We start from the raw sequence: 57,671 nt of genomic DNA, 5'->3' as shown, positions 1-57,671 counted from the left end.
ATAACAATATTTGCTTCGTCTGTGACTAATTTAATGTAGTCACCAAGAGCTTCAATCCATTTAATGTCATTAAGGATGACCTTACGTTTTTTAAGGTTACTCTTCACAAAAATATGCTCTTCATCCTCATCCACTCTGTGGATTTGCTCGTATTTGGAAACAGCTCTTTTTACAGAAGCTTCAAAACGTGCAAGTGTAATAGGTTTATGTAGGTAATCTGTAACATCATAATCAAAGGCTTTAAGCGCATAATCCGGCTTACCGGTGATTAAAATTACTTGAGGTGGATTTTCTAATGCTTCTAAAAGGTCAAAACCGCTTATGATAGGCATTTCAACATCAAGAAAGATTAAATCTACTTCATGGTTTTTAAGGCCATTTTTAGCTTCAATAGCATTACTATACTCAGCTACCAATGCAAGATGTGGGTGATTGTTGACTAACTTCGCCACAGCCATCCGCTGCATCGACGAGTCATCTACAATAATACTTTTTAGTTTCATAAATGGGGTGATTTGTGGGGTTAAATCATCGGCAAATTACATAAAAAACCCGTTAAGGTGCAACAAAAGATGTAAACATGGCGTATTCTGTTGTGTAATTAGTAATTGTCGTGATATAAGGTTGCTTTTTGAATTAAACTGTTAATAACTATTTCCCATTATAACGAACATTTTTTCGTTTTCTTGTGAATAGAAACAATTATGTTTACTTTTGCGCTCCTTAAATAAATATATAATATGAACCATTACGAAACTGTTTTCATTTTGAATCCCGTTTTATCTGATACTCAGATAGAGGAAACAGTTAAGAAATTTGAAGATTTCTTAATTAAGAGTGGTGCCAAAATGGTAGCCAAAGAGAATTGGGGGCTAAAAAAATTAGCATATCCAATACAGAACAAGAAAAGTGGATTTTACCACCTTTTTGAATTTGCAGCTCCAGGTGAGGCAATTGGGCCTTACGAGTTGGAATTTAGAAGAGATGAGCGTATCATGCGTTTCTTGACTGTGAAATTGGACAAGCATGCAGTTGCTTGGGCCGAAAAAAGAAGAACAAAACTTAAAACAAAGGCTTAACCATGTCAACATTACAACAACAAGCAAAGTCAAAAAAGGATGGTGAGATTAGATATCTTACTCCTTTAAATATAGAGACAAACAAGCAAAAGAAGTATTGCCGTTTTAAAAAGTCTGGAATCAAGTACATTGATTATAAAGACCCAGATTTCTTAATGAAGTTGGTTAACGAACAAGGTAAACTTTTACCAAGAAGGTTAACAGGTACTTCTTTAAAGTATCAAAGAAAAGTTGCACAAGCGGTAAAACGTGCACGTCATTTGGCATTGATGCCATACGTAGGTGATATGTTAAAATAATAAAGACGGAAAGATGGAACTTATATTAAAAGAAGACGTACAGAATTTAGGTTTTAAAGATGATGTTGTAACTGTAAAGAATGGTTACGGTAGAAATTTCTTAATTCCTCAAGGCTTGGCCGCATTGGCGACCCCGTCAGCTAAAAAGGTTTTAGCAGAGAATTTGAAACAACGTGCCCACAAAGAGAAGAAAGTCATTGATGAGGCGCAGAAAATTGCAGACGCCCTTAAAGAGTTGGAAATTAAAATTCCAGCTAAGACTGGCGCAGGAGACAAACTTTTTGGATCGGTAACTAATATAGATTTAGCTTCTTCAATTGAAAAAGCTGGTCATGCTATCGATAAAAGGTTTATTGCTATCCAAGGTGGTTCTGTAAAAAGAACAGGTCCTTACAATGCTCAAATACGATTACATAGAGAAGTTGTAGTTGATTTCCCTTTTGAAGTAATCGCCGAGGCAAAATAAATTTAAAAACTAAGTTAATAACTTGTTAAGAGCTATGCATGCATAGCTCTTTTTTTTGCCTTAATTTGTAATAACTTAAACATAATTTAACTCAAAACACATTATGAAGAAAAAATTACTTCTGGTAGCAGTGCTATTGGCACTTGTACCATCAGTTTTTGCCCAGGTTACTACCTCAAATATTAGGGGAACAGTAGTCGATGAACAAGGAGCACCTTTATTTGGAGCTAATATAGTTGCAGTACATACACCAACTGGTACTAATTATGGATCTATATCTAACGATGGAGGACGTTATAACCTTCTTAACCTAAGAGTTGGAGGCCCTTATGCGGTTACTATTTCCTATGTAGGCTATAAAACGGTGACCAAGAATGATATTTTTCTTTCTCTAGGTAAAACTTTTAATTATAATGTGGCTTTAGTACCTGATAGTCAACAACTAGATGAAGTCGTTGTTGTATCTGACCAATCAGGAACTTTTGGAAGTGATAGAACAGGTGCTGAAACAAGTGTGAGTAGAAGGGATTTAGTTCGTTTACCTACAATTTCAAGATCCACCAATGACTTTATTAGGTTAGAGCCAGCTGCTTCTTCAGGAGCTTCAGGTCTTTCTTTTGGTGGAAGAAACGATCAATACAATAATTTTTCCTTGGATGGCGCTATTTTTAATAATCCATTTGGTTTAGATGCTGCACAACCAGGCGGACAAACCAATGCGACTCCTATTTCTATAGAAGCTATTGATCAGATTTCTGTTACAACAGCTCCTTATGATGTTACACAATCTGGTTTTACAGGAGCTTCTGTTAATGCAGTTACCAAGAGTGGAACAAATAATTTTTATGGCACTGCTTACGGTTTCTTTAGAAATGACGATTTAACCGGAGGTAAGATTAATGGCGATGACGTAACGAAAACAGGTTTAGAGCAAAAACAATATGGTTTTAGTATTGGGGGCCCAATAGTGAAGGATAAACTATTCTTTTTCGTGAACTTTGAGAAAGATGATTTGACGGAACTCGGAACAGATGGATTTATACCGAGCGGTGTAGGTCAAGCAGGTATAAGTACCGCTAGAGTTACCCAAGCGGATATGCAGCTAGTTGATAATATATTGAGGCAGGTTGTTGTTGGCCAAGATGCTCAAGGGAATGATATTTTTTATAATCCAGGGGCTATTACTGGATTTAATTTTAATCAAGAGTCAACAAAAGGTATCATTAAGTTGGATTGGAACATTAATGATAACAATCGTCTGGCGGTAATTTATAATTTTTTAAACGCTTCAAAAGGAAAACCTGCTAATCGGGATGCAATTACTTTTCGTGGACCCAGTACACAAACACTACAATTTGAAAATGCAGGTTATGAAATTAACAACAATATACGTTCGGTACAATTAGAACTAAATAGTACCTTAAGTAATGAGGCTACAAATAAGTTACAAATTGGGTACACTCATTTTGATGATTTTAGAGACCCATTTTCATCACCGGCCCCCAGTATCACCATTTTGGATGAGACTGGAAGTTCTAATTATATTATTGCAGGACATGAGCCATTTTCCATTAACAATAGGCTTGACCAAAAAGTTTTTCAGGTTACGGATAATCTAAACTTTTTTGTTGGCGACCATACCTATACGGTTGGTTTCTCTTTTGAAAAATTTCAGTTTGACAATTCATTTAATTTAGGATTTTATGGAGCAAGGGGAGTTTTCTTTCCATCAAATTCTATAGCTGATTTTAGAAATTTAGATGCGGTAGGTGAAGCTGCTTTAGTTGCAGATTATCAGTCGCAGTTTAATGCAGCAATAGCTACGGCAAATAATAATAATCAATTTGAAGATGGTACACCAGGTGGATGGTCTTTGGCAGAGACCAACGTTGGGCAGTTATCCTTTTATTTACAGGACCAATGGGATGTTAATGAGAATTTTAAGTTGACCTATGGCGTTCGTTTTGATAGACCGTTATATTTTGATACCGCGGATTTGATTAGAGATAATATTGATAGAAAAGGTGGCACGCTAGCTGAAGGGGGTACTTATGCACCAGATATTGCATATTTTGACCCAGATACTAACGAGACCATCAATATAGATTCTGAACAATTACCAAACAACAATTGGTTAATTTCACCACGGATTGGATTTAATTGGGATGTTAAAGGGAATCAATCTGTACAATTAAGAGGGGGGTCAGGAATATTTACTGGTCGTTTTCCTTTTGTTTGGTTAGGAAATCAGGTACAGGGAACAGACTTCTTTTTCTATCAAGTAGTTGATCCAGATTTTCAATGGCCACAGGTTTGGAGAACTAATCTTGGTTTGGATAAGCGTTTTGATAATGGAATTATTTTGACAGCTGACCTATCCTATACTAAGGACATAAATGCGGCTCATGTTCAAAACTGGGGTCTTGGCACACCTTCTGCTACGTTATCTGGTCCAGATAACAGAGCAGTTTATACGGATACAGATAAATCCCAATTATTTGGTGGCCCAACAAGCGCTTTTGTATTTACAAACTCAGATCAAGGTAGAATTTGGAATGCTACTTTAAAATTGCAAAAAACATTTGATAGTGGTTTGTATACCCAATTGGCATATAGCTATTTAGATGCCAAAGAAGTAAATTCCATTGATGCGGAAATAACTGGGGATGCATTTGCAGGTAACGCGATTGTTGGTAATGCAAATAGGGATGTATTATCTAATTCCCGTTATGGTGATAAGCACCGTATCATTGGTGTAATTTCTAAAGCGTTTAAAACTGGAACTACAATTTCATCTTTCTTTGAGTATGCCCAAAGTGGTCGTTTTAATTATATCTACGGAGGCGACATTAATAATGATGGTTCTAGCATCAATGATTTATTATATATCCCTACCGCAAGTGAAGTTGGGCAAATGAATTTTAGTGGAGCTGGTCAAGCTGAGGCTTTTGAAGCTTTTATTCAACAAGACGATTATTTGAGTGATAGAAGAGGACAATATGCTGATCGTTACGGTGCTTTAGCTCCATGGAGAGGTCGTTGGGATGTTAAAGTGCTACAGGACATTAAAGTAAATGATAAAAACAAGTTCCAATTAAGTTTGGATATACTTAATATTGGTAATTTATTTAATTCTAATTGGGGAGTCGTTGAACGTCAAGATTTTGATCAATTATTGGGAGTAACAGTTGATGACACAAATACGCCAACTTTTACTTTTGACCCAGATAGGACAAACACTTTTTCTCCTGATACCAGACTACTTTCTAGGTGGCAGGCTCAAGTTGGGGTCCGATATATTTTTAATTAATGATAATAAAGATTTTATAAAAGGTCATGTGAAAGCATGACCTTTTTTATTTTTGCAAAATGAAATATAGTCGATTATCTAAAGAGCAGTTAGAAGAGCTGCATCCTGAGTTTATCAATTTTTTGGCTACGCAATCCATTACAGGGGAGGAATGGTCAAAAATAAAAGAAACTAAGCCTGAGGTAGCTGAAGAGGAATTGGATGTCTTTAGTGATTTAATATGGGAAGGGGTACTTAATAAGGTAAAATACCTAGAAAATATATCCGCATTACAAATGCATCTTTTTGAATTGGCCGAAAAGGAAATGAAGTTGATTTCCGTTAAGATTCTTAACCCTGAAATTGATTTGCGAACCAATGTGGGTTTTGGTTGGTTTAAGCGAAATTTTCAATCAGATTTTGTAGAATACTTAACTGCATCCAAAGCCTACACTGATGATAAAAACCTTGATAAGTTTAATTTAATCCAACAAGGGGCTGTTATCACCAAAGGAGAATTATACCAATGGTTTGATGATATCATTGGATAACGCGATATTTGCATCAGATTTAAAACTACATGGCTCAAAAACCATCTATTCCAAAAGGCACTCGAGACTTTTCTCCGGTAGAATTAGCGAAACGAAATTATATTTTTGACATCATCAAGAAACAATTTGAGTTATTTGGATTTCAACCAATTGAAACACCAAGTTTTGAAAATTCTGAAACCTTATTAGGAAAATATGGAGATGAAGGGGATAAATTGATTTTTAAGATATTGAATTCTGGAGATTTTATCTCTAAGGTTGATGATGTTACTTATAGCTCTAAGAAATCCAGTAGTATTGCACCAAAAATTACTGAAAAAGCACTTCGTTATGACCTTACAGTGCCCTTTGCACGTTATGTGGTGATGCACCAAAACGAAATAGATTTTCCTTTTAAAAGATATCAGATTCAACCTGTTTGGCGTGCAGACCGACCACAAAAAGGACGCTTTAGAGAGTTTTATCAATGTGATGCCGATGTTGTAGGTGCTAATTCCTTGTTACAAGAAGTGGAGTTGGTACAATTGTATGATAGGGTTTTTACCGAATTGGATTTAAAAGGAACTACTATTAAAATCAATAACAGAAAAGTCCTGTCGGGTATCGCTGAAGTTATTGGGGCACAGCATTTATTGATAGATTTTACTGTTGTATTGGATAAGCTGGATAAAATAGGAGAGGAGAAGGTAAAAGAGGAAATGTTGGCAAAAGGTATTTCTGAAAGTGCTATTGCAAAGGCATCGCCTTTATTTTCTATGTTAGGTTCTGCCAGTGAGCAATTGGGTCAATTAGAAAATTTATTGGCAGATTCTGAAACTGGTTTGTCTGGCGTATCGGAATTAAAAGAAATTATAGATATTGTAAACGAGCTTGGTTTAAACTCTGCAAGTTTAGAGCTTGATGTCACCTTAGCAAGGGGCTTAAACTATTATACAGGAGCTATTTTTGAAGTTGCTCCTCCCCAAGGAATACAAATGGGCTCTATTGGTGGTGGAGGCCGGTATGATGACCTTACTGGGATTTTTGGTCTCAAAGATGTAAGCGGAGTAGGTATTTCTTTTGGATTGGATAGGATCTATTTGGTTTTAGAAGAATTAAACTTATTTCCGAAACAAATAGAACAATCTTTGCAGGTGCTTGCCTTAAATTTTGGAGAAAAAGAAGGTCTTGTCGCTTTAAAACTGGTTTCCAAGCTTCGTGAAAATAGTATAAACGCAGATTTATATCCATCAGCTGCAAAAATTCAAAAGCAATTTAAATTTGCTGACAAACGTAATGTTCCTTTTGTGATTTTATTGGGAGAGGAAGAATTGAAAAATGCCCAATTTATTTTAAAAAATATGATTACTGGAGAACAAAAAGCACTTCCCTTAGATATTGATTTTACTGATTCTTTATGGGATTTTTAAAGTCTTGACTCTATTTCAGAAATAACCGTATAAAATCGTTCTTCAGAGTTAGGTATTAAACCTAGATGTTTTCTATTTATCCATTGTTTAAATTCTTCAATAGCAAGCCATTTTAGGGCTTCCACCTCTGAGTCTTGTTTAGAAAGAGAGATTTCATCATCAAGTCTATAGATAAATACAGAGGTAAACTCCCTATCCCAAACACCATTGGGATGTTTTTTGTCTTTTTTAAATACTATGATTTTTTCAAGTTCTGAAGGCTCAATGGTTACACCAATTTCTTCTTGAACTTCTCTAAAAGCCCCTGTTTCTATACTTTCCCCAGCCCCAATATGCCCTGCGACAGAAACATCCCATTTTAGAGGGTAGGTTTTTTTTTGGGCACCACGTTGTTGCAATAAAATTTTTCTCGACTTGGAGTAACACCAAACGTGCACAGTGGGATGGAACAAACCTTTTTTATGAGCTTCAGATTTTAGGGCAGTTTTTCCTGTGAAATTACCACTGTCATCTAAAATATCAATTAGCTCATCCACAGAGATTTTTTTAAATTCTTTCTAAGAATCGACTAGTCAAAATAACTAAAGGTCTCCCCATCTTTTATGCTCAACAATGTTTCATAAATTAACCTAATCACGTTCTCTACATCATCTCTATGAACGGTCTCCACGGTTGTATGCATATATCTAAGTGGTAAAGAGATCAAGGCGGATGCCACACCTCCATTACTGTAGGCAAAGGCATCTGTATCCGTCCCAGTAGCTCTTGAAGAAGCAGAACGTTGGAAAGGTATCTTTTTCGCCTCCGCAGTTTCTATAATACGTTCCCTTAGCTTTTGTTGTACTGCTGGAGCATAGGAAATTACAGGTCCTTTGCCCATAGCAGTATCTCCCTGAACTTTTTTCTCAATCATTGGAGTTGTGGTATCATGGGTCACATCTGTTACTATTGCCACATTGGGTTTTATTGTTTGCGTAATCATTTCCGCGCCGCGCAACCCAATCTCTTCCTGAACGGAATTAGTAATATACAGCCCGAAAGGTAGTGCTACCTTATTCTCATGCAATAAACGGGCAACTTCCGCTATCATAAATCCACCAGCACGGTTATCCAAAGCCCTACATACGAACTTATCTTTGTTCAATACATGAAATTCATCTGGATAGGTAATTACGCATCCCACATGAACCCCCATTTTCTCTACTTCTTCTTTATCTTTAGCACCTGTGTCAATAAAAATGTTGTCAAGTTTTGGAGGCTCTTCTTTTCCACTTTTACGAGTATGAATCGCTGGCCAACCAAATACACCCTTCACCACACCTTTTTTTGTATGGATGTTGACCCATTTTGAGGGAGCTATTTGGTGGTCACTACCGCCATTTCTTATTACGTATAGTAAACCGTTGTCAGTAATATAATTTACATACCAAGAAATTTCATCTGAATGCCCTTCAATTACGACCCTGTACTTCGCTTTTGGATTGATGACCGCTACAGCAGTACCGTAGGTATCCGTAATAAAATCATCTACGTAAGGTTTTAAATAATCCATCCAAATTTTTTGACCTTCCCACTCATAGCCTGTTGGTGATGCATTGTTAAGGTATTTTTCAAAAAACTTTAGTGATTTATCAGTAATGATTTTGTCAGAAGCCATATATCTATATTAGGCTACAAACATAATAATATTCACTTTTATTTAATAATATAAGGTAGGCATTATCGTTATTTTTGGTAAGGTTTTTGGACGCATAGATATATGTTTAGAATTATTTTCTTTTTATTGATTGTATCAAGTTTTTTTAATGGATTTGCGCAGGAGCAAAAGCCATTAGACTCCGTTGCAGATTATTATGTTCGGTTTGAAGGGGATTCTATTTTGCATAGTTCTATTTCCTTAGATGAAGTATATATTTTTGGCAAACTAGAATTTACCAATAAAAAAGAAAAGCTACGCTATTTTATACTTAGGCGTAAAACATTAAAAGTGTATCCGTATGCCAAATTAGCTTCAGAAAGGTTGGTAGAGCTAAATGATAGCCTGACCAAAATAAAGAAGAAGAGACATCAAAAACGTTATACCAAGAAGGTTCAGAAATATATTGAAGGTGAATTCTCTGCTGAACTAAAAAAACTAACACGTACCGAAGGACAAATTTTAGTCAAATTAATCCATAGGCAAACAGGTTCCACTGCTTTTAATCTGGTGAAAGAATTACGCAGTGGATGGCGTGCATTTTGGTATAATACTACGGCTAAAGCCTTTAAAATAAGCCTTAAAGAGGAATTTAAACCGGAAGAAGTGCATGAAGATTATTTGATTGAAGATATTCTACAGCGCGCTTTCGCATATGACAAGCTAGAAAGGCAAAAGTCTGTGTTAGATTATGATTATGCGATGCTTAGCAACAAATGGAAACATAAATCCCCAAAGCCAAACAATTAATCTTTTTTGCCAAAAACGGCGGACATTACAATACTTACAGAGCGGAAACCTAAATAAACTGCCAGTATAGCTAAAACAATACCCACTATTAAAACAGGAATAAACAAGGGCTTGTCCGTATTTTTAAATGCTTGGTATAATACAACAGGAGCTAAAAACATTGTACCTGCTGTGTAGGCAAACGATTTTATCCCTTTTACCAATAATTCTTTATCGGTCTTCATAGAATTCAAATTTAGGTAGAATACGCTATATTTAAAAAAACGAACTCTATTGTTATCTCTGGTATGGAATTATTGATACTTCTCTTAGTAATTATATTCATTATCGTAGCAACTGTAAGATATAAAATGCATCCCGTTTTATCTTTAGTTATTGCCGCTATAATTTCAGGTTTTTTACTTGGATTAAAACCTGAAACCATCATGAAGACTATTGGAGAAGGTTTTGGAAAAACATTATCTGGAATTGGTCTCGTGATTGCTTTTGGGACTATAATAGGGGTTTTTCTGGAAAAGACAGGAAGTACAAAAGTCTTGGCAAATACAGTCTTAAAATGGGTTGGATTAAAAAAATCCCCCCTTGCCCTGAATCTTGCGGGCTTTATTATTTCCATACCTGTTTTTTGTGACTCCGGATTTATTATTCTTTCCTCTTTAAATAAAGCATTGAACAAGAAAACTGGGATTCCAATATTAATATTTGCTGTCGCATTGGCTACTGGTTTATATGCGGCACATGTATTTGTTCCTCCAACACCTGGACCTTTAGCTGCGGCAGCTATTTTAGATGCTGATTTGGGAAGTGTTCTTTTGCTTGGCCTTGTAGTTGCCATACCAGTTTCCATAGCAGGCTATTTCTGGGCGATGTATATAGGAAAGTCTTTAAAAACAGCCCCTTTAACTAAAGCTGTTGATAAATCTCAAGAGGTAAAAAATGAACAAGCACAGTATAATGTGAAACCTTTTCAGGCTTTTTTGCCCTTGTTTGTACCTATGTTGCTCATTGCTTTAAAATCTATTGCAGATTATCCAACAAAACCATTGGGTGAGGGTTTTCTATTTGATGTAATCACCTTTTTCGGCAACCCAATAATTGCACTATTGATAGGGGTGTTTTTATCTTTTTTATTAGCAAAATCTGCTGCCAGAGATTTAAGAAATGAATGGATTTTAAATGCTCTTAAGCAAGCAGGGCTTATTATTTTGATTACAGGAGCAGGTGGCGCTTTTGGTGCTATACTTAGAACCATAGATATTAATGAAATGCTTAATTTACAATCGACTTCTGGTTTTGGAGGCCTACTTATCTGTTTTCTTATCGCTGCCACTTTAAAATCAGCTCAAGGCTCTTCTACAGTCGCAATAATAACTACCGCGGCTATCATTGCACCTTTATTGGAAACTTTTGGATTGGATGAGGGAATGGATACAGCACTTAGTGTTTTGGCTATAGGAGCTGGGGCAATGACCGTATCACATATTAATGACAGTTATTTTTGGGTCGTTTCGCAGTTTTCAAACATGGATGTAAAAACTGCATTAAAAGGACATACTGTTGCTACATTATTTCAGGGATTGACAGGAATTGGAGTTGTGTTATTGCTTCGTTTGCTATTGTAACTATTCTATGGTTATAGATTGTTTAAATTCTTGCACGACTGCAAAATATCCTAGTGCAAAAGATTCTGGTCTTTCCACATTGTCAAATATGTTAATATTGTCAAGTCCTGTAATATCAAAGACATTACCTCGGACTGTGGCTGCTGGAGTTTCAAAAACACCACCAGTATCTTCAGTTTGTTCTAACAATAAGTCCATATAATTAAAAAATGGCTGGTCAGCTCCTAAAATGCTTATTTCAACTTCATCTCCAGGTTCTAAGCTTTTGTCGTAGAAATATGAAAACTCAAATTGTTGACCATCAATAAACTGGTCATCTAATGCTAAGAATTCATTAAAGTCGAAATCAAAAATATAGTAATTTTCAATATCTGGGACATCTGTAAATGTTACTAGTATTTCTATATCTTCTTCATCAAAAAGAGTATTTGTTCCTTGCTCTATATTATCAATAGGTGGCACTGTTACATATGTAGTTGTTGCAAAGTATCTTTTACCTTCGTGTTCAATAATCAACTGAAAAACCATACCTGGTTCAAGTATAGAAGTACTTATTCGTTGATCTCCGTCAAAATTTGGGTCTGGGATGTAAATTCCGCTTCCTGGTTCTGATTCAGCTAATGAAGAGCTAAAAACTTCTTCAAAGAGGCTTGGGTCATCCTCTAAGGGGATGCCATAAAAAATAATTGCACTGGATAGTTGAGTTGGTTCACTTTGTTCAAAAAAACTAGTGGTTACTGTTGTTTTTACCTCAACAGGGACATACTCTTCAGCAACATCCACTCGAAACAAAGCATCTACAACCAATTTAGATTCTGTAGACGGTAAATTAACCTCTATTACATCTTCGCATGATAATGTCAAAAAGAATAGTATAAAATAGTATGGTATCTTTTTCATCATTAAAATTTAAAATTATAGGTTACCGAGGGCACAATACCAAATATGGAAGTTCTTATGGCCTCATTTCTTCCTGTATCTTGGTTTTGTCTAAAATTTATTGAAGCTGCATTCATCCTATTATAAATATTGTAAACACTAAATACCCATTCAGATTGAAAATTCCGATTTTTATTCTTCTTTGGTTTAAATGTGGCTGCGATATCCAACCTATGATAATTTGGTAAACGTGTTTGATTTCGCAGTCCAAAAAATGGAACTACTAAGCCTTCAAATTCAAATTGTCCGACAGGAAAATTTGTGGGTTGTCCAGTTTGGAATATAAAGTTAGAATTAAAGCTCCAACTATTATTTAGGTCATAATTTCCATACAAGGCAATGTCATGGGTTTTATCGTACGGAGTATTGTACCATTCCCCAAAATTTATACCTGATTCTAAATTAGACCTACCGTTATCAACAACTGGATCACGCCCAGGAGTTCTCTGCTCAGATTTGGATATAGTATATGCCACCCACCCTTGAAATCTACCTTCATTTTTCCGTAACAGAAATTCCAAACCATAAGCTCTAGCCTCACCGTTAAGAATAACTTGTTCAATGGCGTCGTTGGCAATTAAATCTGCTCCATCTATATAATCGATACGGTTTTCGATGTCTTTATAAAAACCTTCAACTTCTAAAGAATATTCACCATTATTTATATTCCTAAAATAACCTAATGCATATTGGTCAAGTAGCTGTGGTTCAATGAATGGTCCACTTGGCGTCCATACGTCTAATGGTGTAGGAGAGCTTGTGTTTGATAATAAATGTAGGTATTGGGCCAGTCTTGTATAACTTGCTTTTACTGAGTTTCTTTTATTGAGCGTATATGCAAGAGATACTCTTGGCTCTAGATTAGTAAAACTAGATAAATTAGTTCCTCTGCCCGGGTTTATGGTATCTATTGGAGTTGCTTCTGTGTAAACTAGTTGAAAAGGATCAAAAACTACGGGTTGATTATTTTGATAAACAAACAATTCATCTTGACCTAACCTATTGAAATGGCTTACCCTTAATCCATAATTTACGCTTAGGCTTTCTGTTACTTTCTGTTCAATATCCACGTAAAAAGCGGCTTCGTTTGCATACTTTTTAGTAAGTTGGTCTTCTACAATTCCAGATTCTGGACTGTTGGGTATAATTTTACCTGGGTTGAAAACGTAATAGATGTTATTTAGCCCATAATTAATTTGTAATTTATCGTTTAGGTAGTGTTTTAAATCATATTTAAGATTAAAGTTTTGGATACCTGAATCCCATTCAAAACCTACAAAATCTAATTCTAAGCCATAAAAATAATCGGAATAAATTAAAGATAGATTCGAAAACAACTTGTCGGAGAACAAATGGTTCCACCTGAAATTCCCCACAGCGTTTCCATAAACATTCACAAAATTATCGTTAATGCTAAAAACATCTCTGCCAAAATAACCAGAAAGATAGATACTATTGTTATCGTTTATCTTATGACTTATTTTGGTGTTGACATCATAGAAATAAGCTTTATTATTTACATCAAATAGAGGAAGAAATAGATGAGCATATGAAGCTCTTCCACCTGCCAAAAAAGCTGTACGGTCTTTAATAATAGGACCCTCTATGAGCAATCTGCTTGCCACGGCACCAATTCCACCAGTAAATTTGGTCTCTTTACTATTCCCTTCTCGTTGAAAAATTTCCAGTACAGATGAAACTCTTCCTCCGTAACGAGACGGTATCCCGCCTTTAAAAAGCTTAATATCTTTTATGGCATCTGGGTTGAAAACAGAAAAGAAACCAAATAAATGAGAAGAATTAAATATAGTCGCTTCATCTAATAGAATTAGGTTCTGGTCAGCTGCCCCCCCGCGAACATTGAATCCAGATGAAGCTTCACCAGCACTTGTTACTCCAGGAAGTAACAAAAGTGATTTTATAACATCTGCTTCTCCTAAAACAACAGGTATTTTTTTTATGGTTTGAACTTTTAGAGCGTTCACGCTCATTTGAGGCTTTCTAATATCTAATCGTTCTACATCTTCTGATACAATTACCTCTGCTAATTGCTCCGCTTCTTCTGTGAGCTTAAAATTTATTTTCTTATTTGCATCAAGAGATATTTTTTGAGAAATATCCTTAAAGCCTAAATAGCTTACAACAACCTCGTAATCCCCTTTTGGTAGTGAAATGGAATAAAAGCCATATTCGTTTGTTGTAGTTCCCGTTTTAAGTTCTGATATGGCAACAGTAACACCAATTAATGTTTCATTACTTGAAGCCTCAGTAATAGTACCACTAATGGTAAAACGCTGTTGGGAAAAAGAAAAAAAAGATAATAGCAGTAGTACAAGGAATAGTACTGAGCGTATGTTGGGCATTTGATTGATGTATTTTCATAAAATTAAGGAATTAAATCATGTAAGTGCATAACGTAAAATCAAAAAACACTCTTATTGTCTAATTGCTTCCAAAACCTGATTAAAACTATTACTCGGCCTCATAGCTGTTGATACTTTATTGCTATCAGCAAGATAATAACCACCAATGTCGATAGAAGTACCTTGGGCATCAATTAGCTCCTTTAAAATTTGCTGTTCTCTTTTTTTGAAAAGTTCATCAATTTTCTCGAATCTATTCTTTAAATCTTGGTTTTTATCTTGGGCAGCCAAAGCTTCTGCCCAATACATGGCCAAATAAAAGTGACTTCCTCTCGTATCCAATTCATTTACTTTCCTTGATGGAGATCTGTCTTTGTCCAAAAACTTTTCTGTAGCATCATCCAAAGCTGTTGCTAGAATCGAAGCTTTTTCGTTACCATTTTTTTCTCCATAATGCTCCAATGATACGCCTAGTGCTAAAAATTCTCCTAAAGAATCCCATCTAAGATGGCCTTCTTCAAGAAACTGTTCCACATGCTTAGGGGCAGACCCACCAGCACCGGTCTCAAAAAGTCCACCGCCGTTCATCAAAGGGACTATAGACAACATTTTTGCGCTAGTGCCTACTTCAAGAATTGGGAATAAATCCGTTAGGTAGTCACGTAGTACATTTCCAGAAACAGAGATCGTATCTTTCCCATCCTTAATACGTTCCAAGGTAAAAAGTGTTGCTTCAATAGGGGATAGGATATGTAGCTCTAATCCTGCGGTATCATGATTCGGTAAATATGCATTCACTTTTTTAATCAACTCGGCATCATGCGCTCTATCCTTGTCCAACCAAAATACAGCAGGTGTATTTGATGCTCTTGCACGGGACACGGCCAATTTGACCCAGTCCTGTATTGGAGCGTCTTTTACTTGGCACATTCTCCAGACATCACCTTCTTCGACATTATGTTCTATTAAACCGGAGCCTGTAGTTTTGTCAATCACCTTAACTGTTCCAGCTTCTTTTATTTCAAAAGTTTTATCATGTGAGCCATATTCTTCAGCTTTCTGGGCCATTAGTCCAACATTGGGGACCGTGCCCATTGTAGTTGGGTCAAAAGCACCGTGTTCTTTGCAAAAATCTATGGTGGCTTGGTATATGCCTGCATAGCTACTATCTGGAATAACAGCCTTTGTATCTTTTGAATCTCCATCTTTATTCCACATTTGGCCCGAATTACGAATCATTGCAGGCATTGAAGCATCAATTATCACATCGCTAGGTACATGTAGATTGGTAATTCCTTTATCGGAATTTACCATAGCTAAATCTGGACCATTCGAAATAGTTTCTGCAATAGCATTTGTAATTTCTTCTTTTTGTGAAGTTGGTAAAGATTCTAATTTATCAAAAAGGCTTTCTAGACCATTATTTGAATTAATACCTAGTTTTTCGAAAGTGTCTGCATATTTTGTAAATACATCACTAAAATAAGATTCCATCGCATGACCGAATATAATTGGGTCAGAAACCTTCATCATTGTAGCTTTCAAGTGTAATGAAAGCAGAATGTTATCCTCCCTGGCATCAGCTATTTCTTTTCTTAAAAACTCTAACAGAGCATTTTTGCTAAGAACAGTAGCATCAATTACCTCACCTGATTGAAGTGCAATTTCATCTTTTAGAGTAGTTTTTTCGCCATTCGAGTTTTCCAATACTACACAAACCTCTGTAGCCTTTTCCAAGGTGATTGATTTTTCATTTGACCTAAAATCACCAGAAACCATAGTGGCCACGTGTGTTTTAGAATCTTTGGACCATGCGCCCATTTTGTGCGGATTCTTTTTGGCGTAATTCTTAATTGCTTTTGGAGCTCGTCTATCTGAGTTTCCTTCCCGTAACACTGGGTTAACGGCACTTCCTTTTATTTTATCGTAACGAAGCTTAATCTCTTTTTCTTCTTCTGTTTTTGGCTCAGAAGGATAATCAGGTAGATTATATCCATGCTTTTGGAGTTCCACAATCGCTTCAGTTAATTGGGGTATTGAAGCACTTATGTTGGGAAGCTTTATTATGTTGGCTTCAGGGGTTTTGGCTATTTTTCCTAAATCTGCCAAATCATCAGAAATTCTTTGTTCTTCTTTCAAAAATTCTGGAAAGGCAGAAATAATACGACCAGCTAGTGAAATGTCTTTTGTTTCTATTGATATGTTGGCAGTGCTAGTAAATGCTTTAACTATTGGTAAAAAAGATTGGGTTGCCAATGATGGAGCTTCATCGGTCTTTGTATATAGTATTTTTGCCATCTTGTAGAATTAATTTTAGCGGTGCAAATATACAATATTAACCAAGTAGATTGCATGGAAAAACCTTGAAGTGAGGGCTATTCCAATAAAAAATATTAAAAAGATAAAAGCCATATCATCGTACAAGTACATTGACATGGCTTTTTTGCAAATACTTTAGAGACTTTAAATCGTATGTTGCCACATGATTTCGGCCTTGGGCCACATCTACAAGTATTTCAACGTTTAGGTTCATCTTGCTTTTAATTTTTCAATCAAACCGCAATGATGTCACTGGTTATTGTTCTTAATTTTTGTCAGAAAAGAAAATTGCTCTTCTAATCGCACACAAAAATCACATTCATCAATTTATATTGCCTAAGCATTTATATTGATAAGCTTATTCTTTGATCAGTAGTGTTACTAACTAAAATTTAAGCGAACAATATTTTAAAGAACGTCAACCTTAAAAGAATTTCAAGTTATGTTGCCACATCTCTTAATTCTTATATAAAAGTATAATTAAATTTTAGTTGTGCAAGAATTATAACAATTTAAAAATCAACATATTATGAACGATGGTTATTAACAATTGTTCATAAAAAAACACCCATCTTTCAATGAGTGCTTTTAATTTGTTTTGCAAGTAGTTACGAACGAACCTCTTTGATTCTTGCTTTCTTACCTGTAAGTCCTCTGAAATAGAAGATTCTTGACCTTCTAACTTTACCTTTCTTATTGATTTCCACTTTTTGTAAGGCTGGCATGTTCACCGGGAAAATACGTTCTACACCAACAGTACCAGACATTTTTCTTATTGTGAAAGTTTCCGTAGCACCGCTCCCACGACGTTGGATTACTACACCCTTAAAAAACTGGGTTCTTGTTTTTTCACCTTCTTTAATTTCGTAGTATACAGTTATAGTGTCACCTGCAGAGAATTTTGGAAATTCTTTTTTCTCTACGAATTCGTTTTCAACAAACTTTATTAAAGATTCCATTTCTTTGAATCGATTTAAAATTTTATAAAATCAACATTCACGATTTTCGTCAGAGGTTAACCTTAATGGTTTGCAAAATTAGTTCTTAATTTAAAACTGACAATAGTTTTCCTGTATTTTTTGTGATTATAAATAGGATAGGTTACTTTTTTATATGCTTGATCACAAAAAGGCCAAACCCAATTGTAAAGACGATATACGGAATAGTGCCGAGAAAGTTCAACACCATAACTGACTTTGCTAGGTTTTCCGGACCATTTCTGCTTGCAATTATAGGCCAAATCAGATTTGAAACATGAGATAATACAATCAAAATACTGCCTATCAGCATTATTATTGTTGCTCCATTTTTACGTTTGTAGACCAATAAAATACAAATAGCGAGCAATGCGAGTTGGGCTAAAAATCCTATTATACCTCCGATAATATATATTGGGTTAATATCAGTCATGTTATTCTAATAAATCTGGTCTTAGTTTTTCTGTTCTTTTTAAAGCTTGTTCCTCGCGCCATTTTTCAATTTTTGGAAAGTTACCGCTAAGTAAGACTTCAGGAACTTTGTGCCCCTTATAATCTGATGGCCTGGTATATACGGGCGGTGCTAAAAGGTTATCTTGAAAAGTGTCTGTCAATGCAGAGGTTTCGTCATTTAAGACTCCAGGCAGTAACCGGATAATGGTATCAGAGACTACAGCTGCAGCAAGCTCACCACCTGATAATACGTAATCGCCAATAGAAATTTCTTTGGTGATGAAAAGATCTCTTACTCTTTGATCCACACCTTTATAATGCCCACAAAGAATGATAATATTTTTTTTAAGGGACAGATTGTTGGCCATACCCTGGTTTAAAGTTTCACCGTCTGGCGACATGTATATGATTTCATCATAATCTCTTTCGCTCTTTAAATTAGATATACATTTATCAATTGGTTCGGCCATTAGTACCATTCCAGCACCGCCGCCAAATTGATAATCATCGACCTGATTGTAATTGCCGATTGAAAAATCCCTTAAATTATGTAGATGAACCTCAACTAATTTTTTTTGTATGGCCCGTTTTAAGATTGAAGCTTCAAAAGGGCTTTTAAGCAATTCTGGCAAAACTGTAATAATATCAATACGCATAATGACTGCTTATAGAATGCAAAAATAAGGCATTATTAATTTTTTGGAGAAGACCAGAAATAACGGAAATGTTCTATGTCTTTTTTCCAGTCTAATCTTTCATACAAATGTTGGGCCGGATTATTGACTGAAGTTTCCAGAGCCAATCCTTTGTAATTCATAAGCTTGCATTGTTCTTTGGCTCGCTCAAGCAAGCTTTCTCCAACACCTTTACCCCTAAATTTGGATAGGACATATAAATCATTTAAAATATAAAACGATTCCATTGATACAGACGAGAAAGTAGTATATAGCTGTGTAAACCCAATTGGAACATCATCATCTAAGACCAAAAAAATTATGGATTCATCAGATTTCAACCTTTTTTCAAGGAACAAACTTGCCCTTTCTTTATCTGAATCTTGGTCATAAAAAATCCGATAATCATCAAATAGTGGAACAATTAAAGCAATATGTTCTTCTGATGCTTTAATTATCCTTATCATTTATGTAGGATTAAGCCCCTTTTTTATTCTTGTTGATTTCGTCTTGTAGTTGACGACTTATTTTTTGCTCTCTTTCCAGAGCCCTTCTTCTGTGTTGTTCAAATTCTTCTTCAACATCAGCTAGAGCAGATTTCGCTTGTTGTGTTAAGAAGTTACTGTTCTTAAATCGGTAGATAAAAAATAGCAAGAAGGAAAGAAGGCCAAAAATGATAGACCATACTATGAGTTTATAAGTGCCTTTGGAAACCATGGCGCCAAAAAAGGACATACTGTCCTTTTCCTCTGTCAATTGGTTAAGATTTTTTGTGGTCTCATCCAGTTTGGCATTTAAAGAACTGATATTAGTTTCGTTCTCCGCAATTGTTGATTTAAGCTCAATTATGTTGGAATTAGAAGTTGAAATAGAGTCTAAGATATTCTTTCTTAGTGCTTCGAGTTCTATCAGGCGAACTACTTCGTAGCGTTTTCCAGCTTGCCTATAATTGGTGGACTTTCTTATTAGGGTCTCAAATTGGCTATTAATACTTGAGTCGTCTTGATTTTCTTGTGACTGCGCATACGTATTTAGAGGATTGGACATTAACCATAATCCACCTAAAAAAAGGATAATTTTTTTCATAGGGGTTCTACTTTTACTTTCGATTTAGAGCAAAACGAAGGTACATCAATAAAATAAATCACCAAAAATGAATTTACCTCGTTATTTCTTAATGTCTAATAATAGGTATAGCGTCTTACTTTGGCTATATATTTTGCCAATCTAATTACTTGGTGGGAGTACCCATATTCATTATCATACCAGATATAAAGTACTATATTTTTTCCATCAGCAGATATCTGTGTTGCCTTACTGTCATAGATTGAGGGAGCAGAAGTACCAACGATATCTGAAGATACCAGTTCGTTGCTCAATGAATACTTTATTTGTTCTACCAAATCACCTTCTAAGGCATATTTTTTAAGTATCGTGTTTACAGCTTCTTGGGAGGTCTTGGTTTTTACTTCTAAATTTAAGATTGCAAGTGAACCATTGGGCACCGGAACTCTGATAGCATTAGAAGTTAGCTTACCTTCCAATGCGGGTAGTGCTTTGGCAACTGCTTTTCCAGCTCCAGTCTCAGTAATTACCATATTTAGGGCTGCTGCTCGACCACGACGATATTTAGAATGCATATTGTCCACTAAATTTTGGTCATTCGTATAGGCATGAATAGTTTCTAAATGCCCTTTTTTTATACCTAACGAATCTTCGATTACCTTTAATATAGGTGTGATAGCGTTAGTGGTACATGATGCTGCAGAAAAAATCTTAGTGGTATCTGGGTTATACTCTTTATGGTTTACGCCATGGACAATATTGGGCACTTCCTTGCCAGGAGCCGTCAATAGTACGCGATTGGCTCCTTTTGCTTCTAGATGTCGGGATAATGCTGTTTTGTCCCTAAAGGCACCTGTATTATCAATTATCAATGAATTATAAATTCCATATTTGGTGTAATCAATATTTTCAGGTTTATCCGCACTAATAATGTATACTGTAGTTCCATTGATTAACAAAGCCTTTTTGTTAGAATCGATTTCAACTGTCCCACTAAATTGACCATGGACAGAATCTGTTCGCATTAATGCAGCCCTTTTTTCTAAAACCTCATCATTTATCTCTCCTCGAGTTACTATTGCTCGGAGACGAAGTTGGTTTCCTTTCCCAGTTTTCGCCATTAATTCACGTGCTAGCAAACGACCTATTCTTCCAAAGCCGTACAAAACAACATCTTTTGGTTTAATATGTTTTGAGTCTTTGGAATCATTAAGTTTATCTAACACAAAAGCCTTCACATTTAAGTGACTGTTCTCTTGAGAATGATATTCATAAGTTAGCTTGCCTATATCCAATTTGGCTGCAGGCATTTTTATATCATTTATGGCCCTTAGAAGTTCTACTGAGTCAAAAATTGAGATTGGTTTTTGTACAAATTCGCCAGCATATTCATGTAAGTTGATAATCTCACTTACATTTTTATCAATCACTTGGTTCTTAAAAAGAACTACTTCAATCGATTTATCGTACCATAAATCGCTTATTAACTTAATAAATTCTGTAGTAGCTTTTCTTCTATCGGCCTGAAAAGCCAATTCTTTTTCGTAAGACTTGATGTCACCCATAATAGATATGCTGGTTGTTTAAATTTTGCGCAAAAGTAGTTATTTCAAACGTTTTCGTAAAAGGAAATTCAATAAATAAAAAACGCCTCTCAAGAGGCGTTTTTTTGTTCTATAAGGTTATGATTACTGAAAAATTAAGCGCTCACGTTCCCCATCATCAGCAATTAAAGTGATGCTTGTACTACCGTATCTAGAAATTTTATCAAAAACACTTTTTGCATCATCTATATCATCAATTTCACTATCATCCACTTTTATGATAACCTTGCCTACTAAATCATAGTTTAAGTACTGTTGTGGCACAGCAACAATTTTTACTCCACTATCTAGTTTGTATTGTTTTTTATCTTTTTCTGATAGATTTTTAACTCTGAATCCCATTACCGGAACATCTACCATTTGGTTCTTTTTTAATGTTACTGGAATTGTCATCCTTTTACCATCCCTGTCAATTAGAACTTCTACCTTATCACCAGGACGTTTAGCAGATAGGTAGCCGGTTAGCTCTGAGAACTTGGTCACTTTCACATTATCCACTTGTTTAATAACATCTCCTTCTTCCAGACCCGCATCCTGAGCACCAGATTCTTCTTCAACTCTGGAGATATATACACCTTGTATTTCATCGATTCCTCTTTCACGAGCTTCAGGTGTGTTGACGTTTAAAGCAGAAACCCCCAATATACCTTTTTGTACGTTGCCAAATTCTAGCAGATCGTCAACCACTTTTTTCGCAATATTACTGGGTACTGCAAATGAATAACCTACATAAGATCCAGTTTGGGAAGTGATTGCAGTGTTTATTCCAATTAAATCACCATTAGTATTCACCAAAGCACCGCCACTATTTCCTGGATTTACTGCAGCATCAGTTTGAATAAAAGATTGATTGCGGGCAACCGCTAATGAACGAGCTTTAGCACTTACGATACCCGCTGTAACCGTTGATGTTAGGTTAAAGGGATTCCCAACTGCCAAAACCCATTCCCCAATTTTTGCATTGTCAGAATCTCCAAAAGCTAAATAGGGTAAATTTTCAACATCTATTTTCAGGAGGGCAATATCTGAGTTTGCATCTGCACCAACAACTTCGGCTTCATAGCTTTTATTATTGTTAAGGGTAACTTCTAGTTTTGTAGCCCTATCTATTACATGGTTATTGGTTACTATGTAACCATCTGGGGAAATAATAACTCCGGAACCAGTACCAACCTGAGGTTTTTGCGTGGCTTCGGAACCATAAAAGAACTGTGCAACAGGATTACGTTGAACCAATGCCATATTTTTAACATGAACTACAGCATTTACTGTTTTTTCTGCGGCAATGGTAAAGTCTACTTCATTTATTCCTGCACCACTAGCCGAAGTAGTAAGATTGCTTGTTGTAATAAATGAACCTCCACTATCTTCCGATACGTATTTGTAGGATTCTTTTTCAAAAAATAGTTTGTATGAACCTAGAGTAATTCCCCCTGCCATTAGGGCAACTAAAAATAAATTTGCTGTTCTTTTCATGTTCAAAGTTTTGTTTTAACATTTAGCTTGTCTAAAAATAGTCGAATTTTAAAATTGATTTTAACAGTTTAACGCTCTTTTAACTGCAAAAGAAACCTTAAAGAATATAGTATCTTTGTTCGATGATTTTTGGTATGCAGCTTATATTTTACAAGTATCAAGGCACAGGAAACGATTTTGTGCTTGTTGATAATCGCCAACAAATTTTCCCCAAAAACAATACCAAATTGATAGCTTTTTTATGTGACCGAAAATTTGGCATTGGCGCTGATGGTCTAATTCTATTGGAAAATGACGAATTGTCAGACTTTAAGATGGTTTATTACAATTCTGATGGGAATGAAAGCTCTATGTGCGGTAATGGTGGGAGATGTATAGTAGCTTTTGCAAAAAAAATGGGAGTCATTGAAAATGCAACCACTTTTAATGCAATTGATGGGATACATAAAGCCATAATAGAAGGTGATGTAGTTACTTTACAGATGATAGATGTTGATGACATAAAGGCAAAATCAAAGTACCTATTTTTAGATACGGGCTCTCCGCATCATGTTCAATTTGTTGAGGGTTTAAATGAACTGGATGTGGTAAAAGAAGGAGCAAAACTACGTTATGGAATTTACGGACAAGCTGGTTGCAATATTAATTTTGTGAAAGCAGTTAATTCCAATACATTTGAAATTAGAACTTATGAACGAGGTGTTGAGGATGAAACGCTTTCTTGTGGCACGGGCGTAACTGCAGTGGCATTAGCAATGCATCATACGGGTAAAGCTAATGACAATCACATTTATATTCACACCAAAGGCGGAAAGCTAGAAGTTACATTTGACCATGAAAATGGTGTTTATACGAACGTAAATCTAATAGGTAAGGCCAATTTTGTATTTAAAGGAGAGATTTCATGTTGAGTTTAAAGGGCAATCATGTTTATTTAAGAGCTCTAGAATCAAATGACCTTGACTTTCTATATGAGCTTGAAAATAATCCCAACGTTTGGGAAGTAAGCGGTACTTTAACTCCTTATTCTAAAGGGGTGCTAAAGTTGTATCTGGATAATGCCCATAGAGATATTTATGAGGTGAAACAACTTCGTTTGGCTATATGTAATATTGATGACACTACGATTGGACTTTTAGATATATTTGACTTTGACCCAAAGAATTTACGTGCTGGAGTCGGAATAATTATTTTAGAAGAAAAACATAGGAAGAAAGGAGTAGGGGAAGAGGTGTTGGAAATAGTGTCAAAATATTTATTTTCTACCTTAAATCTTCATCAATTATATGCCAATATTTTAGAAGATAATGTTCCCAGTATCCGACTTTTTGAAAAGAAAGGTTTCAAAAAAAGTGGAATAAAGAAAGATTGGATATTATCTGATGGTGAATTCAAAAACGAAATTTTATATCAAAAGATAAAACCTTGAAGAACTTAAAGAAAGTAATTTGGGCTACCGCCATTCTAGGATTGGTTACTTGTGGATTTTTCGCATACAATATATATAATGCCATATTTACACCCAACACCAGTTTTGAAAATAAGGAAGCATATATTTATATTCCTTCGGATGCTTCCATAAGTGATGTCAAAGAACAACTTGCACCCTTATTAGAGGATTGGGACACATTTGAAGCGGTTGCCGAGCGTAAAGGATATGCTTCAAATATTAGGGGTGGTAAATATTCCATAACTAAAGGAATGAACAACAACGACATTGTAAATTCTTTACGAAGTCAAAATATTCCAGTAAAAGTATCTTTTAACAATCAAGAAACTGTAGAATCACTTGCTGGTAGAATTGCTTCCCAAATTGAAGCAGATAGTATTTCTTTGGTTGGAGCATTCAATGAAAGTGGTTTTTTAGGAGAGAATAACTTTAATGAGAATACTAAACTATCGATGTATTTGCCAAACACCTATGAGTTCTTCTGGAATACCAATGCTAAAGATTTTCGTGGTAGAATGCTTAAAGAATATCAGCGTTTTTGGAATGATGAGCGAAAAGCAAAAGCCCAAACACTTAATTTAACACCTACTAAAGTAGCCGCTTTAGCTGCCGTTGTTCAAAAAGAGACTGCAAAAGTAGATGAACGCCCAAAGGTAGCTGGTGTCTATCTTAATCGTCTAAAGAAAGGAATACCGCTGCAAGCAGACCCAACAGTTATTTTTGCCATTAAAAAGGAAACAGGGAATTATGATACCATAATCAAGAGGGTATTGTACAGAGATTTGGAAATTGATTCTCCATACAACACATATAAGAACTCAGGATTGCCCCCAGGGCCTATTACAATGCCAGATATTTCATCGATAAATGCAGTTTTGAATCCAGAAAAGCACGATTATTTATACTTTGTAGCTGATGTTTCTAACTTCGGATATCACATGTTTGCAAAGACTTTGGCACAGCATAACCGAAATAAAGCACAGTACGTCCGATGGTTGAACAACCAGAGAATCAGGCGATAAGGTCTTTTTGGCGATTTTTTACCACAGCTTAACGTAATTTGGGCTTGTTTTAAGAAAATCTTAGGAGCTTTAACACAAATCAACAAATTTCCCCCACTATATTTGCCCCCTCAAATTTAAATCTGCTGATTTCTTCAGCAATTAAAATTTTGAACTATGAAAAGATGGGTCAGTTTTTTAGGTCATCTGGTAATTATTGTGGTTTTGACCAGTTTTGGAAAAAAGGTGGTTAGTGTAAAAGAAGTTACGCTTCCAGAGAGTTCCCGTGTAACAGGTTACTACATGGCAGAATTCCCTAAACCACAGTTACAAGATGTTTCTTATATCTCGAATACGATTTTCTTAAAGAAAGGGTTTCAAGGCTTTAAAGAGGCGGTTGCTTTTAAAGAATCGCAAGGAGATTACAAGGCGATAAATACTTTGGGCTATTTGGGTAAGTACCAATTTGGTATAAATACGCTAAAGCTAATGGGAGTTTATAATTCGGAAGATTTTTTGAACAACCCTATACTTCAAGAAAATATTTTTGAATTAAATGTCTCTCGAAATAAGTGGATTTTAAGACGTGATATCAAACGATTTGTCGGTAAGCGAATTAACGGGACTGTAATTTCTGAGTCCGGTATTGTGGCGGCTGCACACTTAGCCGGTGCGGGTAATGTTAAAAAGTATCTTCGTTCTTACGGAAAAAACGATTTTTCCGATGCTTATGGAACTACTGTTGCACACTATATTAAAAAATTTGGAGGGTATGATACTTCTTTAGTTAAACCAATACATAACCCTAGAATTTAACAAAATTAAGATCGGGAAAGAAAAGCCCTAAAGCATTTTATGCTTTGGGCTTTTATGCTTGGATGATAAAAATTGCAGGTCTTTTGTGAAGGTCTATAGATACATTTTTCCATTCTTGAATAGACTTTGTATATATAGTCTCAGTTTGTAGACTTATATCAGCAGCTATGCATAACTTGGTATTTTGATGCAGTAGCCTGATGAGTTCAGTAAGAAGTTTGTCATTTCTGTATGGAGTTTCAATAAAAATCTGTGCTTGTCCAGTTTCTTTTGATAAACGCTCAAACTTTTTAACTCTATTTTTCCGCTCTGCATTATCAATAGGTAGGTACCCATTAAACGCAAAGCTCTGACCGTTCATGCCGCTTGCCATCATGGCCAACAAAATGGAAGAAGGACCAACCAGTGGGACTACTTGAATTTTTTTATCATGTGCAATGCTTACAACATTTGCGCCAGGGTCAGCGATTGCGGGACAACCTGCTTCAGACAATAGTCCAACATCCAATCCGTTGTGGCACGGATTCAAGTAATTTGGTATTTCTGAAGGTTCTGTGAACTTGTTTAAGGTTTCAAAATGTAAACCCCCTTGAGGCTTATTGGTGCTTAACTTTTTTATAAACCTTCTAGCAGTTTTTTCATTCTCGGCAATATAATGGTCAATATTCTCTATTGCTCTTTTTATTGAAATTGGTAGGACTTCTAAAGGAGCGCTATCCCCTAAAGTAGTGGGGATTAAATATAATTTACCTTTCTCCGAGTTAGAATTAGTTTTGGCCATCTCCATTTATTTTTTTGGCAATTATATCGCAGGCACCTTCAATGAGTTTGTATACTTTTTCAAACCCGTCATCTCCACCATAATAAGGGTCGGGGACTTCTTGAACACCTGAATTGCATTCCTCTAACAGCAATTTCACCTTCTCCTTATCGGAATCTGTTTTCGCTTTTGTGATTACATTGGCATAATTGCTCTTGTCCATTACATAGATAAGGTCAAATTTGTCGAAATCGGACAAAGAAAATTTTCTACAACGTTGTTGGGAAATATCTAAACCATATTTTTTAGCAACGACTATAGAACGTTCGTCTGGTTGATTTCCAATATGAAAACCACCAGTACCAGCAGAATCTACAAATACTAAATCTGGATTTACTTTTGATTGTAAAATTCCCTCTGCTAATGGAGACCTACAGATATTGCCAAGGCACACCATTAAAACTTTGGTCATTTATATAGTGAATTAGGTAAACTTTTTGTTGAGATCTTCAATGTACTTTCGAAATTGTTTGTCAGTTTCGGCAAGGTTATCCACAGTTTTACAAGCATGTAGAACAGTTGCATGGTCTCGTTTTCCAATTTGTGAACCAATGCTTGCCAAAGAAGCTTTCGTGAACTTTTTGGCAAAAAACATAGCCAATTGTCTGGCCTGCACGATATGGCGTTTCCTGGTCTTGGACTGTAAAGTTGCCACGTCCATTTCAAAGTAATCAGAGACTACTTTTTGGATGTAATCGATAGAGACTTCTCTCTTTGTATTCTTAACAAACTTCTCAACTACTTGCTGTGCTAGTTCTAAAGTAACTTCTCTTTTATTAAAGGAAGATTGCGCAATCAAGGATATGATTGCACCTTCGAGCTCTCTAATATTTGTCTTGATATTTTTGGCAACGTGATCTATAATGTCTTCGGGCATTTCTACACCGTCACGATATAACTTGTTTTTAAGGATGGAAACCCGTGTTTCATAATCTGGAGTCTGTAACTCTGCTGAAAGCCCCCACTTAAAACGTGATAAAAGACGCTGCTCAATATCTTGCATATCTACAGGTGCTTTATCGGATGTTAATATGACCTGCTTTCCATTTTGGTGCAGGTGATTGAAAATATGGAAAAATACATCTTGGGTCCCAGATTTGCCTGATAAAAACTGAACGTCATCAATAAGCAAAACATCTATCAATTGATAGAAATGTATAAAATCGTTTCTGGTATTCTTTTTTACAGATTCTATATACTGTTGAGTAAATTTCTCTGCAGAGATATATAATACAGTACGTTCTGGATATTTATCTTTTATCTCAACACCAATAGCGTGGGCCAAATGGGTTTTTCCTAGTCCAACCCCGCCAAAAATGAGCAAGGGGTTAAAAGAGGTGCCACCAGGCTTGTTTGCCACGGCCATTCCAGCTGATCTTGCCAGACGATTGGAATCTCCTTCTAAGAAGTTTTCGAAATTGTAATTTGGATTGAGCTGAGATTCAATTTTTATATTGCGAATCCCAGGGATGACAAAAGGATTTTTTAACTCTGGGTTCTTAGAAGTTATTGGTACATCAAGCTCTTGCGGTGCCATCGCCGAACGATTAGAACTGGGTATCTTTTCGGTAAAGGGCTCGCTATTACCATATTTGTTTTCCATCTTTATAATGTAAACCAATTTAGCATTGGAACCCAACTCTTTGGTCAATGCTACTTTTAAAAGTTTTACATAGTGTTCCTCAAGCCACTCGTAAAAAAACTTACTGGGAACCTGAATGCTCAATGCATTATCAGTTAGTCTAACAGGTTTGATTGGTAAAAACCAAGTTTTGAATGCCTGCGGTTGGATATTATCCTCGATAAAAGCCAAACAGTTGTTCCAAACGGAAGATGCAGTAACACTCATAAAAGTAATTCCTTTGTTTGTTGGTTAGTATTTTAAGCTTTAAGATTAAAACTTTTCAAGGGATTTCCCGTATCAAATGGGAGCGACAAATATGTGAACAAAAAACCTAAAAAAAAAATCATTGTAGGTTGAATTTGTACTTTTTTTTTTGCATGTTCCCGTCGGCTTTACAAAGCCTATAAATATATACTTTTTCAGCTAAAAACATGAAGAATCACAAACTTTCTTTCCGAGTACGATATGGAGAAACTGACCAGATGGGAATAGTCTATCATGGGAACTATGCACAATACTTGGAAATGGGAAGAGTAGAGTGGCTAAGGGATTTGGGCGTTACCTACAAGTCAATGGAGGACAATGGAATACAATTACCAGTAATTAACTTACAATTGAAGTACATAAAATCTGCTAAATATGATGATTTAATTACTGTGGAAACGATTCTGAAAAAAAAGCCCTTGGTCAAGATTGAATTTGACTACAAAATCTATAATAGTACTAGGGATTTGTTGGTGGAAGCAAATACTGTTTTAGCATTTATGGATAAGATAAAAAATAAACCCATAAAATGTCCTGATTATATTTTGGAAAAACTAGATTTTTAATCTATTCTTTTTATAAATACTTTATGTATTTCTTTAAAGCGATTCCAGATTGTTTCACTTTCGCTTCTTCGTTTAGAAATTATGATTTCACAATCTTTTTCTAAATGCTGTGATATAATATTGATGTTCAACTGTTTGATAGTTCTCATTACAATATCCATTTCAGAATATTCAAAAGTTATTTTAAACCTCATTTCAATCAGCTTTTCGACAATAGTTGCAGAATCCAAGGCTAATTGGGCGGTAGTTTTATAAGCCTGAATGAGTCCTCCGACACCTAATTTTGTACCCCCATATATACGCGCCACGGCAACTAACACATTAGTGGCCTTAAAAGCTTGAATTTGCCCATAAATAGGCATTCCAGCAGAATTATTAGGTTCTCCATCGTCATTTGCTCTGTAGCTTACTTTATCTGTACCCAATTGCCAAGCATAACAAACATGTCCAGCTGTATGATGCTCCTTTTTTAAGTACTCAATAAGTGGTTTTACCTCTTCTTCAGAGTTAATAGGAAAAACATAGCCAAAAAACTTACTCTTTTTGTCTTTATGGAGTATACCTTCACTAGCTTCTAAAACTGTTTTGTAGGAATCAATTTTCATTTTAAAATAATGCTACCACTAAAATACTCACGATTGCTAACCCTATTCCAGCCCAATTTTTAAGACTTATTTTTTCTTTAAAAAGAATAATGCCCAATAAAGTAGAGAACATTACTATAGCTACATTATTTATGGTGAATATCGATGCACTATTTAAAACATCATTTTCTAATGCTCTCAATAAAAAGAAAATAGAAAAATAGTTGGGCACTCCAAGCGCAAAACCTCCAAGAATATTCTTGAAATTAAACTTCAGGGGACTTTTAAAAGCTCTTATAAAAACAAATAAGAATCCAGTAGTGGCTGCTGCAGCAAATACTGTTGATGAAAATAAAGGAAATTCAGTTGCGCTAAGCTTAGTTTCCCTAAAATAGTTGATGCTCGCATCTATAATTCCTGAACCCAGAAAGACCAAAATAGGTAATAACAATGCCTTTTTTGATATTGAGATTGATGTTTCTTTTATGGAAGCAAAATATACAGCAATAAGAGCCAGAATGATTCCGATGATTTTTAATGCCGAAAGTGATTCTTTGTACAACAGAACCCCTACTATCACTGGAATTACTAAAGACATTTTTGTTGCGACTGATGCTACTGAAACCCCAACTTGTTGCGAAGTTTTTGCCATGATATTAAAAACGAGAATGAACAAAACCCCAAGGGCCAAAGTGCCCCAAAACCAGTTGGCGTTATAAACTTGACTAACAACAATCTCTTCCTGGTATAAGATTAAACCAGTTATGCAGGCGACCACGTAATTGATGATAATGGCATAAAGTGTCTGGATTTTAAATACATCATAAAGTTTAAAAATCACAAAAATTAGACTCGAACAAAGTATACTGAGGGAAAGGTCTATCATTATAACCTAGATTTTAAGGAGCAAATATCTTCTTTTCCAACTTGCAAGTGCCAAGTTAGGATTCCCAAATTTGATGCAGTATCTATATTTTCCTTAGTATCATCAACAAAAAGGGTTTCCTTTGGAGTCAAATTATTTTTTTTCAAAACAAATTCAAATATTTCTGCATCTGGTTTTCTCATTTTCATTTCATAAGAAAGGTAAAATACCTCAAAACAGTCTTTAAACCTTTCGTACCTGGTTTTACCCATTTGTTTCTTTACAAACTCAATATGGATTTCGTTCGTATTGCTTAAAAGAAATAAGCGATATTCGTTTGAACTTCTTAACTCTTCCAGGAATTCTAAACGATAATCTGGAAAATCCAATAAAATGGCATTCCATGCAGATATCAAATCTTTCTGTTCTGCTTCTGGAAATAGTTGTTGTGTGGTTTCTAAAAATTTTTGGGAGGAGACCAGACCCTTTTCGTAGTCTTTAAAAAGGTTGTCTAGTTGGGGTGTGATTTCAGTGAAACCAAATTTTTGCATTTCCCTAGCGGTAGCAGGTTTGTCCAAATTGATGAAAATATCACCAAAATCCAATATGAGGTTTTTAATCATTTTTAAGGATGGTCAATTTGTCATTTACGATTTTTCTTTCGCTCAATAGCTTACCGGAAATTTGGGGAGCTTTCACTCCTTTATCAAAAGTATTTGTACCGGCGAAGATTCTTGCTTCATCCCAAAGCCTACTATCAATAAAAGATTGTAAGGTTTTAGTGCCACCTTCTATGATAACACTGGTAATTTCATGCTTATGTAGGATGCCACAAATTTCCACAGGCAAATCTTTAAATTCTGTCACGTCATAATCAACTCCTGGAATATATTTAGACTCATCTTTAATGGCTGTGATGATTATTGTTTTTACTGAGCTATCTAAAACATTATAATCTGAACGTGTTTTCAATGATTTGTCAATAAAAATCCTGATAGGATTTTTCCCTTTCCAATGCCGAACATTTAATTTAGGATTATCCTTTAGTATAGTATTAGTACCAACTAAAATTGCTTGTTCTTGAGAACGCCAACGGTGTACCAATTGTTTGGACTTTTCATTGGTTATCCAAAAAGGTTGGGGCTCTTTTTCTCTCATTGATTTTTCAGGAGCTATAAATCCATCCAAAGTTTCAGCCCATTTTAGAATAATATATGGTCTTTTCTTTTCTTGAAAGCTTAGAAAACGTTTGTGGTGCGCTCTACACTCTTTTTCCAAAACTCCCACAGCTACCTTACGGCCAGCTTCTTTTAATAGTTGAATGCTTTTACCAGCCACTTTAGGGTTAGTGTCTTTTAATCCTATTACTACTTTGGAGATTTTGTATTTGAGTATTAGATTCACACAAGGTGGCGTTTTTCCATAATGGAAGCAAGGTTCCAAAGTGACATACAAAGTAGAATCTTGCAAAATTGATTTCTGTTTAACGGAATTGATAGCATTCACTTCGGCATGCGGTCCTCCATATGGGCTAGTAAACCCTTCTCCAACAATTTTATTATTGTGGACAATAACACAACCTACCATTGGGTTTGGAGCTGTTGTCCCTAGTCCATTTTTGCCCAGTTCTATACACCGTAACATGTATTTTTCATCTATATTCACGGCATAAAAGTAGCATAATAAATTTCAAGATGAAGTCACCTGTAATACGAGAGATTACTAAAGATGATAATGCACAAGTTGCTAAAGTTGTCCGAAGAGTATTGGAGGATTTAGGGGTGCCCAAAGTAGGTACTGCATACGCAGACAAAGCCTTGGATGAGATGTATGAAACTTATGATAAGCCCAAAGCTACATATTTTGTGGTTGAGGATAAGAATAAGGGAGCTATTATTGGTTGTGCAGGAATAGCGCAATTGGATAATTACACTGGTAATGTTTGTGAACTACAAAAAATGTATTTTTTAGAAGAAGCGAGAGGTCGTGGATTAGGTTCTAAAATGATAGAAATCTGCTTACAAAAAGCAAAAGAATATGGGTTTGAAAAATGCTACTTAGAAACCATGCCCTATATGAAAGCTGCCCAAAAACTATATCAAAAAAATGGATTTGAATATATAGATGCCCCAATGGGTAATACAGGTCACTATTCATGCCCGGTTTGGATGCTAAAAAACTTTTGATGCAACTTCAGGAAATTAAAAATATATTTCATATAGAATTAGACGCTCTATATCCAAGGGAAGAAATTGACGCCTTTTTTTACAGTATGTTGGAATTCTATTTAGGTTTGGAACGATTTGTTTTAGTGATGCAACCTAATTACACGATTTCTAAAGAGGATGAACAGCTATTTTTTGAAGGATTGACAAAGTTAAAAGAGCAAAAACCGTTACAATATATTTTGGGCGAGACCCAATTTATGGATTTGACTTTAAAAGTAAATGAAAATGTCTTAATTCCTAGACCTGAAACAGAAGAGTTGGTACAATGGGTTATTGATGGTCAGGCGGAGCGAGGTCAAGGTCTAAAAATGTTAGATATTGGAACGGGCACTGGCTGTATTGCCATAGCCTTGGCGAAAAGTTTGCCAAATTCAAAAGTTTATGCTTTGGATTTTTCTGAAAAAGCCTTAAAAGTTGCAGAAGAAAATGCGCAATTGAATAATGTTGAAATTGAACTTATTCATGCGGACATTTTGGACTTTAACTCAGCTCAGTCCCTAGAATTTGACACCATCGTTTCAAACCCACCTTATGTACGAGAGTTGGAAAAAGATGAAATCCACAACAATGTAAAGAAATATGAACCTCACCAAGCATTGTTTGTACCCGATGATAATGCCTTACTATTTTATAAAGCAATCGCTAAGTTTTCAAAAAAAAACTTGATTGAAAAAGGAAGCTTGTATATGGAAATCAACCAATATTTGGGTCAAGAAACCAAATCTCTTTTTGAAGAAGAAAATTTTAAAGAAGTAAGCTTGAAAAAAGATATTTTTGGGAATGACCGAATGCTTAAATGTTTGAAATAAAGGGTATGAAAAGTATTGTTGTTTTTTGTGGAAGTAGCGAGGGTGTAAAAGAAGAATACGCCAACGATGCTTTTCAATTGGGTAAAGCAATGGCAGATAACAATATGCAACTGGTCTATGGAGGAGCTAAAATTGGCATAATGGGACAAGTGGCTTCCGGGGTCTTGTCCAATGGTGGAAAAGCTATAGGTGTTATCCCTAAATTTTTAATGAAGAAAGAGGTTTTTCATCCAGAGTTAACGGAACTCATTATTACTAAAGATATGCATGAGCGAAAGCTGAAAATGCATGACTTTTCCGATGGGATTATTATGCTGCCCGGGGGTTACGGAACCCTAGAAGAGTTTTTTGAAATGTTGACCTGGGCACAATTGGGCTTACATCAATACCCAATTGGTGTTTTAAATACTGATGATTTTTATGACCAACTCTTAAATATGTTAAAGCATATGGTGGATCAAGGCTTTGTAAAACAGCTCAACTATGATATGATTTTAGTTGATGATACCATCACAGGATTATTGACCAAAATGGAGAACTATAAGCCAGTACCTGTTCCTAAATGGCTAACAAAAGACCAAACTTAAAATGAACACTAAAGAAAAGATTGAAAACTTAAGGGACGAGCTTAGAGTGCATAATTACAACTATTATGTGCTTGATAAGCCTGTAATTTCGGACTTTGATTTTGATATGAAACTCAAAGAACTTCAGGTATTGGAAGAAAAACACCCTGAGTTTTACGATGCCTCCTCACCAACACTTCGTGTAGGTGGTGCAATCACAAAAAACTTTGAAACTGTGATGCATGAATCCAGAATGTATTCTCTAGATAATTCCTACTCCAAAGAGGATTTAGAGGATTGGGAAAAAAGAATCCAACGTATATTGGGAGATGTTGCCGTAGAATTTACTTGCGAGTTAAAATATGACGGGGCTTCAATCAGTCTTACTTATGAGGAAGGGAAATTAGTCAAAGCGGTAACTAGGGGAGATGGTTTTCAGGGTGATGATGTAACTGCAAATATTAAGACCATTAAATCAGTTCCGCTACAATTAAAAGGAGATTACCCATCAAAATTCGATATCAGGGGCGAGATTATATTGACTTTGGAAGGTTTTGCCAAAATGAACCAAGAGCGATTGGCAAATGGCGAAGAAGCCTATATGAACCCAAGAAATACAGCTTCGGGGAGTTTAAAACTACAAGATAGTAGCTTGGTTGCAAAGCGTCCGTTAGAATGTTTGCTTTATAGTATTGTTGGTAAGAATCTAAATTTTGATTCTCAGTTTGAGATGCTTGAAAAAGCTCGGCAATGGGGGTTTAAAGTGCCAAGCGTAGCAAAACTTTGTAAAACTACCGATGAGGTAATTCAGTTTGTGGAAGAATGGGATGCTAAACGCCATGATTTACCTTATGAGACAGATGGAGTAGTGGTAAAGGTGAATAATTTGCGACACCAAGAAGAGTTGGGCTACACGGCAAAAGCACCACGTTGGGCAATGGCCTATAAATTTAAGGCTGAGCAAGTATCCACAGTTTTAAACGAAATTACTTATCAAGTTGGGCGAACAGGAGCAATAACACCTGTCGCCAATTTGGAACCCGTTCTTTTGGCTGGTACTACTGTAAAAAGGGCTTCACTGCATAACGCGGATCAAATAGCAAAGTTGGATATTAGGGAAGGAGATACGGTTTTTGTTGAAAAAGGCGGAGAAATAATTCCAAAAATTATAGCGGTAGATTTCACCAAACGTCCACAGGATTCGGGTCCAACTATTTATAGAACCAATTGCCCAGAATGCGGAACAGAATTAGTTCGTAAAGAGGGTGAAGCACAACACTTTTGTCCTAATGATACTGGTTGTCCACCTCAAATAACAGGAAGGATCCAGCATTTTATTTCTCGTAAAGCAATGGATATTGAGGGTCTTGGGGGAGAAACGGTGGAATTGTTGTTTAATGAAGGCTTGATCCAAAACTACGCAGATTTATACACGCTTACTAAGGACCAGGTTATGCCTTTGGAGCGTATGGCAGAGAAATCGGCAGAAAACTTGGTCAACGGCGTAGCAGCATCAAAATCAATTCCGTTTGAACGTGTTTTATTTGGTCTTGGAATTCGTTATGTTGGGGAAACGGTAGCCAAAAAATTGGCAAAAGCCTATAAGAACATTGATGCCTTGATGACGGCTTCTGAAGAAGAATTAGTAGCTGTTGATGAAATTGGGGGTAGAATAGCCGAAAGCGTAGTGCAATTTTTTGCTGATGACAACAATAGAGAAGTTGTGGAGAGACTAAAGTCCTACGGCCTTCAATTTTCCCTATCAGAAGAACAATTACAAAACCAATCTGATACTCTAAAAGGAAAAACCTTTGTAGTCTCAGGTGTTTTTGAAACCTTAGGACGTACCGAACTCAAAAAGTTGATTGAAGACAACGGGGGTAAGGTAGCTTCTTCCATTTCTTCAAAAACTAGTTATCTATTAGCTGGTGATAAAATGGGACCTAGTAAAAAGACCAAGGCAGAAAACCTTGGAGTTCCTATTATTTCTGAGCAAGAGTTTTTGGGGATGGTCTAATTTTCACAATTCTCACAATAAGTGTCATGTAGATAATCATCTTCTAATAGTTGAAAAGTTACCCCACCTTGGTTTGATGCATTAAAAATTTGGCAAAACCGTTTTTTGTTAAGATTAATGGCATTAAGCATGATGGTTCTATATTCTGGGTTCTGAATAATCTCTTTATTGACAATAGTAAGGTTCAAGTAATAAAACAAAAGGTTTTCGTTTACATCCACCGTTTTCATTTTGGGCTGTAACAAATCTTCCGCTTGTTTTAAATCGCCATAGTACGTTAAAAATTGGGCAAGACTCAGATAATCATAGTCTTGCAAAGGAACACTTTTATAATTATCGACTATATAAGCTACGGACTTATCCTTATTTACATAATCCCGCTCACGCATATAGAGTTCACTTTTTATGATATGGTAATTCACTAACATTCTGTTTATCAATCCTTGTTCTATGCCATATTTTTTTAAATCTGTCAGTTCTTTTTTAAAGTTCTCTTGTTTAACGGGCTCCACATTATAGCGCCATATGCGCATTTTTAGAGCAGCAAGGTTATATTTAATTCGCTTATCCTTGGGTGATAATTTTTCCAATTGTTGTAGCTCATTGTAGGCTATCAAGAGGTTTCTTTCATCTTTTAAATAGCGGAAAGCAGAATTTTTGTTGAAAAACGGCACGTATTTCAATTGTCTTGGTATTTCCATTGAGGACAGAATATCAGGATTAGCTTCTTTGCCCTTTAAACGTTCAAAAATGGAGTTTTGTAATGCTGCTGCTTCGTCTAAATTGTCATCACCGATTGCCTGATTAAAAAGGTCAATAATGACTTCGGTTTTCATGTCTTTATACTTGTCTATTCGCTCTAAATCCAGCCGTACAACAGCTTTTCTATGGTTTTTTAAATATTTCTCCAATTCTTGAGATGTATTACCTATCAATTTTTGTTTGATTTGCTCCTTACTCAAGGATTTATAGGACTCGTAAGAAGTGCCAGAAATATCATTTAAAAATTCCACCCAATTCTCAGAGGTAGAGACCTTGGTTTCAATGGTAGGTTCTTGAAATGTCTGCATGGCTGAAACGATACTGGAAGCCCGTTCGTTCTGAAGTTTTAAGTTCCGTTCTGCATTACCTTCTACTGAAGCATAGGCTTTTATATCAATTTTTTTAATGTTGAAATCGGTTAACCGAAGCGAATCATAAAGTGGTTTAATATCTTCTTGGGAATAAACCGATTTGTTTTTCTCAAAGGGAATGGTGAACGTCATCGTTTTTTGCTTTAACGAATATTGTTCGTTACCTGTATTTGCACCAAGCTTATTTTGATAGGTGATAGAGTCCAAATACATTCCCATATCCAACAAATCCCATTGATAGGATTCTAAATTAAAAATAGTGTAGTATTGGCATAAGTTCTTATCTGTTAAAAACAAAATATTAAACTCCACTTCTTTGCCCTTAAATGCATCTGGTAAACGTCCCACTCTAACCCTAAACTTATCGTCTGGAGCGGGTCTTAAAGTTTTCTTTAATGCCGATGCATACACTGGTTTTAAAAGTTCTCCACGAATCTGTTGCTGTTCTGGAAGCACCTCAAGACAGCCATATCTATCTTTTGCCACTACATCAACAGCTATCCCATCTCCAGCATTTTTAAAAAGCTGATTGAACCATTTTTTATCATTTATTTGGAAATAGAGTGTATTGGTTTTGTCCATTTTAATGGAGAAACCGATTTCTTTTGGTTTTTGTGAAAAAACTTGGAAACAGCGCTTACAAACAATATTCCGCTCACCTTGCGGGAACTGTATATCAAATGTGTTCTGAGCTGAAGAAAACGAATAAAAGGCTAAGAAAATAATAAAGAAATAAAATTGTTTTTGAATTATCATTTTGGTTAAACTATTGTTTGTTCCTTAAATATTGTGTCACCCTTTCTTTTGCATTTTCTTTGATGTTCATATAGTAGAAATTAATATCCGCTACGTGATAATTCTTTCGTCTAAAAAGAAAACTCCATGGAAACCTGGGTTTCTTTGCCCATAAAATCCCATCGTGGACTTGGGCATCTACCCGTTGTGGTAAGACCTTATTAAAATCGCGTAGTATGGCTCCTAAATTTTTGTTTTTAGATACGTACGTAGTATCAGTTTTCCAACTTAAAGGATTGGTCACCAAAATAGAGTTTCCCAATGGTCTGTCATCTGGCAAATGGCCTCTTTTAAATGTTCGCCAAGAAATTACACAACCTAAATCGTTGGAACCTTCACAAGGAAAAATGGTTTTAAAATAGTCTTTTGGTACAGGTAAACCAATTAAATAAGCAGCTACTAATTGTTGTTGCAAAGGAGTATTATCAAAGAATTCGCGGATTAGAGGTCCCGCATGTGTCGTCCCTTGACTATGACTTGCTATTACAATAGGTCTACCGTTATTGTAATACTTTAGATAATGTTCAAAAGCATTTTTCACATCGGAATACGCTAACTCAAATGCTTTCTTTGCAGACGCTTTATCATCTGTGCTATAGCTTACTAAATGGGCCTGGCGATAACGAGGTGCAAAAACCCTACCTGCGGCATTAAAAGCACTAGCTTGAAACTGTATGGTGGAGTTATCAACTTTTTTGTTTAATTCTAAGTCAGTAATACTCGGGTTCCAAGATAAATCTTTCCCTTTGCCATTATATATTGTTGGATGAATAAAAAACACATCTGCCCTTAATTGTGTTGATGCAGTCCTATCCGAACCGGGAATTTTATCTGAATTATCCCTTTTGTCAGGATGTGCAGCCCAATGCAGTAAATTAGAATAATCAATAGTGGCAATTTTAGGAGGGCTATAGGCATTGGAAGGACCATAGGTTTTACAAGAAGTAAATTGTAAAATGATAAATAGTAAGAGAAGGGGTAAATATCTATTCATATCGCCTAATTTAGAGAAACATTTGTAAAACAAAAACGAAAATAAGTCCTAACTAAATAATGATTACCAATACCACACGTAGATTCTGGTACGTTATCCTTTCAAGTTTTGCCTTACTGGTGCGCTATAGGTATATAAAAAAATGGTTTTGGTTGCCTTTACTTGTTATTTTCATAGGTTTTATAATTCCTCAAAAAATGATGATCCCTGTTAAAGGAGCCGATTTAAGTAGTTGGGATGTCAATTCTTTTTGGGCATATCCGTGGGGGAGTTCCATTACTCACAAAGGGATAGATATTTTTGCTGAACGAGGAACACCTGTCATTGCATCAACCAAGGGATTAGTAATTTACACCTATGAAGGCGGAAAAGGGGGAAAGTCAGTTATGGTTTTGGGTCCCAAGTGGCGTTTTCATTATTATGCCCATTTAGATGAAATCAAAACGTTTCCATTCAAACCATTAAAAAGAGGGACTGTTATTGGCACTGTTGGCGATACTGGTAACGCAAAAGGAAAACCTACTCATTTGCATTATGCAATAACAACACCTTTTCCATATTTTAATTTATGGGACGATGATGCCGTTCATGGATGGAAGAAAATATTCTATTTAAATCCAGATATTTGGTTGAGACCTTAAGGTTGAAAATGATGATAAAAGACTACAAAGAGTTTGAAAAGACTTTAAATAATGATGCTCCTTGCAGCGACTGGTCCCTGGCTTTAAAAGCTCTTTGGTATGCAGCAAACAATAATTGGGAGGCATCACATGAAATCGCACAGGATTTATATACCCCAATTGGTAGTTGGATTCATGCGCATTTACATCGAGTTGAAAGTGATGAGTTTAATGCAGGGTATTGGTATAGGCAAGCTAGGAAACCATTTTCTAAGTCATCTTTTAAAGAGGAAATAAGAGAGATTTTGGAAACAGTTTTAAGGTGTGAATCCAAATAATTGGACCCATACCTTAAACCTATATTACTCTGCAGCCTGTAGATTAAGTTCACCAACAGCTTTTCTAATATCATTACCCCATATAAATAGACGGTCATAGGGTTTAACTTTGTGGTACCGTTGCGGATTGTAGACTTTTAAGGTCGTCATGTCTACACAATAGCGTTGTACCCATTTATTTTCATTAACAAAAAAACCTTCAGATGCTTTTGCTTTTTTACATTGTGCATACAGCTTCATGCACATTCGATACTCATAAGCAGTCAGCATTTTTGGGTCTGCCCAAGCCCCCAGATTATTTTCAAAAGCATCTTTTGTACCCTCCCGAGCTAAACGTAGGTCAGAATTTTTTGGTAAGTTAGGATATATGAGGATAGAAGAGGCCCATCCAGATTCCAGCAATAATAGGTTAAAGGTCTTTCGTTGGTCAAAAGTTACGGTTGCTAGCTCATTTTTAGTATAACTGGGAGCCACATAGGCTAATAACCGCCCATAACGGTCAAAATGTTCATCTGCTGAACGTACAAAAAGGCTTCTATTGTTTCCGTTTGGCTTTGCCAAACGCTGATTCATCAATTGTTTAAAAAATTCTTTCGCTGTAAGTCCTTGGTTAATATGTAATGTTCCTGCGTTGGTAAGTTTTGGTAGGAGCAATGCTTTTAGCTCAGGATCTATCCAAGCATCAAAATCCCCTGTTTCCAAAAGGGCTTTTAGTTCGTTGAGCTTATTGTTTGCTGTCGTCTCGCCACCTTGATAGCTGGTTTCAGGAGTATCAATGCCCAACATACGTATAGGCATTCTTACATATGGAGTATCACCATCCGCAGGATCTCCCGATTTACTTTTCTTGCCAAGTTGGTTTAGCTCTACGCCTTTTGGGTCCCAAAAAATAGGTATTTCCGCCATGATGATTGTTTTTTAATTTCTAAATGATATTTGTTTACTAAAGTTACTCAGAATATGACTCCATACTTACTATTTATGTATAGCTATCAATATTTCATGTACGAAAAGCGATTTATAAAATGTTATAAATAAAACAATTTGTTTATTTTTGAACAATCAATATCAATTATCTTTGTAATCATGAATGCAGGGATATTAATTACCTTTGTGAAAACGCACAAATTCAAATGATATTCAGGGCAATTCAAGATAAATTCAAGGTAAAATCTGGTCTCAAATATTTAGAGGATGAGTTAAAAAAGACTAGTAACGTAAGTACTAGAAAACCTGGAGTTTCGTCAATTGGATGTGTTGTGGATATGGACAAGTTTCCAGACCCAGAAGCATTTAACAAATTGATAAGTGATTTTTCCTTACAACCGAACGGTGTAAAAATTATAGGTTACAAAAAAGATGAAGGGGTGCATTCCCCATTTGGGATTCAGTTTTTTACGGACAAAGATTTGGGTTGGAACGGTACGATTGAGAATGGTTTTGTTTCAGAGTTTGTGGACAGGGAATATGATGTTTTAATTAACTATTATACTGATGACAAACTGGTATTAAAATTATTGTCTGTACGAACCAATGCAAGAATAAAAGTTGGTTTTCCTTCTGTGGATTCTAAGCTAAACGATTTAATAATTGATACCTCTATAAATAATTTTGACGTTTTTAAAACAGAGTTGAAAAAATATTTGAAAGTACTTAAAGAAATAAAGTAATGGAAGCGTTATCTGGAACAGGAGTGGCATTGGTCACACCTTTTACTAAAGATTTGTCGGTAGACACTAAAGCTTTAGAGCGAATTGTTGAGCATTGTATTAGTGGTCGTATAGATTATTTAGTGGTCTTAGGAACTACTGCCGAATCGGTTACGATTAGCAAAGAAGAGAAGGCCTTGGTTTGCAAAACGGTTAGCAACGCAAATGCAGGTAGATTGCCATTAGTGGTTGGCGTCGGTGGGAACAACACTTTAGCAATTATTGAAGAATTACAAACATTGGATTTGGGGGATTTTACAGCTATCCTCTCTGTATCCCCGTATTACAGTAAGCCAACCCAAGAAGGCATTTACCAACATTTTAGAGCGATAGCTAAGGCATCTCCCTTGCCCATTGTTCTTTATAATGTACCTTCCAGAACAGGCAGCAATATGTTGCCTGAAACCACCATTCGTTTAGCTAAAAACTTTAAAAATATAGTAGCCATAAAAGAAGCATGTGGAGATATGATGCAAATTGATACTATCTTAAAGCAAAAACCAAACGATTTTATGGTCATCTCTGGGGATGATTTTACAGCACTGCCAACAGTTTTGGCTGGAGGAGCTGGGGTTATCTCGGTATTGGGTCAAGGCTTACCTTTAGAATTTTCCAGGATGATAGAACTTGGACTTCAAGGTAACTCAGATGCGGCCTACGAAATCCACCATGCACTCTTGAACGGGATGCACTTAATTTTTGAAGAAGGTAACCCAGCTGGAATCAAAACTATATTTGAACATCTAGGATTTTGTAATGCTATTGTAAGGCTTCCTTTGGTTGAAGCCAGTTCCAGTTTAAAAAATAAGATTGGCCAATTTTTAAAGACATTACAGACCGCAACGGTTTAAGTAAGTTAAATCTTCCCTAAAACAATTGCTATTGCCTTTTGGAGGGTATATGTTTGTTGGGGATACTATTTTTTATATCCGTTGATAATCACTAATTTTGCAAAATATTTTTGATAATGAGGTCGATTTTATCCATACTTTTTTCCTTCATCTTTTTGGTTTCCTGTAATGAGTATCAGAAGGTGCTCAAAAATGAGGATGTTAAGGCCAAATATGATATGGCGGAGAAGTACTATGCAGATGGAGATTACAAGCGGGCTAAAAGATTATTTGAACAAATAGCTCCTAAATATGTAGGGAAACCACAAGGAGAACGGGTAATGTTCTTTTTTGCGGATACCTACTTTAAAACGGGAGACTATTATTTATCGGGATATCAATTTGAGCGTTTTATCAAATCATATCCTAAAAGTGATAAGATTCAAGAAGCGTCATATTTGGGGGCAAAGAGTTATTACGAGCTTTCCCCTAAATACTCTTTGGATCAAACAGATACGGACAAGGCATTGAGTAAGTTACAAACCTTTATCAATACTTACCCTGAATCCGAGTTTTTTGCTGATGCTAATGCAATGGCTCAGGAATTAACAACTAAAAAGGAGAAAAAGGAAATTGAAATTGCCAAACAATTTGATAAGCTAGGGGAGTTTAATTATCCAATTTTAGTCTCTGCTATTGCTGCTTTGGACAATTTTATCACAGATAATCCAGGATCTGCGTATCGTGAAGATGCATTTTACTACAGGGTAAAAGCCACGGCCAATTTAGCATTTAACAGTACTCCGCAAAGAATGCAGGAACGTCTTAAAGAGGCAATGGATGCATATAATGCTTTAATTAAATCCTACCCTGAAACAAAATATAGCAAAGAAGCAGATAACCTACATAAGAAACTAACTAAAGAACTAGAGGTATTCCAAGATAACGCGAATACCAAGTAAGAATATAGAATAGATTAAAAATGAACGATTTAAAAAACACAAAAGCTCCAGTTTCTACTGTAACTCATAATAAAAATGAGTTTGACTCTAAAACAGAGAATATTTATGAAGCTATTTCTATAGCTTCAAAAAGGGCTATTCAAATTAACTCCGAAATAAAGAAAGAGTTATTGGAGAAATTAGAGGAATTTGCTACCTACAGCGATAGTTTGGAAGAGGTTTTTGAGAACAAAGAGCAAATTGAAGTTTCTAAGTTTTACGAAAAATTGCCTAAACCACACGCTCTTGCTGTCCACGAATGGTTAGAGGATAAAATCTACTATAGAAATACGGAGAAAGACGCATAATATGTTAAGTGGTAAAAATGTCCTTTTAGGTATTACTGGGGGGATTGCTGCTTACAAAACAACTTTTCTTACACGATTACTGATAAAAGCTGGTGCTGAGGTCAAAATAGTTATGACCAAAAGTGCCAGCTCTTTTGTTTCTCCCCTTACACTTTCCACATTGTCCAAAAATTCAGTTTTGATGGATTTTGTTAATGAAGAAGATGGCAGTGTATCTTGGAACAACCACGTGGAATTAGGCTTATGGGCAGATATTTTTTTGATAGCCCCGGCTACTGCCAATACACTGTCCAAAATGTCAAATGGCATTTGTGACAACCTATTAATGGCTACCTATCTTTCTGCTAAATGCCCGGTATATTTTGCTCCAGCTATGGATTTGGATATGTACAAGCATAATTCTACAAAAGCAAGTATAGAAAAGCTTCAAGGTTTTGGAAACAATATGATTCCAGCGGAATCTGGTGAGTTGGCAAGTGGCTTGGTAGGCGAGGGGCGAATGGCAGAACCAGAAAATATTGTTGTATTTTTACAAAACCACTTGGCGGAAGGCCTTCCGCTTTCTGGGAAAAAAGTATTGATTACTGCTGGACCAACACACGAAGCGATAGATCCGGTACGCTTTTTGGGAAACCGTTCATCTGGAACTATGGGTTTTGAGTTGGCTAGAAAAGCAGCAGATTTAGGGGCAAAGGTTATCTTGGTTTCTGGACCAACAAAACTGTCTATTGGCCATTATGGGGTGGAACTAGTTCGAGTTACATCAGCTGCGGAAATGTATGAAGCAGTTCACAATCACTATAATACTATTGATATAGCGATAAGTGCAGCAGCAGTTGCGGATTACCGCCCAAAAACAATATCTAATCAAAAAATTAAAAAACAGGGAAATGATTTGCAGCTAGATTTGACAAGAACAAAAGATATTTTACTTTCTATGGGTGAACAAAAGAAAGGTCAATACCTGGTTGGTTTTGCATTGGAGACCGAAAACGAGAAGGAAAATGCTAAAGAGAAGTTGAAGCGGAAGAATCTGGATGCTATTGTTTTGAACTCTTTACAGGATAAAGGTGCTGGTTTTGGGGCAGGTACTAATAAAATCACTTTTATTGATAAGAATTTGTCCGTAAAAGCGTTTGAACTTAAGACGAAGACCGAAGTTGCTTCAGATATTTGGTCTGAAATTATCAGTAGAATCCATGCGTAAGTATTTATCCTTACTTTTTTGTTTGCTTTTTTGTGTGGTACTAGTTGGGCAAGAACTTAACTGTGAGGTAACCGTTAATTATGATCAGGTTGCCCAAACACGACCAGAAGTTTTTAAAACATTGGAACGTTCACTGAAAGATTTTGTCAATAAAACTAAATGGACCAACAGGACCTTTCAGGATAACGAAAAAATTAATGCAAGGATGTTCATTACGGTTGTCAAAGGCGAGGGAAATCGTTTTGAGGCCAACATACAGCTGCAATCTTCGAGACCTGTTTACAATACCTCTTACGAAACACCCGTCTTTAATTATAAAGACAATGCATTTAATTTCAGTTACCAAGAATTTCAACCAATAGTATTTAATCCAAATAATTTTGATTCCAATCTAGTAGGGGTAATTTCTTACTATGTATATATTATGCTTGGCTTGGATGCGGATACTTTCTCGTTGCAAGGTGGGGATGATTATTACAGAAGAGCACAAAACATAGTAACCCAAGCACAGGGGAGTAATTTTTCCGGTTGGGCACAGGAAACAGGAAAACGTACCCGTTTTGAATTGGTCGATAACCTATTGTCCAACACCTTTAGAGAATATCGTATTGCTATGTATAACTACCACAGAAAAGGTATGGATATCATGAGTGATAATAATAGTACTGGGAAACAGGTCATTTCAGGAAGTTTGCGTTTGTTTGAAACCCTTATCAAAAGAAGGCCAAACGCTTTTTTGATTCAAACTTTTTTTGACGCCAAATCCGAAGAAATCCAAAGTATTTTTTCCGATGGCCCAAAAGTTGATATTGTCCAACTCAAGGAAACCTTAAATAGAGTGGCCCCATTCTATTCCAATACTTGGAGTCAAATAAAGTACTAGCTTTTTTATTTGTAGAACACATATCTTTGCTGTTCTAAAATCAATTGAGTGCTTACCCATCTTTCAATTAAAAATTATGCCTTAATAGACGATTTGAATATCTCTTTCTCCAATGGTTTCACCACTATTACAGGAGAAACAGGAGCTGGAAAGTCAATTCTGTTGGGTGGATTGGCACTTGTTTTGGGAAAACGGGCAGATTTATCATCATTAAAAAGGAAAGACCAAAAATGCATTATTGAAGCTTCTTTTGATATTGAACGCTATGCATTAAACTCTTTTTTTGATGAGAATGATTTGGATTATGAAAGCCTATCCATTCTAAGGCGTGAAATTTTACCCAGCGGTAAATCCAGAGCGTTTATAAATGACACACCGGTTACTTTGGATATCCTTTCAGGATTGGGAGAACAATTGGTGGATGTACATTCACAACACCAGACTTTGCGGCTAACAGATAATGATTTTCAGATGAAGGTCATTGATGCTCTAGCAGACAATTCTATATACCTAGACCGTTATTCGGTAGCACTAAACGATTATCATAAGGCTTCAAAGGAGTTGCAAGAACTACTTGATTTTCAATTAAACTCTGATAAGGAATTGGATTATAATAGTTTTTTGCTTAAAGAGTTGGAAAATGCTCCATTGCAATTAGGTATTCAAGAAAAGCTGGAATCGGAATACGAAGAATTGAGTAACGTTGAAACTATATTGGAGCAATTAGCGAATTCTTATCAACTGCTAAATGCAGAGCAAGTAGGTATTTTGGACAGTATTTCTCTTTTACAGCAATCTGGTCAGAGATTAGCAGGCTTTGGAAAACAATTTGAAGGATTAAATGAACGTATACAATCCATTGCTATAGAAATTACAGACATTGCAAATGAGTTGGAAATTCAGCAGGATAGGGTAGAGGCAAATCCAAAGCGTTTGGAGGAGGTCAACAACCAATTACAATTGTTACACACTCTCTTTAAAAAGCACCAAGTATCCACTATTGAAGAATTAACGGAAATACAAACAAAATTAGCTTCAAAAGTTGATGCCTCTGTAAATATTGAGGCTAGAATTAAAGAAAAACAAACTGCTGTTTCGCAACAAGAGGGAGAGCTAAATAAATTAGCTGCAAAAATAAGGGAAAAGCGGAATGCCGTAATTCCAAAATTAAAAACTTTGCTACAAGAAAAGCTTTCTGCACTTGGTATGGCTTCAGCAACATTTAAGATTGAGATTTTACCATCTACAAGTTTTGGAACAAATGGAAAGGATGATTTAAACTTTTTATTTTCTGCAAATAAAGGGAGCTCTTATGGAGAATTAAAAAAGTTTGCATCTGGTGGCGAGCTCTCTAGAATTATGCTGACCATAAAATCTATTCTGGCAGCATATGAGCACCTTCCCACATTGATGTTTGATGAAATTGACACTGGGGTTTCTGGGGAAATTTCAAACAAGATGGGAGAAATCATGCATCAGATGAGTACAACCATGCAAGTTTTTTCAATAACACATCTTCCGCAAGTCGCATCAAAAGGAGTACATCAATACAAAGTATATAAACAAGAAGGTGCCACATCAACCACAACACATATGAAAAAGCTTACTGAAGAAGAACGTGTGAGCGAATTAGCGGAAATGCTTGGAGGAAAGTCACTTTCAGATTCTGCAATGGCCCATGCAAGGGAACTTCTACAAACGAAATAGCTTGTTAGGTAATTGTATAGCTATTTAATCAATGCTCAAATTGCTATATTTGCCCACTAAACCAACAATAAAGAATACATGGGTTATAACTTGTTAAAAGGAAAAAGAGGTATCATTTTTGGCGCATTGGACGAGAATTCAATCGCATGGAAAACTGCTGAAAGAGTACACGAAGAAGGAGGAACATTTGTATTGACCAATGCACCAATCGCCATGAGGATGGGCCAGATAAATGCTTTGGCAGAAAAGACAGGCTCAGAAATTATTCCTGCAGATGCTACAAGTGAGGAAGATTTGGCAAACTTGGTCTCTAAATCCATAGAGATTTTAGGAGGTAAATTGGATTTTGTGCTACACTCTATTGGGATGTCTGTTAATGTTAGAAAAGGACGTGCCTATACCGATGAGAAATATGATTTTACTACAAAGGGTTGGGATGTGTCCGCACTTTCTTTTCATAAAGTGATGCAATCGCTATACAAAGCAGATGCGATGAGCGAATGGGGCAGTATTGTTGCCTTAACTTACATGGCAGCACAACGTACCTTTCCTGATTATAATGACATGGCAGATAACAAAGCTTATTTAGAATCTGTCGCACGTAGTTTTGGTTATTTCTTCGGAAAAGAGAAAAAGGTACGGGTAAATACAATTTCCCAATCACCAACTCCGACTACAGCAGGGCAAGGCGTAAAAGGCTTTGATGGTTTCATCAGCTATGCTGAAAAAATGTCTCCGTTAGGGAATGCAACGGCAGCAGACTGTGCAGATTATACCATAACATTATTTTCAGATTTGACCAAGAAGGTAACCATGCAGAACTTGTTCCATGATGGTGGCTTCTCCAATACTGGTGTCAGCCAAGAAGTTATTGATGAATTTACAGAATAATAGAAACTAATTTGTTTTAAAGCCATCCAGAAAAGGGTGGCTTTCGTATTTATATGCGTATGCATGATTTAAGTTTTTCCTTCATCATCCCTGTTTTTAATAGGCCAGATGAAGTCCAAGAATTATTGGAGAGTCTTTCAAAACAAAATTATAACGAGCCTTTTGAAGTTGTACTGGTTGAGGATGGTTCTACATTAAGTTCAGAAGAGGTTGTTAACTCATTTAGCGACATACTTCAGATTTCTTACTACAAGAAAGAAAATACTGGGCCTGGAGATTCTAGAAATTATGGGATGCAGCGCGCGAAAGGTAATTATTTTATCGTTTTAGATTCCGACTGTATTATACCGCCCCAGTACTTAGCGGAAGCGACAAAAGAGCTAAAACGGGAGTATGTTAATTGCTATGGAGGGCCAGATGCAGCCCATGAATCATTTTCCTTGGTACAGAAAGCTATTAATTATGTAATGACATCTTTGTTCACTACAGGAGGGATACGAGGGAATAAGAATGCTCTGGATAAGTTCCAGCCACGTAGTTTTAATATGGGAATATCCAAGGAGACTTTTGAGGCAACCCAAGGTTTTGGCAATATACATCCTGGGGAAGACCCAGATTTGACTTTTAGAATATGGAAAGCGGGATACAATAGCCGTTTATTTCCAAAGGCATTCGTATACCATAAACGTCGTATTGATTGGAACAAGTTTTACAAACAAGTCAATAAATTTGGAATGGTAAGGCCAATCTTAAATAAATGGCATCCCGGCACAAGCAATCTTACCTATTGGTTTCCTACTCTTTTTGTTTTGGGATTAATTCTTTCAATTCTTATTTTTTTCTTAGGATTTTCATGGCCTATTTGGTGCTATGGAATATATTTCTCATTAATTTTTATTGATTCTCTTTTAAAAAACAGGAACCTTGCTATTGCAATACTTTCCATTTTTGCCACCCTTATTCAGTTTTTAGGTTATGGATGGGGTTTTTTAAAGTCGACCTTCTTGCTTAACTTTAACAATAAGGAAGCTGAAGAACTATTTCCAAAGCTTTTCTTTAAAAACTGACTTTGTGCTAAAAAAAATTATAAACGGGCTCAATAAAAGAAAAGTAAAGGTTTTTCTCTTGTTCTTGCTTTGTTCAGTTTTGGCATGGAGCGTCAGTAAACTATCAGAATCATATGAATCACGAGCCACATTTGAATTGGAATACACTAAATTCCCAGATTCCCTTTTGCTAAATACTACTGAAAAAGATTATACCAATGCAAAACTACGTGCTAGCGGTTTCCAATTTTTGAGGTACAGTATAAACCAAAAGAAAATCAAGATAGATTTAAGACAAGTAAACAATCATAAAAGCAATTACTTTCTCACAGAAACAGAACTGAAAGTTCAATTAGAAAGACAACTGCCAAATACAATTTCATTATTGGAGCTCGTAAGGGATACTTTTTTTGTGGATTTATATAAAGTTGCCCTAAAGGAAGTACCAGTTAACCCTAATATTACAATTAATGTAGCAACGAATCACATACTTGAAGGAGAATTGGAACTTAGTCCTAAAGTGGTTACTGTCAAAGGTCCTTCAAATGAAATCGCTGAAATTAATCAGATTTCAACTTTACCATTGGTTTTGAACGAATTGTCCACAAACTTCTCCCAAAAGCTCAGATTGATATTGCCAGAATCAACCAATAATACCCAGTTGCTTCAAGAATCTGTAGAAGTATCAGGCAAGATTGTAGAGTTTTCGGAGAAAGAGTTCAATATCCCAATAGGCTCAGAAAACGTTCCAGAAGGATTTCGCATTAAAAAATTTCCAAACAGTGTAGTCATAGTCTGCAAAGCCAGTATAGACAGGCTAAAAACCATGGAATCATCAGACTTTGAAGCTATAGTAGACTACGCGACTTTAGCTAATTCTTCATCAAAATATTTAAGTATAAAATTAAAGCGCAAGCCTAAAAGCGCTTATTCGGTACAATTATTGACCAATCAAGTTGAATTTGTTTTAGAAAAAATATGATTGTTGGTCTAACTGGTGGTATTGGAAGTGGCAAGAGTACAGTTTCCCAAATGTTCAGGGAGCTAGGAGTTCCTGTATACGACTCGGACACAGAAGCAAAGCTGCTTATGAATACTTCAAAAAGTATTAAAAAAGCAGTTATCGCATTGCTGGGTAAAGATTCTTATGTAGATGGGGTTTTAAACAGAGATTATATTTCGAACAAGGTGTTTAAAAATGAAGAACTCTTATTAAAATTGAATGGAATTGTACATCCAGAAGTTAAAAAACACTTTATGGCTTGGAGCGTTAAACAAAATACTCCATATGTAATTCAGGAAACTGCGCTCATTTTCGAGAATAATGCCCAGGGCAACTATGATAAAGTAATTTTGGTGACCGCACCGATTGAGGTACGTATCAATAGGGTGGTAAACAGGGATAAAGTCAGTGAAGGAGGAGTGTTGAGGAGAATATCCAATCAACTTACCGATAGTGACAAAAGACCTTCATCTGATTATGTCATAGAAAATATTGATATAGAAGCTACTAAAAAAAGTGTAAAGGATATTCATGATCAGTTAGTTGATCAAGCATAAATAAGCGCACAATTTTAACATTTTTGTTAAGGTTAGGTTAAACGGGAAATAGCCTAAATGTTAAATTTCTAATTTTACTGCAATGAACAAGAAGCGTTTTGTTCTTCTCGTCATCTTAATGAGCCTCTCGCTTATTGGAATTATTTCTGTTCAGGTCTATTGGATCAAACAGTCTGTAGAAGATAAGGAAGAGCAATTTTCGAATGCGGTTGAAGATGTTTTAGATAAAGTTGCCGATAGGGTAGAAAGCAGGGAGCGAAAAGACTATATGGAACGTGTAGTTAATGCAGATAGCATAGGGGTTCCAAAATCTGAAAAGCTCCGTAGTATCTTGTTTGTTGACCGTGATGTGAATTCTGATGAGTTAATGTTTTATTCGCACGGAATTTTAGAAGAAGATTATGGTTCTTCTTCAATGTTCTTTGATAATCCTGGTGGTATAGATACTATACCTTTAAAAAACTTTACAAGCAAGCGTACCAAAACCATTCTCAAAGAGGAATATGGTTTGGATGGAAAGCGATATGCACTTACACCTATTGAAAAAATAGAAAAGTTTGGAGGTCTTTTAGAGATAGACAAAATTCTTATAAATGATGTTATTTCTGAAGCGGCTAAAAAAGTTCCCATTCATGATAGGGTGTCCAAGCAAGAAATAGAACTTTCTTTGGGTCGTGAGCTTAAAAATCGGGGAATTGATATTGACTTTGAGTATGGTGTTTACAGCAGGGGTTTTCCCACCAAAGTAAAATCAAAGCGCTTTAAGTTTGCGAACACATCGATTTATGAAACACCCATTTTTAGGGATAGTGATGGAATGACTGATTTTGCACTATTGATTTCCTTCCCTACTAAAAAGAAATTTTTGATAGGGAGTATTATGACTATGGCCATGCTGTCTTTGGTTTTTGTCTTGGTAATCGTTGTAGCATATTCAAGTGCCATCTATCAATTGATAAGGCAAAAGCAGATTTCAGAAATAAAATCTGATTTCATTAATAATATGACCCATGAATTTAAGACACCGATAGCTACAATTAATTTGGCTGTGGAGGCGATAAGAAACCCAAAATCGATTGATGATAAGGATAAGGTTTTGAGATATTTAGGAATGATTAGGGATGAAAATAAACGAATGCACGCACAGGTAGAAAATGTGCTACGAATATCTAAGCTTGAAAAAAATCAACTGGATATAAGTAAAGATAGGGTAGATGCCCACGACATAATAAATGATGCAATAACCCATGTAGAATTAATAGTCGAAGATAGGGGAGGTTACGTGAAAACACATTTGGGGGCAGAGCGTTCAGATATTTTGGCAAATGAGATGCATTTTACCAATGTAATTGTAAACGTTTTGGACAATGCGGTCAAATATTCGCCAGAGGCGCCAAAAATTGATGTGTTTACGGAAAAAGCAAAAAATAGCATCATTATAAAAATACAAGACCAAGGAGCTGGAATGAGCAAGGTGGTCCTAAAGAAAGTTTTTGAGAAGTTCTACAGAGAACACACAGGAAATATACACAATGTTAAAGGCCACGGTTTAGGTTTGGCATATGTGAAGAAAATAGTAGATGATCACCAAGGTGAAGTTTATGTTGAGAGTGAAAAAGGAAAAGGAAGCACTTTTTATATTAAACTACCTTTAATTTAAAAATTTATGGAAACGGAAAATAAGAAAATACTTTTGGTGGAAGATGATCCAAACTTTGGAATTGTCTTAAAAGACTATTTGCAAATGAATGATTTTGACGTTGTTCTTGCAAAGAATGGAATGGAGGGTTTTGAGAAGTTCAAGAAAGATAATTATGACGTTTGTATTTTGGACGTTATGATGCCTTATAAAGATGGATTCACCTTGGCTAAAGAGATACGCGAAAAGAATGAGAATGTACCGATTGTATTCTTGACAGCTAAGACAATGAAGGAAGATGTATTAAAGGGATATAAAGCAGGAGCCGATGACTATTTGAACAAGCCTTTTGATTCAGAAGTTCTTTTAATGAAACTTAAAGCGATACTTCAAAGAAAAGCTTCTAATACATTAGCAGACAGCAAGCAATTTGAATTTAAAATTGGAAACTTCCATTTAAACTCTAAGCTGCGTTTCCTAAAATATAAAGAAGAGGAACCTATTAAACTTTCTCCTAAAGAAAACGAGTTGTTACGTCTATTGGCATTGCATGAAAATGATTTAATGCCTCGTGAATTGGCGTTGACAAAAATCTGGAGGGATGATAATTATTTTACCTCAAGAAGTATGGATGTTTACATAGCAAAATTGCGTAAATATTTAAAACGAGATGATGTTGTTGAGATATTAAATATTCATGGTGAAGGCTTCCGTTTGGTAGTAAAAGTTGAAGGGGAATAATATCTATTCAGTTTTGTATAAACAAGGAGACCGCCAATTGGCGGTCTCCTTGTTTATAATAGTATATATAAGACGCTTACCGTAATTATACCAGTAAATGCCAAAAGTGTGGTCATCATGGTCCACGATTTGAAAGTTTGTTTTTCGGTTATTCCCAAATATTGACCAACAAGCCAAAACCCACTATCGTTTACGTGAGAAAATATACTGGCACCAGAAGCAATAGCAATTACCATACATGCAAGTTGTATTGGGCTAAGCTCGGCATTTATTAATAGTGGCGAAACTAGACCAGCTGCAGTAATCATTGCTACTGTAGAAGAACCTTGAACAATACGAACAATAGCGGCACTTACAAAGGCAAAGGCTAGAACAGGAAACCCTACATTGTTTAAAGAAGTAGCCAAGAGCTCACCAGCTCCAGTATTTGTAAGTACTTGTTTAAATACTCCTCCAGCACCTGTCAACAATATAATTGTACCTGCTGGTGCTAAGGATTTTCCTGTTATTTTAAATAATTGTTCTTTCGTATATCCTCTTCGAATGCCAAAAAAATACCATGCTAAGAAATTAGCAATGATCAATGCTGAAAAAGGATGGCCAATTAATGCTATAACATCCAATATAGTCTTGTTATCTATGCCTAAAATACCACTAGCGGTAATGGTATTAAAGAGTATTAAGATAATTGGTACTCCAATAATCAATAAGGTAATACGAATATTGGGTAATACAGTTTTTTCATCAGATGAAACTTCTTCTGGGGCTACAATATGTATCTTTTTTGAGATGTATTTTCCGAAAATAAGACCACTTACTAGAGCGGTTGGTATACCTACAATAAAGCCAACTAAAATCACCCATCCCAATTCCGCACCTATGATATCTGCAACGGCAATAGGACCGGGAGTAGGAGGTATAAAAGCATGTGTAATGGCTAAACCTGCTAGTAGTGGTATAGCATAGAGTAATAAGGATTTTCCTGTTTTGCGCTGCAAAGCATATATCATTGGGACTAAGATGATGAACGCCACATCAAAAAAAACAGGGATAGCTATTAAAAACCCGGAAATTACCATAGCAGTAGGTGCATTGTTTATTCCAAATTTTGCTACCATAAAATTTGCTATTGCCTTTGCACCACCAGACGCTTCCAAAATAGCCCCAAACATTGCTCCTAAACCTACTACCGTAGCTACAAACCCTAAGGTGTTTCCCATTCCCTCTTGAATGGTATTAATTATTTGTGTAGCATCCAGTCCTGCTATCAACCCAACGGTAATACTACCTACTAATAGCGCGATAAAGGCATTTGTTTTTAGCCTTAATATTAGAAATAACAGTATTGAAATTCCTGCTAAAACAGCCAGGATGAGATTGGTTTCAATCATTTAAGTTGATTTAAAATTTCTTGTAGTATTTGTTCTGGTGTCTGGATAATTGAAACTGAAATAGCATCATTTGGTTCTTCTAAAGTGTCAAATTGAGACTTAAGTAATTTTGATGACATATAATGCCCTTTCCTATTGTCAAGTCTAGACTTTATTTCATCGTAAGTGCCCTTTAAGTAAATAAATACACTTTCTTTTTCAATAGCTTCCTGTAGTTGTGCCCTGTACTTTTCTTTTAGCGCAGAACAAGCGATTACAGCTCCTGTTTCCTTATTATTTATGGCGAGCTCATTTAATGCTGTCAACCATCCGTATCTATCATTATCATCTAAAGCATGGCCAGAAGCCATTTTTTCAATATTTTTTTTAGGATGATAATCATCTCCATCATAAAAAGGAATTTGCAGAGTTTTAGCCAGTAATTTTCCAATAGTTGTTTTGCCGGTTCCTGAAACTCCCATTATGTAAAGAATTGATTTACTCATTGACCACAGCTTTAAGGTGTTTTTCCACTTTTACAATCATTTCCTGTTGCTTCAAATCAGAATCAATCCAAAATATATTGGAATTTTTCCGATACCAAGTTAATTGACGTTTTGCAAATCGTCTTGTGTTTTTCTTTATTTCTTCTATTGCCTTTTCCAAAGACCATTTACCATCTATAAAAGAAAATAATTCTCTATAACCAACAGTCTGTAAGGTATTTAAGTTTTTATGTTGGTAAAGCGATTTTACTTCCTCGAGTAAACCTACATTCATCATTATATCTACCCGTTGATTAATTCTATCGTAAATAATTTCCCTATCCGCTGCGAGGCCAATATAAATTGTTCTAAAACTACGTTTGCTTTTTTTCTGGTTTAAAAATGAAGAATATGCTTTTCCACTCCCAATGCATATTTCTAAAGCACGAATCACACGATGCGAATTTTCTAAATCTACCTTTTGATAGTAAACTTCATCAAGTTCTTTCAACTTAACTTGTAAGCTTTTAATGCCATTTGAGTTCAATTCTTTTATCAACCCTTCTCTAATTTTGGGGTCTACTTCTGGAAATTCATCTAAACCATCCACAACCGCATCTGTATAAAGACCGCTTCCTCCAACCATGATAGCTACATCTTTTGTTTTGAATAAGAGTACTAACTTTTCAATAGCCTCTCTTTCAAAATCTCCAACAGTGTATTGTTCCAAAACACTTTTATGTTGAATAAAATGATGCTTTACAGTTGAAAGTTCTTCCGGGGATGGAACTGCAGTGCCAATGCGCATTTCTTTATAAAATTGTCTTGAATCTGCCGATAGAATTTCTGTTTTAAAATGTTGGGCCAAGGCTATTGCCAGTCTGGTTTTGCCTATTGCTGTTGGGCCAACAACCGTAATCAATACTTTGGAACTCATAACACATCCCCACAATTATAGCAATGCTTGGCATTATCTCGATGCCCCTCAGCGGTGCAACTTGGACAGGCCTGCGTATTAGTGTGGACAACGCTAGCAGTATTTTTACTCTTTCTTCCATGTTTTGAAAACTCAACGGTTACAATCCCAGTTGGGACTGCAATGATGCCATAACCTAAAATCATGATTATTGTAGCTATAAACTGTCCTAAATTGGTTTGAGGGGCAATATCTCCATAGCCCACAGTGGTCAAGGTGACAATTGTCCAATAAATACTTCTTGGAATACTGGTAAAACCCGCTTCATCACTTTCTATGAGATACATTATTGTACCCATTATTACAGATAGTATTAAAACAACATAAATGAAAACAGCTATTTTGGCCCTGCTAGCTTTTAATGCAGCTTTTAATTGGGAAGCTTCCCCTAAGAATTTTACCAATTTTAATATTCTAAAAATTCGTAAAAGACGAAATGCCCTTACAGCCAATAATACTTGTGACCCAGCAAAAATATAAGAGAGATATAGTGGAATTGTTGATATAAAATCTATAATGCCGTAAAAGCTGAAAATGTATTTCAGAGGCTTTTTAATGCTAATAATTCGTGCTATATACTCAAAGGAGAAAAAAATAGTGATTATCCATTCGAAGGTCAATAAGAGGCTGTGGTACTTTACATCTATTTCGTCCACGCTTTCAAGCATCACCAATAAGACGCTTACTATAATTAAAAAGAACAATACAATATCAAAGAATTTACCTGATGGCGTATCTGCTTCATAGATAATTTCATGCAGTCTGTTCCTCCATCCAGATTGTACTTTATGTTCTTT

The 57,671-nt window shown here is 35.8% G+C and carries 60 protein-coding genes (2 of these 60 only partly in view); 32 read left to right on the top strand and 28 right to left on the bottom strand.

Going from position 1 to position 57,671, the window contains the following annotated elements; genetic code table 11:
- On the bottom strand, positions 1–503 hold the 5' portion of the coding sequence (locus tag AACP56_RS02445) for a LytR/AlgR family response regulator transcription factor (RefSeq protein ID WP_339333799.1). The gene continues 190 nt to the left of window position 1, outside the view; the window shows 503 of its 693 coding nt (coding positions 1–503); the start codon lies at positions 501–503; its stop codon lies off the left edge, out of view.
- A 237-nt stretch (positions 504–740) separates the two neighbouring features.
- On the opposite strand from AACP56_RS02445, the gene rpsF reads away from it, so the two are divergent.
- The 6 genes from rpsF (at position 741) to hisS (ending at position 7,093) form a co-directional block, all read left to right on the top strand.
- The gene (rpsF, locus tag AACP56_RS02440) at positions 741–1,079 is read left to right on the top strand and encodes a 30S ribosomal protein S6 (RefSeq protein WP_339333801.1); all 339 of its coding nucleotides are present in this window, start codon (positions 741–743) and stop codon (positions 1,077–1,079) included.
- 2 nt (positions 1,080–1,081) lie between these two features.
- On the top strand, positions 1,082–1,378 hold the full coding sequence (gene rpsR / locus AACP56_RS02435) for a 30S ribosomal protein S18 (protein ID WP_339333803.1): 297 nt from the start codon (positions 1,082–1,084) through the stop codon (positions 1,376–1,378).
- Positions 1,379–1,391: 13 nt separating this feature from the next.
- The gene (gene rplI / locus AACP56_RS02430) at positions 1,392–1,844 is read left to right on the top strand and encodes a 50S ribosomal protein L9 (protein WP_339333806.1); all 453 of its coding nucleotides are present in this window, start codon (positions 1,392–1,394) and stop codon (positions 1,842–1,844) included.
- A gap of 103 nt (positions 1,845–1,947) precedes the next feature.
- A complete protein-coding gene (locus tag AACP56_RS02425) occupies positions 1,948–5,154 on the top strand; it encodes a TonB-dependent receptor (RefSeq protein ID WP_339333808.1) in 3,207 nt (1,068 codons plus the stop codon).
- Positions 5,155–5,213: 59 nt separating this feature from the next.
- Entirely contained in the window at positions 5,214–5,684 is a 471-nt protein-coding gene (locus AACP56_RS02420; protein WP_339333810.1) for a DUF6495 family protein, read from the top strand.
- 29 nt (positions 5,685–5,713) lie between these two features.
- Positions 5,714–7,093 (top strand): histidine--tRNA ligase, encoded by a 1,380-nt coding sequence (gene hisS, locus AACP56_RS02415; protein WP_339333812.1) that lies wholly within the window; start codon positions 5,714–5,716, stop codon positions 7,091–7,093.
- Here hisS and AACP56_RS02410 read toward each other — a convergent pair.
- Positions 7,090–7,629 (bottom strand): NUDIX hydrolase, encoded by a 540-nt coding sequence (locus AACP56_RS02410; protein WP_339333815.1) that lies wholly within the window; start codon positions 7,627–7,629, stop codon positions 7,090–7,092. The two genes, hisS and AACP56_RS02410, sit on opposite strands and share 4 nt — an antisense overlap.
- A gap of 32 nt (positions 7,630–7,661) precedes the next feature.
- On the bottom strand, positions 7,662–8,750 hold the full coding sequence (locus AACP56_RS02405) for a M42 family metallopeptidase (protein ID WP_339333817.1): 1,089 nt from the start codon (positions 8,748–8,750) through the stop codon (positions 7,662–7,664).
- Positions 8,751–8,852: 102 nt separating this feature from the next.
- On the opposite strand from AACP56_RS02405, the gene AACP56_RS02400 reads away from it, so the two are divergent.
- Positions 8,853–9,539: a DUF4294 domain-containing protein gene (locus AACP56_RS02400; protein WP_339333820.1), complete on the top strand. Its 687-nt coding sequence runs from the start codon at positions 8,853–8,855 to the stop codon at positions 9,537–9,539.
- On the opposite strand, the gene AACP56_RS02395 is transcribed toward AACP56_RS02400, so the two are convergent.
- Positions 9,536–9,763, bottom strand: a complete 228-nt coding sequence (locus AACP56_RS02395; protein WP_339333822.1) for a DUF6095 family protein — start codon at positions 9,761–9,763, stop codon at positions 9,536–9,538. The two genes, AACP56_RS02400 and AACP56_RS02395, sit on opposite strands and share 4 nt — an antisense overlap.
- A gap of 63 nt (positions 9,764–9,826) precedes the next feature.
- Between AACP56_RS02395 and AACP56_RS02390 the strand changes: the two genes are divergently transcribed.
- The gene (locus AACP56_RS02390; protein WP_339333824.1) at positions 9,827–11,161 is read left to right on the top strand and encodes a GntP family permease; all 1,335 of its coding nucleotides are present in this window, start codon (positions 9,827–9,829) and stop codon (positions 11,159–11,161) included.
- On the opposite strand, the gene AACP56_RS02385 is transcribed toward AACP56_RS02390, so the two are convergent.
- The 10 genes from AACP56_RS02385 to AACP56_RS02340 form a co-directional block, all read right to left on the bottom strand.
- The gene (locus AACP56_RS02385; protein ID WP_339333826.1) at positions 11,162–12,061 is read right to left on the bottom strand and encodes a DUF4249 family protein; all 900 of its coding nucleotides are present in this window, start codon (positions 12,059–12,061) and stop codon (positions 11,162–11,164) included. It abuts the gene before it with no gap.
- Between the two features lie 2 nt (positions 12,062–12,063).
- Positions 12,064–14,463 (bottom strand): TonB-dependent receptor, encoded by a 2,400-nt coding sequence (locus AACP56_RS02380; RefSeq protein WP_339333829.1) that lies wholly within the window; start codon positions 14,461–14,463, stop codon positions 12,064–12,066.
- 72 nt (positions 14,464–14,535) lie between these two features.
- Positions 14,536–16,761, bottom strand: a complete 2,226-nt coding sequence (locus AACP56_RS02375) for an NADP-dependent isocitrate dehydrogenase (RefSeq protein ID WP_339333831.1) — start codon at positions 16,759–16,761, stop codon at positions 14,536–14,538.
- 629 nt (positions 16,762–17,390) lie between these two features.
- On the bottom strand, positions 17,391–17,741 hold the full coding sequence (gene rplS / locus AACP56_RS02370; protein WP_339333834.1) for a 50S ribosomal protein L19: 351 nt from the start codon (positions 17,739–17,741) through the stop codon (positions 17,391–17,393).
- A gap of 142 nt (positions 17,742–17,883) precedes the next feature.
- On the bottom strand, positions 17,884–18,192 hold the full coding sequence (locus AACP56_RS02365) for a hypothetical protein (protein WP_339333836.1): 309 nt from the start codon (positions 18,190–18,192) through the stop codon (positions 17,884–17,886).
- A 1-nt stretch (position 18,193) separates the two neighbouring features.
- A complete protein-coding gene (gene trmD, locus AACP56_RS02360) occupies positions 18,194–18,868 on the bottom strand; it encodes a tRNA (guanosine(37)-N1)-methyltransferase TrmD (protein ID WP_339333839.1) in 675 nt (224 codons plus the stop codon).
- Between the two features lie 35 nt (positions 18,869–18,903).
- Complete coding sequence (locus AACP56_RS02355) at positions 18,904–19,353, bottom strand: GNAT family N-acetyltransferase (protein ID WP_339333841.1); 450 nt, start codon at positions 19,351–19,353, stop codon at positions 18,904–18,906.
- A gap of 10 nt (positions 19,354–19,363) precedes the next feature.
- The gene (locus tag AACP56_RS02350; RefSeq protein WP_339333844.1) at positions 19,364–19,972 is read right to left on the bottom strand and encodes a tRNA (guanine-N1)-methyltransferase; all 609 of its coding nucleotides are present in this window, start codon (positions 19,970–19,972) and stop codon (positions 19,364–19,366) included.
- Between the two features lie 95 nt (positions 19,973–20,067).
- Entirely contained in the window at positions 20,068–21,516 is a 1,449-nt protein-coding gene (locus AACP56_RS02345; RefSeq protein ID WP_339333846.1) for a glyceraldehyde-3-phosphate dehydrogenase, read from the bottom strand.
- A gap of 123 nt (positions 21,517–21,639) precedes the next feature.
- Positions 21,640–23,031: a S1C family serine protease gene (locus tag AACP56_RS02340; protein WP_339333848.1), complete on the bottom strand. Its 1,392-nt coding sequence runs from the start codon at positions 23,029–23,031 to the stop codon at positions 21,640–21,642.
- Between the two features lie 134 nt (positions 23,032–23,165).
- Here AACP56_RS02340 and dapF point away from each other — a divergent pair, with 134 nt between their 5' ends.
- From dapF to AACP56_RS02320, 4 genes are all read left to right on the top strand, one after another.
- Positions 23,166–23,942 (top strand): diaminopimelate epimerase, encoded by a 777-nt coding sequence (dapF, locus tag AACP56_RS02335; protein WP_339333851.1) that lies wholly within the window; start codon positions 23,166–23,168, stop codon positions 23,940–23,942.
- Entirely contained in the window at positions 23,936–24,460 is a 525-nt protein-coding gene (locus AACP56_RS02330) for a GNAT family N-acetyltransferase (RefSeq protein WP_339333853.1), read from the top strand. Before dapF ends, AACP56_RS02330 begins: the two co-directional genes overlap by 7 nt.
- Positions 24,457–25,503, top strand: a complete 1,047-nt coding sequence (mltG, locus tag AACP56_RS02325; protein ID WP_339333856.1) for an endolytic transglycosylase MltG — start codon at positions 24,457–24,459, stop codon at positions 25,501–25,503. Before AACP56_RS02330 ends, mltG begins: the two co-directional genes overlap by 4 nt.
- A gap of 156 nt (positions 25,504–25,659) precedes the next feature.
- Positions 25,660–26,298, top strand: a complete 639-nt coding sequence (locus tag AACP56_RS02320; RefSeq protein ID WP_339333858.1) for a hypothetical protein — start codon at positions 25,660–25,662, stop codon at positions 26,296–26,298.
- A 52-nt stretch (positions 26,299–26,350) separates the two neighbouring features.
- Here AACP56_RS02320 and AACP56_RS02315 read toward each other — a convergent pair whose 3' ends face one another.
- Genes AACP56_RS02315 through dnaA form a run of 3 tightly spaced genes read right to left on the bottom strand, consistent with a single transcriptional unit; the run spans position 26,351 to position 28,967 of the window.
- Positions 26,351–27,079, bottom strand: a complete 729-nt coding sequence (locus AACP56_RS02315; RefSeq protein ID WP_339333861.1) for an SAM-dependent methyltransferase — start codon at positions 27,077–27,079, stop codon at positions 26,351–26,353.
- Positions 27,066–27,530, bottom strand: a complete 465-nt coding sequence (locus AACP56_RS02310; RefSeq protein ID WP_339333863.1) for a low molecular weight protein-tyrosine-phosphatase — start codon at positions 27,528–27,530, stop codon at positions 27,066–27,068. Before AACP56_RS02310 ends, AACP56_RS02315 begins: the two co-directional genes overlap by 14 nt.
- A gap of 12 nt (positions 27,531–27,542) precedes the next feature.
- The gene (gene dnaA / locus AACP56_RS02305) at positions 27,543–28,967 is read right to left on the bottom strand and encodes a chromosomal replication initiator protein DnaA (protein WP_339333866.1); all 1,425 of its coding nucleotides are present in this window, start codon (positions 28,965–28,967) and stop codon (positions 27,543–27,545) included.
- Between the two features lie 206 nt (positions 28,968–29,173).
- Between dnaA and AACP56_RS02300 the strand changes: the two genes are divergently transcribed.
- On the top strand, positions 29,174–29,572 hold the full coding sequence (locus AACP56_RS02300) for an acyl-CoA thioesterase (RefSeq protein ID WP_339333868.1): 399 nt from the start codon (positions 29,174–29,176) through the stop codon (positions 29,570–29,572).
- Here AACP56_RS02300 and AACP56_RS02295 read toward each other — a convergent pair.
- The 4 genes from AACP56_RS02295 to ribD are packed head-to-tail and all read right to left on the bottom strand — an operon-like array spanning position 29,569 to position 32,686.
- Positions 29,569–30,177 carry an IMPACT family protein gene (locus AACP56_RS02295; RefSeq protein WP_339333870.1) on the bottom strand — a complete coding sequence of 203 codons (609 nt, stop codon included), beginning with the start codon at positions 30,175–30,177 and terminating at the stop codon, positions 29,569–29,571. The genes AACP56_RS02300 and AACP56_RS02295 overlap by 4 nt on opposite strands.
- A gap of 1 nt (position 30,178) precedes the next feature.
- Positions 30,179–31,042, bottom strand: a complete 864-nt coding sequence (locus AACP56_RS02290; protein WP_339333873.1) for an EamA family transporter — start codon at positions 31,040–31,042, stop codon at positions 30,179–30,181.
- Positions 31,042–31,644 (bottom strand): HAD family hydrolase, encoded by a 603-nt coding sequence (locus AACP56_RS02285; RefSeq protein ID WP_339333875.1) that lies wholly within the window; start codon positions 31,642–31,644, stop codon positions 31,042–31,044. Before AACP56_RS02285 ends, AACP56_RS02290 begins: the two co-directional genes overlap by 1 nt.
- Complete coding sequence (gene ribD / locus AACP56_RS02280) at positions 31,637–32,686, bottom strand: bifunctional diaminohydroxyphosphoribosylaminopyrimidine deaminase/5-amino-6-(5-phosphoribosylamino)uracil reductase RibD (protein ID WP_339333877.1); 1,050 nt, start codon at positions 32,684–32,686, stop codon at positions 31,637–31,639. The genes AACP56_RS02285 and ribD overlap by 8 nt, the downstream gene beginning before the upstream one ends.
- A 29-nt stretch (positions 32,687–32,715) precedes the next feature.
- Between ribD and AACP56_RS02275 the strand changes: the two genes are divergently transcribed.
- The 4 genes from AACP56_RS02275 to ligA are packed head-to-tail and all read left to right on the top strand — an operon-like array spanning position 32,716 to position 36,641.
- On the top strand, positions 32,716–33,207 hold the full coding sequence (locus AACP56_RS02275; RefSeq protein WP_339333880.1) for a GNAT family N-acetyltransferase: 492 nt from the start codon (positions 32,716–32,718) through the stop codon (positions 33,205–33,207).
- A complete protein-coding gene (gene prmC, locus AACP56_RS02270; protein ID WP_339333882.1) occupies positions 33,207–34,058 on the top strand; it encodes a peptide chain release factor N(5)-glutamine methyltransferase in 852 nt (283 codons plus the stop codon). Before AACP56_RS02275 ends, prmC begins: the two co-directional genes overlap by 1 nt.
- Positions 34,059–34,063: 5 nt before the next feature.
- Complete coding sequence (locus AACP56_RS02265) at positions 34,064–34,645, top strand: LOG family protein (RefSeq protein ID WP_339333884.1); 582 nt, start codon at positions 34,064–34,066, stop codon at positions 34,643–34,645.
- A gap of 1 nt (position 34,646) precedes the next feature.
- A complete protein-coding gene (gene ligA, locus AACP56_RS02260) occupies positions 34,647–36,641 on the top strand; it encodes an NAD-dependent DNA ligase LigA (RefSeq protein ID WP_339333886.1) in 1,995 nt (664 codons plus the stop codon).
- Here ligA and AACP56_RS02255 read toward each other — a convergent pair.
- Entirely contained in the window at positions 36,638–38,530 is a 1,893-nt protein-coding gene (locus tag AACP56_RS02255) for a hypothetical protein (protein ID WP_339339823.1), read from the bottom strand. The genes ligA and AACP56_RS02255 overlap by 4 nt on opposite strands.
- Positions 38,531–38,540: 10 nt before the next feature.
- Entirely contained in the window at positions 38,541–39,563 is a 1,023-nt protein-coding gene (locus AACP56_RS02250) for a DUF3089 domain-containing protein (protein WP_339333891.1), read from the bottom strand.
- Positions 39,564–39,622: 59 nt separating this feature from the next.
- On the opposite strand from AACP56_RS02250, the gene AACP56_RS02245 reads away from it, so the two are divergent.
- Together AACP56_RS02245 and AACP56_RS02240 are read left to right on the top strand one after the other, a co-directional pair.
- Complete coding sequence (locus AACP56_RS02245) at positions 39,623–40,204, top strand: M23 family metallopeptidase (protein ID WP_339333893.1); 582 nt, start codon at positions 39,623–39,625, stop codon at positions 40,202–40,204.
- Positions 40,189–40,521: a hypothetical protein gene (locus AACP56_RS02240; RefSeq protein WP_339333895.1), complete on the top strand. Its 333-nt coding sequence runs from the start codon at positions 40,189–40,191 to the stop codon at positions 40,519–40,521. The genes AACP56_RS02245 and AACP56_RS02240 overlap by 16 nt, the downstream gene beginning before the upstream one ends.
- A gap of 24 nt (positions 40,522–40,545) precedes the next feature.
- On the opposite strand, the gene AACP56_RS02235 is transcribed toward AACP56_RS02240, so the two are convergent.
- On the bottom strand, positions 40,546–41,427 hold the full coding sequence (locus AACP56_RS02235; RefSeq protein WP_339333898.1) for a thermonuclease family protein: 882 nt from the start codon (positions 41,425–41,427) through the stop codon (positions 40,546–40,548).
- A 227-nt stretch (positions 41,428–41,654) separates the two neighbouring features.
- Between AACP56_RS02235 and AACP56_RS02230 the strand changes: the two genes are divergently transcribed.
- The 13 genes from AACP56_RS02230 (at position 41,655) to AACP56_RS02170 (ending at position 54,043) form a co-directional block, all read left to right on the top strand.
- Positions 41,655–42,191, top strand: coding sequence for a DUF6913 domain-containing protein (locus AACP56_RS02230; RefSeq protein ID WP_339333900.1), 537 nt, complete (start codon positions 41,655–41,657; stop codon positions 42,189–42,191).
- Entirely contained in the window at positions 42,191–43,081 is an 891-nt protein-coding gene (dapA, locus tag AACP56_RS02225; protein WP_339333903.1) for a 4-hydroxy-tetrahydrodipicolinate synthase, read from the top strand. The genes AACP56_RS02230 and dapA overlap by 1 nt, the downstream gene beginning before the upstream one ends.
- Before the next feature lie 116 nt (positions 43,082–43,197).
- Entirely contained in the window at positions 43,198–44,022 is an 825-nt protein-coding gene (locus tag AACP56_RS02220; RefSeq protein ID WP_339333905.1) for an outer membrane protein assembly factor BamD, read from the top strand.
- A 20-nt stretch (positions 44,023–44,042) separates the two neighbouring features.
- Positions 44,043–44,369 carry a DNA-directed RNA polymerase subunit omega gene (locus AACP56_RS02215; RefSeq protein WP_339333907.1) on the top strand — a complete coding sequence of 109 codons (327 nt, stop codon included), beginning with the start codon at positions 44,043–44,045 and terminating at the stop codon, positions 44,367–44,369.
- 1 nt (position 44,370) lies between these two features.
- On the top strand, positions 44,371–45,576 hold the full coding sequence (coaBC, locus tag AACP56_RS02210) for a bifunctional phosphopantothenoylcysteine decarboxylase/phosphopantothenate--cysteine ligase CoaBC (protein WP_339333909.1): 1,206 nt from the start codon (positions 44,371–44,373) through the stop codon (positions 45,574–45,576).
- The gene (porD, locus tag AACP56_RS02205) at positions 45,569–46,459 is read left to right on the top strand and encodes a type IX secretion system protein PorD (RefSeq protein ID WP_339333912.1); all 891 of its coding nucleotides are present in this window, start codon (positions 45,569–45,571) and stop codon (positions 46,457–46,459) included. Before coaBC ends, porD begins: the two co-directional genes overlap by 8 nt.
- Positions 46,460–46,507: 48 nt before the next feature.
- Positions 46,508–48,166, top strand: a complete 1,659-nt coding sequence (recN, locus tag AACP56_RS02200; protein ID WP_339333914.1) for a DNA repair protein RecN — start codon at positions 46,508–46,510, stop codon at positions 48,164–48,166.
- A gap of 78 nt (positions 48,167–48,244) precedes the next feature.
- Entirely contained in the window at positions 48,245–49,057 is an 813-nt protein-coding gene (locus tag AACP56_RS02195) for an enoyl-ACP reductase FabI (RefSeq protein ID WP_339333917.1), read from the top strand.
- Positions 49,058–49,116: 59 nt separating this feature from the next.
- Positions 49,117–50,124, top strand: a complete 1,008-nt coding sequence (locus AACP56_RS02190) for a glycosyltransferase (RefSeq protein ID WP_339333919.1) — start codon at positions 49,117–49,119, stop codon at positions 50,122–50,124.
- Between the two features lie 4 nt (positions 50,125–50,128).
- Positions 50,129–51,085, top strand: coding sequence for a CdaR family protein (locus AACP56_RS02185; RefSeq protein ID WP_339333921.1), 957 nt, complete (start codon positions 50,129–50,131; stop codon positions 51,083–51,085).
- Complete coding sequence (gene coaE, locus AACP56_RS02180) at positions 51,082–51,663, top strand: dephospho-CoA kinase (RefSeq protein WP_339333923.1); 582 nt, start codon at positions 51,082–51,084, stop codon at positions 51,661–51,663. Before AACP56_RS02185 ends, coaE begins: the two co-directional genes overlap by 4 nt.
- Positions 51,664–51,745: 82 nt before the next feature.
- A complete protein-coding gene (locus AACP56_RS02175; protein ID WP_339333925.1) occupies positions 51,746–53,323 on the top strand; it encodes a sensor histidine kinase in 1,578 nt (525 codons plus the stop codon).
- 6 nt (positions 53,324–53,329) lie between these two features.
- Positions 53,330–54,043, top strand: a complete 714-nt coding sequence (locus AACP56_RS02170) for a response regulator transcription factor (protein WP_339333927.1) — start codon at positions 53,330–53,332, stop codon at positions 54,041–54,043.
- A 53-nt stretch (positions 54,044–54,096) separates the two neighbouring features.
- Here the strand turns inward: AACP56_RS02170 and AACP56_RS02165 are convergent, their stop codons facing one another.
- The 4 genes in view from AACP56_RS02165 to AACP56_RS02150 are tightly spaced (each overlapping or abutting the next) and all read right to left on the bottom strand, a layout consistent with a single transcriptional unit that may run on beyond the window.
- Complete coding sequence (locus AACP56_RS02165; protein WP_339333929.1) at positions 54,097–55,434, bottom strand: GntP family permease; 1,338 nt, start codon at positions 55,432–55,434, stop codon at positions 54,097–54,099.
- Positions 55,431–55,919, bottom strand: a complete 489-nt coding sequence (locus AACP56_RS02160) for a gluconokinase (protein ID WP_339333931.1) — start codon at positions 55,917–55,919, stop codon at positions 55,431–55,433. Before AACP56_RS02160 ends, AACP56_RS02165 begins: the two co-directional genes overlap by 4 nt.
- Complete coding sequence (gene miaA / locus AACP56_RS02155; protein WP_339333934.1) at positions 55,912–56,835, bottom strand: tRNA (adenosine(37)-N6)-dimethylallyltransferase MiaA; 924 nt, start codon at positions 56,833–56,835, stop codon at positions 55,912–55,914. The genes AACP56_RS02160 and miaA overlap by 8 nt, the downstream gene beginning before the upstream one ends.
- Positions 56,832–57,671, bottom strand: the 3' portion of a protein-coding gene (locus AACP56_RS02150; protein WP_339333936.1) for an ion transporter. The gene runs 3 nt beyond the window's last position; the window shows 840 of its 843 coding nt (coding positions 4–843); its start codon lies off the right edge, out of view; the stop codon is at positions 56,832–56,834. The genes miaA and AACP56_RS02150 overlap by 4 nt, the downstream gene beginning before the upstream one ends.

Origin of the sequence: Croceitalea sp. MTPC6 (assembly GCF_036985525.1) — a bacterium.
Taxonomy (GTDB): domain Bacteria; phylum Bacteroidota; class Bacteroidia; order Flavobacteriales; family Flavobacteriaceae; genus Croceitalea.
This window is presented reverse-complemented; position numbering and strand designations above follow the sequence as displayed.

What these genes read in the sequence shown, in the direction of transcription:
- rpsF (WP_339333801.1), top strand. Translation starts at nt 741, where the DNA reads ATGAACCATTACGAAACTGTTTTCATTTTGAATCCCGTTTTATCTGAT.
- rpsR (WP_339333803.1), top strand. Translation starts at nt 1,082, where the DNA reads ATGTCAACATTACAACAACAAGCAAAGTCAAAAAAGGATGGTGAGATT.
- rplI (WP_339333806.1), top strand. Translation starts at nt 1,392, where the DNA reads ATGGAACTTATATTAAAAGAAGACGTACAGAATTTAGGTTTTAAAGAT.
- AACP56_RS02425 (WP_339333808.1), top strand. Translation starts at nt 1,948, where the DNA reads ATGAAGAAAAAATTACTTCTGGTAGCAGTGCTATTGGCACTTGTACCA.
- AACP56_RS02420 (WP_339333810.1), top strand. Translation starts at nt 5,214, where the DNA reads ATGAAATATAGTCGATTATCTAAAGAGCAGTTAGAAGAGCTGCATCCT.
- hisS (WP_339333812.1), top strand. Translation starts at nt 5,714, where the DNA reads ATGGCTCAAAAACCATCTATTCCAAAAGGCACTCGAGACTTTTCTCCG.
- AACP56_RS02405 (WP_339333817.1), bottom strand. Translation starts at nt 8,750, where the DNA reads ATGGCTTCTGACAAAATCATTACTGATAAATCACTAAAGTTTTTTGAA.
- AACP56_RS02400 (WP_339333820.1), top strand. Translation starts at nt 8,853, where the DNA reads ATGTTTAGAATTATTTTCTTTTTATTGATTGTATCAAGTTTTTTTAAT.
- AACP56_RS02395 (WP_339333822.1), bottom strand. Translation starts at nt 9,763, where the DNA reads ATGAAGACCGATAAAGAATTATTGGTAAAAGGGATAAAATCGTTTGCC.
- AACP56_RS02390 (WP_339333824.1), top strand. Translation starts at nt 9,827, where the DNA reads ATGGAATTATTGATACTTCTCTTAGTAATTATATTCATTATCGTAGCA.
- AACP56_RS02385 (WP_339333826.1), bottom strand. Translation starts at nt 12,061, where the DNA reads ATGAAAAAGATACCATACTATTTTATACTATTCTTTTTGACATTATCA.
- AACP56_RS02380 (WP_339333829.1), bottom strand. Translation starts at nt 14,463, where the DNA reads ATGCCCAACATACGCTCAGTACTATTCCTTGTACTACTGCTATTATCT.
- AACP56_RS02375 (WP_339333831.1), bottom strand. Translation starts at nt 16,761, where the DNA reads ATGGCAAAAATACTATATACAAAGACCGATGAAGCTCCATCATTGGCA.
- rplS (WP_339333834.1), bottom strand. Translation starts at nt 17,741, where the DNA reads ATGGAATCTTTAATAAAGTTTGTTGAAAACGAATTCGTAGAGAAAAAA.
- AACP56_RS02365 (WP_339333836.1), bottom strand. Translation starts at nt 18,192, where the DNA reads ATGACTGATATTAACCCAATATATATTATCGGAGGTATAATAGGATTT.
- trmD (WP_339333839.1), bottom strand. Translation starts at nt 18,868, where the DNA reads ATGCGTATTGATATTATTACAGTTTTGCCAGAATTGCTTAAAAGCCCT.
- AACP56_RS02355 (WP_339333841.1), bottom strand. Translation starts at nt 19,353, where the DNA reads ATGATAAGGATAATTAAAGCATCAGAAGAACATATTGCTTTAATTGTT.
- AACP56_RS02350 (WP_339333844.1), bottom strand. Translation starts at nt 19,972, where the DNA reads ATGAAAAAAATTATCCTTTTTTTAGGTGGATTATGGTTAATGTCCAAT.
- AACP56_RS02345 (WP_339333846.1), bottom strand. Translation starts at nt 21,516, where the DNA reads ATGGGTGACATCAAGTCTTACGAAAAAGAATTGGCTTTTCAGGCCGAT.
- AACP56_RS02340 (WP_339333848.1), bottom strand. Translation starts at nt 23,031, where the DNA reads ATGAAAAGAACAGCAAATTTATTTTTAGTTGCCCTAATGGCAGGGGGA.
- dapF (WP_339333851.1), top strand. Translation starts at nt 23,166, where the DNA reads ATGCAGCTTATATTTTACAAGTATCAAGGCACAGGAAACGATTTTGTG.
- AACP56_RS02330 (WP_339333853.1), top strand. Translation starts at nt 23,936, where the DNA reads ATGTTGAGTTTAAAGGGCAATCATGTTTATTTAAGAGCTCTAGAATCA.
- AACP56_RS02320 (WP_339333858.1), top strand. Translation starts at nt 25,660, where the DNA reads ATGAAAAGATGGGTCAGTTTTTTAGGTCATCTGGTAATTATTGTGGTT.
- AACP56_RS02315 (WP_339333861.1), bottom strand. Translation starts at nt 27,079, where the DNA reads ATGGCCAAAACTAATTCTAACTCGGAGAAAGGTAAATTATATTTAATC.
- AACP56_RS02310 (WP_339333863.1), bottom strand. Translation starts at nt 27,530, where the DNA reads ATGACCAAAGTTTTAATGGTGTGCCTTGGCAATATCTGTAGGTCTCCA.
- dnaA (WP_339333866.1), bottom strand. Translation starts at nt 28,967, where the DNA reads ATGAGTGTTACTGCATCTTCCGTTTGGAACAACTGTTTGGCTTTTATC.
- AACP56_RS02300 (WP_339333868.1), top strand. Translation starts at nt 29,174, where the DNA reads ATGAAGAATCACAAACTTTCTTTCCGAGTACGATATGGAGAAACTGAC.
- AACP56_RS02295 (WP_339333870.1), bottom strand. Translation starts at nt 30,177, where the DNA reads ATGAAAATTGATTCCTACAAAACAGTTTTAGAAGCTAGTGAAGGTATA.
- AACP56_RS02290 (WP_339333873.1), bottom strand. Translation starts at nt 31,042, where the DNA reads ATGATAGACCTTTCCCTCAGTATACTTTGTTCGAGTCTAATTTTTGTG.
- AACP56_RS02285 (WP_339333875.1), bottom strand. Translation starts at nt 31,644, where the DNA reads ATGATTAAAAACCTCATATTGGATTTTGGTGATATTTTCATCAATTTG.
- AACP56_RS02275 (WP_339333880.1), top strand. Translation starts at nt 32,716, where the DNA reads ATGAAGTCACCTGTAATACGAGAGATTACTAAAGATGATAATGCACAA.
- prmC (WP_339333882.1), top strand. Translation starts at nt 33,207, where the DNA reads ATGCAACTTCAGGAAATTAAAAATATATTTCATATAGAATTAGACGCT.
- AACP56_RS02265 (WP_339333884.1), top strand. Translation starts at nt 34,064, where the DNA reads ATGAAAAGTATTGTTGTTTTTTGTGGAAGTAGCGAGGGTGTAAAAGAA.
- ligA (WP_339333886.1), top strand. Translation starts at nt 34,647, where the DNA reads ATGAACACTAAAGAAAAGATTGAAAACTTAAGGGACGAGCTTAGAGTG.
- AACP56_RS02255 (WP_339339823.1), bottom strand. Translation starts at nt 38,530, where the DNA reads ATGATAATTCAAAAACAATTTTATTTCTTTATTATTTTCTTAGCCTTT.
- AACP56_RS02250 (WP_339333891.1), bottom strand. Translation starts at nt 39,563, where the DNA reads ATGAATAGATATTTACCCCTTCTCTTACTATTTATCATTTTACAATTT.
- AACP56_RS02245 (WP_339333893.1), top strand. Translation starts at nt 39,623, where the DNA reads ATGATTACCAATACCACACGTAGATTCTGGTACGTTATCCTTTCAAGT.
- AACP56_RS02235 (WP_339333898.1), bottom strand. Translation starts at nt 41,427, where the DNA reads ATGGCGGAAATACCTATTTTTTGGGACCCAAAAGGCGTAGAGCTAAAC.
- AACP56_RS02230 (WP_339333900.1), top strand. Translation starts at nt 41,655, where the DNA reads ATGATATTCAGGGCAATTCAAGATAAATTCAAGGTAAAATCTGGTCTC.
- dapA (WP_339333903.1), top strand. Translation starts at nt 42,191, where the DNA reads ATGGAAGCGTTATCTGGAACAGGAGTGGCATTGGTCACACCTTTTACT.
- AACP56_RS02220 (WP_339333905.1), top strand. Translation starts at nt 43,198, where the DNA reads ATGAGGTCGATTTTATCCATACTTTTTTCCTTCATCTTTTTGGTTTCC.
- AACP56_RS02215 (WP_339333907.1), top strand. Translation starts at nt 44,043, where the DNA reads ATGAACGATTTAAAAAACACAAAAGCTCCAGTTTCTACTGTAACTCAT.
- coaBC (WP_339333909.1), top strand. Translation starts at nt 44,371, where the DNA reads ATGTTAAGTGGTAAAAATGTCCTTTTAGGTATTACTGGGGGGATTGCT.
- porD (WP_339333912.1), top strand. Translation starts at nt 45,569, where the DNA reads ATGCGTAAGTATTTATCCTTACTTTTTTGTTTGCTTTTTTGTGTGGTA.
- AACP56_RS02195 (WP_339333917.1), top strand. Translation starts at nt 48,245, where the DNA reads ATGGGTTATAACTTGTTAAAAGGAAAAAGAGGTATCATTTTTGGCGCA.
- AACP56_RS02190 (WP_339333919.1), top strand. Translation starts at nt 49,117, where the DNA reads ATGCATGATTTAAGTTTTTCCTTCATCATCCCTGTTTTTAATAGGCCA.
- coaE (WP_339333923.1), top strand. Translation starts at nt 51,082, where the DNA reads ATGATTGTTGGTCTAACTGGTGGTATTGGAAGTGGCAAGAGTACAGTT.
- AACP56_RS02175 (WP_339333925.1), top strand. Translation starts at nt 51,746, where the DNA reads ATGAACAAGAAGCGTTTTGTTCTTCTCGTCATCTTAATGAGCCTCTCG.
- AACP56_RS02170 (WP_339333927.1), top strand. Translation starts at nt 53,330, where the DNA reads ATGGAAACGGAAAATAAGAAAATACTTTTGGTGGAAGATGATCCAAAC.
- AACP56_RS02165 (WP_339333929.1), bottom strand. Translation starts at nt 55,434, where the DNA reads ATGATTGAAACCAATCTCATCCTGGCTGTTTTAGCAGGAATTTCAATA.
- AACP56_RS02160 (WP_339333931.1), bottom strand. Translation starts at nt 55,919, where the DNA reads ATGAGTAAATCAATTCTTTACATAATGGGAGTTTCAGGAACCGGCAAA.
- miaA (WP_339333934.1), bottom strand. Translation starts at nt 56,835, where the DNA reads ATGAGTTCCAAAGTATTGATTACGGTTGTTGGCCCAACAGCAATAGGC.